Annotated in this window: 42 protein-coding genes (1 of these 42 running past the window's edge); 18 read left to right on the forward strand and 24 right to left on the reverse strand. The window is 53.3% G+C overall.

The features are described 5' to 3' along the window. The first annotated feature begins 102 nt into the window (after nucleotides 1-102). From C4885_RS04085 to C4885_RS04100, 4 genes are all read left to right on the forward strand, one after another. Entirely contained in the window at nucleotides 103-1,272 is a 1,170-nt protein-coding gene (locus tag C4885_RS04085; protein ID WP_113999137.1) for a pyridoxal phosphate-dependent aminotransferase, read from the forward strand. A gap of 159 nt (nucleotides 1,273-1,431) precedes the next feature. Further along, nucleotides 1,432-2,076 (forward strand): AAA family ATPase, encoded by a 645-nt coding sequence (locus C4885_RS04090; protein ID WP_113999138.1) that lies wholly within the window; start codon nucleotides 1,432-1,434, stop codon nucleotides 2,074-2,076. A 210-nt stretch (nucleotides 2,077-2,286) separates the two neighbouring features. Next, nucleotides 2,287-3,432, forward strand: coding sequence for a cysteine desulfurase family protein (locus C4885_RS04095; protein WP_113999139.1), 1,146 nt, complete (start codon nucleotides 2,287-2,289; stop codon nucleotides 3,430-3,432). Nucleotides 3,433-4,063: 631 nt separating this feature from the next. Then, entirely contained in the window at nucleotides 4,064-4,912 is an 849-nt protein-coding gene (locus C4885_RS04100) for a DegV family protein (protein ID WP_158538802.1), read from the forward strand. A 364-nt stretch (nucleotides 4,913-5,276) separates the two neighbouring features. Here C4885_RS04100 and aspS read toward each other — a convergent pair whose 3' ends face one another. The 7 genes from aspS to C4885_RS04135 all read right to left on the reverse strand — a co-directional run bounded on the left by aspS (nucleotide 5,277) and on the right by C4885_RS04135 (nucleotide 16,236). Then, nucleotides 5,277-7,058: an aspartate--tRNA ligase gene (aspS, locus tag C4885_RS04105; protein WP_113999141.1), complete on the reverse strand. Its 1,782-nt coding sequence runs from the start codon at nucleotides 7,056-7,058 to the stop codon at nucleotides 5,277-5,279. A 162-nt stretch (nucleotides 7,059-7,220) separates the two neighbouring features. Further along, complete coding sequence (locus tag C4885_RS04110) at nucleotides 7,221-8,081, reverse strand: YitT family protein (protein ID WP_113999142.1); 861 nt, start codon at nucleotides 8,079-8,081, stop codon at nucleotides 7,221-7,223. 55 nt (nucleotides 8,082-8,136) lie between these two features. Continuing rightward, nucleotides 8,137-8,982, reverse strand: a complete 846-nt coding sequence (locus C4885_RS04115; RefSeq protein WP_113999143.1) for a hypothetical protein — start codon at nucleotides 8,980-8,982, stop codon at nucleotides 8,137-8,139. Between the two features lie 103 nt (nucleotides 8,983-9,085). Further along, the gene (locus tag C4885_RS04120; protein ID WP_113999144.1) at nucleotides 9,086-10,207 is read right to left on the reverse strand and encodes a hypothetical protein; all 1,122 of its coding nucleotides are present in this window, start codon (nucleotides 10,205-10,207) and stop codon (nucleotides 9,086-9,088) included. 234 nt (nucleotides 10,208-10,441) lie between these two features. Further along, nucleotides 10,442-10,663 carry an HPr family phosphocarrier protein gene (locus C4885_RS04125; RefSeq protein ID WP_113999179.1) on the reverse strand — a complete coding sequence of 74 codons (222 nt, stop codon included), beginning with the start codon at nucleotides 10,661-10,663 and terminating at the stop codon, nucleotides 10,442-10,444. Nucleotides 10,664-11,068: 405 nt separating this feature from the next. Beyond that, entirely contained in the window at nucleotides 11,069-13,237 is a 2,169-nt protein-coding gene (locus C4885_RS04130) for a Tex family protein (protein ID WP_113999145.1), read from the reverse strand. Between the two features lie 623 nt (nucleotides 13,238-13,860). Next, nucleotides 13,861-16,236 (reverse strand): YfhO family protein, encoded by a 2,376-nt coding sequence (locus C4885_RS04135; protein ID WP_242979481.1) that lies wholly within the window; start codon nucleotides 16,234-16,236, stop codon nucleotides 13,861-13,863. Nucleotides 16,237-16,591: 355 nt separating this feature from the next. On the opposite strand from C4885_RS04135, the gene yfbR reads away from it, so the two are divergent. Continuing rightward, nucleotides 16,592-17,188 (forward strand): 5'-deoxynucleotidase, encoded by a 597-nt coding sequence (gene yfbR / locus C4885_RS04140; RefSeq protein ID WP_113999147.1) that lies wholly within the window; start codon nucleotides 16,592-16,594, stop codon nucleotides 17,186-17,188. A gap of 207 nt (nucleotides 17,189-17,395) precedes the next feature. On the opposite strand, the gene dusB is transcribed toward yfbR, so the two are convergent. Then, nucleotides 17,396-18,379, reverse strand: a complete 984-nt coding sequence (gene dusB, locus C4885_RS04145; protein ID WP_113999148.1) for a tRNA dihydrouridine synthase DusB — start codon at nucleotides 18,377-18,379, stop codon at nucleotides 17,396-17,398. 329 nt (nucleotides 18,380-18,708) lie between these two features. Here dusB and polA point away from each other — a divergent pair, with 329 nt between their 5' ends. From polA to C4885_RS04160, 3 genes are all read left to right on the forward strand, one after another. Further along, nucleotides 18,709-21,222: a DNA polymerase I gene (gene polA / locus C4885_RS04150; protein WP_113999149.1), complete on the forward strand. Its 2,514-nt coding sequence runs from the start codon at nucleotides 18,709-18,711 to the stop codon at nucleotides 21,220-21,222. 229 nt (nucleotides 21,223-21,451) lie between these two features. Beyond that, nucleotides 21,452-22,459, forward strand: a complete 1,008-nt coding sequence (tsaD, locus tag C4885_RS04155) for a tRNA (adenosine(37)-N6)-threonylcarbamoyltransferase complex transferase subunit TsaD (protein WP_113999150.1) — start codon at nucleotides 21,452-21,454, stop codon at nucleotides 22,457-22,459. Nucleotides 22,460-22,602: 143 nt separating this feature from the next. Then, entirely contained in the window at nucleotides 22,603-24,264 is a 1,662-nt protein-coding gene (locus tag C4885_RS04160) for a glutamine--tRNA ligase/YqeY domain fusion protein (protein ID WP_113999151.1), read from the forward strand. 107 nt (nucleotides 24,265-24,371) lie between these two features. Here the strand turns inward: C4885_RS04160 and C4885_RS04165 are convergent, their stop codons facing one another. Further along, nucleotides 24,372-25,373, reverse strand: coding sequence for an alpha/beta hydrolase (locus tag C4885_RS04165; protein WP_113999152.1), 1,002 nt, complete (start codon nucleotides 25,371-25,373; stop codon nucleotides 24,372-24,374). Nucleotides 25,374-25,468: 95 nt separating this feature from the next. Then, a complete protein-coding gene (locus tag C4885_RS04170; RefSeq protein WP_113999153.1) occupies nucleotides 25,469-25,804 on the reverse strand; it encodes a hypothetical protein in 336 nt (111 codons plus the stop codon). Between the two features lie 200 nt (nucleotides 25,805-26,004). On the opposite strand from C4885_RS04170, the gene C4885_RS04175 reads away from it, so the two are divergent. From C4885_RS04175 to C4885_RS04205, 7 genes are all read left to right on the forward strand, one after another. Continuing rightward, the gene (locus C4885_RS04175; RefSeq protein WP_113999154.1) at nucleotides 26,005-26,706 is read left to right on the forward strand and encodes a sigma-70 family RNA polymerase sigma factor; all 702 of its coding nucleotides are present in this window, start codon (nucleotides 26,005-26,007) and stop codon (nucleotides 26,704-26,706) included. A 322-nt stretch (nucleotides 26,707-27,028) separates the two neighbouring features. Next, nucleotides 27,029-27,772 carry a P-loop NTPase gene (locus tag C4885_RS04180; protein ID WP_242979484.1) on the forward strand — a complete coding sequence of 248 codons (744 nt, stop codon included), beginning with the start codon at nucleotides 27,029-27,031 and terminating at the stop codon, nucleotides 27,770-27,772. A gap of 54 nt (nucleotides 27,773-27,826) precedes the next feature. Beyond that, entirely contained in the window at nucleotides 27,827-28,231 is a 405-nt protein-coding gene (gene mgsA / locus C4885_RS04185) for a methylglyoxal synthase (protein ID WP_113999155.1), read from the forward strand. A 574-nt stretch (nucleotides 28,232-28,805) separates the two neighbouring features. Further along, the gene (locus C4885_RS04190) at nucleotides 28,806-29,198 is read left to right on the forward strand and encodes a TnsA endonuclease N-terminal domain-containing protein (protein WP_158538803.1); all 393 of its coding nucleotides are present in this window, start codon (nucleotides 28,806-28,808) and stop codon (nucleotides 29,196-29,198) included. Beyond that, entirely contained in the window at nucleotides 29,185-31,062 is a 1,878-nt protein-coding gene (locus tag C4885_RS04195) for a DDE-type integrase/transposase/recombinase (RefSeq protein ID WP_113999157.1), read from the forward strand. Before C4885_RS04190 ends, C4885_RS04195 begins: the two co-directional genes overlap by 14 nt. Continuing rightward, complete coding sequence (locus tag C4885_RS04200; protein ID WP_113999158.1) at nucleotides 31,052-32,338, forward strand: ATP-binding protein; 1,287 nt, start codon at nucleotides 31,052-31,054, stop codon at nucleotides 32,336-32,338. Before C4885_RS04195 ends, C4885_RS04200 begins: the two co-directional genes overlap by 11 nt. Then, complete coding sequence (locus C4885_RS04205) at nucleotides 32,335-33,348, forward strand: TniQ family protein (protein ID WP_113999159.1); 1,014 nt, start codon at nucleotides 32,335-32,337, stop codon at nucleotides 33,346-33,348. The genes C4885_RS04200 and C4885_RS04205 overlap by 4 nt, the downstream gene beginning before the upstream one ends. A gap of 52 nt (nucleotides 33,349-33,400) precedes the next feature. Here the strand turns inward: C4885_RS04205 and C4885_RS04210 are convergent, their stop codons facing one another. From C4885_RS04210 to C4885_RS04260, 10 genes are all read right to left on the reverse strand, one after another. After that, complete coding sequence (locus C4885_RS04210; protein WP_113999160.1) at nucleotides 33,401-34,303, reverse strand: replication/maintenance protein RepL; 903 nt, start codon at nucleotides 34,301-34,303, stop codon at nucleotides 33,401-33,403. A 1,356-nt stretch (nucleotides 34,304-35,659) separates the two neighbouring features. After that, on the reverse strand, nucleotides 35,660-38,815 hold the full coding sequence (locus C4885_RS04225; protein ID WP_113999163.1) for a type I restriction endonuclease subunit R: 3,156 nt from the start codon (nucleotides 38,813-38,815) through the stop codon (nucleotides 35,660-35,662). Continuing rightward, nucleotides 38,812-39,423, reverse strand: a complete 612-nt coding sequence (locus C4885_RS04230) for a restriction endonuclease subunit S (RefSeq protein WP_242979486.1) — start codon at nucleotides 39,421-39,423, stop codon at nucleotides 38,812-38,814. The genes C4885_RS04225 and C4885_RS04230 overlap by 4 nt, the downstream gene beginning before the upstream one ends. 17 nt (nucleotides 39,424-39,440) lie before the next feature. After that, a complete protein-coding gene (locus C4885_RS04235; protein WP_113999181.1) occupies nucleotides 39,441-40,721 on the reverse strand; it encodes a restriction endonuclease subunit S in 1,281 nt (426 codons plus the stop codon). Then, the gene (locus C4885_RS04240; protein WP_113999165.1) at nucleotides 40,718-41,602 is read right to left on the reverse strand and encodes an RES domain-containing protein; all 885 of its coding nucleotides are present in this window, start codon (nucleotides 41,600-41,602) and stop codon (nucleotides 40,718-40,720) included. Before C4885_RS04240 ends, C4885_RS04235 begins: the two co-directional genes overlap by 4 nt. Nucleotides 41,603-41,761: 159 nt before the next feature. Continuing rightward, nucleotides 41,762-43,330, reverse strand: coding sequence for a type I restriction-modification system subunit M (locus C4885_RS04245; protein WP_113999166.1), 1,569 nt, complete (start codon nucleotides 43,328-43,330; stop codon nucleotides 41,762-41,764). Between the two features lie 216 nt (nucleotides 43,331-43,546). Then, a complete protein-coding gene (locus C4885_RS16405) occupies nucleotides 43,547-43,714 on the reverse strand; it encodes a hypothetical protein (protein WP_158538804.1) in 168 nt (55 codons plus the stop codon). A gap of 56 nt (nucleotides 43,715-43,770) precedes the next feature. Then, nucleotides 43,771-45,105, reverse strand: coding sequence for a type IV secretory system conjugative DNA transfer family protein (locus tag C4885_RS04250; RefSeq protein WP_113999167.1), 1,335 nt, complete (start codon nucleotides 45,103-45,105; stop codon nucleotides 43,771-43,773). 12 nt (nucleotides 45,106-45,117) lie between these two features. Continuing rightward, a complete protein-coding gene (locus C4885_RS04255) occupies nucleotides 45,118-45,786 on the reverse strand; it encodes a plasmid recombination protein (protein WP_158538806.1) in 669 nt (222 codons plus the stop codon). Nucleotides 45,787-46,139: 353 nt separating this feature from the next. Next, nucleotides 46,140-46,748, reverse strand: coding sequence for a hypothetical protein (locus C4885_RS04260; RefSeq protein WP_113999169.1), 609 nt, complete (start codon nucleotides 46,746-46,748; stop codon nucleotides 46,140-46,142). Nucleotides 46,749-47,241: 493 nt separating this feature from the next. Here C4885_RS04260 and C4885_RS04265 point away from each other — a divergent pair, with 493 nt between their 5' ends. After that, nucleotides 47,242-47,895, forward strand: coding sequence for a SprT-like domain-containing protein (locus tag C4885_RS04265; RefSeq protein WP_113999170.1), 654 nt, complete (start codon nucleotides 47,242-47,244; stop codon nucleotides 47,893-47,895). Nucleotides 47,896-49,184: 1,289 nt separating this feature from the next. Next, on the forward strand, nucleotides 49,185-51,206 hold the full coding sequence (locus tag C4885_RS04275) for a fructose-1,6-bisphosphatase (protein ID WP_113999172.1): 2,022 nt from the start codon (nucleotides 49,185-49,187) through the stop codon (nucleotides 51,204-51,206). Between the two features lie 923 nt (nucleotides 51,207-52,129). On the opposite strand, the gene C4885_RS04280 is transcribed toward C4885_RS04275, so the two are convergent. From C4885_RS04280 to C4885_RS04295, 4 genes are all read right to left on the reverse strand, one after another. Next, nucleotides 52,130-52,585, reverse strand: coding sequence for a hypothetical protein (locus tag C4885_RS04280; RefSeq protein WP_242979485.1), 456 nt, complete (start codon nucleotides 52,583-52,585; stop codon nucleotides 52,130-52,132). A 95-nt stretch (nucleotides 52,586-52,680) separates the two neighbouring features. Then, on the reverse strand, nucleotides 52,681-53,478 hold the full coding sequence (locus C4885_RS04285) for a GGDEF domain-containing protein (protein WP_113999173.1): 798 nt from the start codon (nucleotides 53,476-53,478) through the stop codon (nucleotides 52,681-52,683). Between the two features lie 190 nt (nucleotides 53,479-53,668). Continuing rightward, the gene (malQ, locus tag C4885_RS04290) at nucleotides 53,669-55,303 is read right to left on the reverse strand and encodes a 4-alpha-glucanotransferase (RefSeq protein WP_113999174.1); all 1,635 of its coding nucleotides are present in this window, start codon (nucleotides 55,301-55,303) and stop codon (nucleotides 53,669-53,671) included. A gap of 81 nt (nucleotides 55,304-55,384) precedes the next feature. After that, nucleotides 55,385-56,782 (reverse strand): hypothetical protein, encoded by a 1,398-nt coding sequence (locus C4885_RS04295; protein WP_113999175.1) that lies wholly within the window; start codon nucleotides 56,780-56,782, stop codon nucleotides 55,385-55,387. A gap of 146 nt (nucleotides 56,783-56,928) precedes the next feature. Between C4885_RS04295 and C4885_RS04300 the strand changes: the two genes are divergently transcribed. Further along, nucleotides 56,929-57,671 carry the 5' portion of an alanyl-tRNA editing protein gene (locus tag C4885_RS04300; protein WP_113999176.1) on the forward strand. The gene runs 418 nt beyond the window's last position, so only the first 743 of its 1,161 coding nucleotides appear in the window; its start codon is at nucleotides 56,929-56,931; its stop codon lies off the right edge, out of view.

Here is a 57,671-nt window from a genome sequence, read left to right on the forward strand (position 1 = left end):
TTGGCAACGCAGATGCCGTGCCGCAGCTGCCGGAGCGGTGCTTAAGCCGCAAGGCGGGAATTGTGCGGTGTTGCCTTAGTTTTATCGAGAGAGGGAATGTATATGCAGCCGTTATCCACCCGCACGGAACATTTTACCGATTCCGTTATCCGCCGCATGACCCGCGTCAGCGCTAAGTACGGTGCCATCAATCTTTCCCAGGGTTACCCGGATTTCAACCCGCCGTCTGCGATTCTGGACCGCCTGGCCGAAGTATCGCACGAAAACTTCCACCAGTATTCCATCACCTGGGGCGCGCAGAACTTCCGCGAAGCACTGGCCGAAAAGCAGTCCCGCCTGATGGGGCGGCAGATCGACCCCAATACCGAGATTGTGACCACCTGCGGCAGTACCGAGGCCATGATGGCCGCCATGATGACCGTTGCCAACCCCGGCGATAAAGTCATTGTCTTTTCGCCTTTTTATGAAAATTACGGTGCCGACACCATCCTTTCCGGTGCCGAGCCGATCTATGTTCCGCTGCATCCCCCGCTGTTCAACTTTAATGTGGACGAGCTGGAAGCCGCGTTCCGCCAGCACCCCAAGGCGCTGATCCTCTGCAACCCCTCCAACCCCTGCGGCAAGGTGTTCACCCGCGCAGAGCTGGAACTGATTGCCGACATGGCCGAAAAGTACGATACCTACGTTATCACCGATGAAGTGTACGAGCACATCGTCTATGCGCCCTACCAGCACACCTATTTTGCCACCCTGCCCGGCATGTGGCAGCGCACCATCTCCTGCAGCTCGTTGTCCAAAACCTACTCCATCACCGGCTGGCGGCTGGGCTACACCATTGCCCCGCCGGAAATCACTGACCGCATTAAAAAAGTGCATGACTTTTTGACGGTCGGCGCCGCTGCGCCCTTGCAGGAGGCCGTTATTCCCGGCCTGCGCTTCGGCCAGGAATATTATAACGACCTGCTTGCCACTTATACCCGCAAGCGGGACCTGTTTGTGGAAGGTCTGGATGCCATCGGCCTGCAGCACACGGTTCCCCAGGGCGCTTATTACATCCTGATGGATATTTCCGAGTTTGGCTTTGACAGCGACCTGGAATTCTGCGAAGTGCTGGCCCGCGATGTCGGCGTGGGCGCTGTTCCGGGGTCCAGCTTTTTCCGGGAGCCGGTCAACCATCTGATCCGCTTCCACTTTGCCAAGCGGGACGAAACCCTGTGTGCCGCCCTGAACCGCCTGGAAACCATCCGCAAAAAAATCCCGGCCAGAAAGTGACGAACTTGCGTGGGCAGTTTGGCAAATCGAAAGTTGTGGAGGTGAAATGAATATGATGATGTTCTTAAAATTAAGAAATATCTGAGTTCATAGAACTATGTTAAATAGTTTTATGTATAGGCAGAACCCGAAAAACTATTTAATAAAGGAGATTGTGCAATGATATTTCAAGATAATGTAATCAAAGAGTACTTAAAAAATGTTTATTTTATAACGGGAACACCTTGTGGAGGAAAGACAACCGTTTCACGTGCGTTGGCGGAAAAGTATGGATTTGAACTATTTGATGTTGATGAGAGATTCGACGAGCACAAAAAAATGTCGAACCCATTATTTCAGCCTGCGATGAATACGTATTTTAACAGTGCAGATGAATTTTTTGGAAGAACAGTTGAAGAATATAAGAATTGGCTGTTGAATAATACTCGTGAACAGTTAGAGTTTGTTCTTCTTGATTTGATTCGTTTATCAGAAAATAAGAAAGTTTTGTGCGATTGTCATCTTACAGTTGCTCAGGCACTCGCTTTTTCTGAACCAGCGAGAGTTGTTTTTCTCATAAAAGACCCATCTAATCTTGTTGATGAATATGGTAATCGACCAGATCATCAGGGATTTTTTCAGTACTTAAATTCAGCGACTGATATAGAAAAAGCCAAACAAACTGTGAATATTACCTTATATGAACTCAATGTAAATCGCATAGAGGAGATTAAAAGCAGTTCTTTCTTTTGGATAGAGAGAACTGTGGATAGTACAGTTGAGAGTACATTAACTTGTGTCGAAAAACATTTAGGTTTAATATAGTTGAAGAAAGACATTCGATTATAGCACATTTTGTTTAATGAATTAGTGCCAAAAATTGAGAAGTATTCTTGATTTGTGGCATCTTAATAAGGCAGAATAAAGGAATAAAAAGAATCTTAATTCTGTTAAACGCTATTGACAATTTCCCGTTTGCGCTAGCAGCAAACACCCCAAAATCCTGCACCACCATGTTACCGGGAGGATTTTTCCATGATATATCTGGATAATGCTGCCACCACGCGCCCCTGCCCCGCTGCGCTGGATGCCATGCGCACCGCGCTGGAGGATGCCTGGGGCAATCCGTCCGCGTTGTACCGCCCCGGCCAGCAGGCCCGCAAGCTGGTGGAGGACGCCCGCCGCACGGTGGCCCGCGTACTGCACGCCGCGCGCCCGGCGGAAATCACCTTTACCAGCGGCGGCACCGAATCCGACGTACAGGCTTTATACACCGGTGCCGCCCTGGGCGCTGCCGCAGGCAAACGGCACATCATCTCCACCCAGATCGAGCACCACGCCGTGCTGCATACTTTACAGGCACTGCAGGCGCAGGGTTTCACTGTAACCTTGCTGCCGCCGAGCGCCGCCGGGCTTATCACCCCGCAGCAGCTGGCGGACGCCTTGCAGCCGGACACCTGCCTGGTCAGCATCATGTTTGCCAACAACGAAATCGGCACCGTGCAGCCCATTGCGGAACTTGGCGCCCTCTGCCGGGAGCGCGGCGCGCTGTTCCACACTGACGCTGTACAGGCTGCCGGGCACCTGGCCATTGATGTGCAGGCCACGAACATTGACCTGCTCAGCCTTTCCGGCCACAAGTTCCACGGGCCAAAGGGAGCCGGTGCGCTATATACCCGGCGCGGTATTGCCTTGCAGAATGTGCTGTACGGTGGCGGCCAGGAGCGCGGCCACCGCGCGGGCACTGAGAACGTACCCGCCATCGCGGGCCTTGCTGCGGCACTGGCCCAGGCGGATGCCAACCTGCCCGCCAACACAGCCTGCTGCCTGGATTTGCGCCAGCGCCTGACGGAGCAGCTGCTGGCCATTCCCGGCACCCACCTGAACGGCGATGCGGCCCAGCGCCTGCCCGGCAATGTGAACATTACCTTTGACGGCGTGGAGGCCGAAACCCTGCTGCTGCTTTTGGACGAAGCCAAGATCTGCGCTTCCGCGGGCTCTGCCTGTTCCGCCGGTGCGGTGGAACCCAGCCATGTACTGCTGGCCCTTGGCCTGACCCCCGCCCAGGCCAAAAGCACCCTGCGGCTGACGCTGGATGCCGCCAACACGGCGGAAGAAATCGACACCGCTGCCGCTGTGATCACCGCCTGCGTACAGCGCCTGCGCGATGGCGTGCGGTAAGGCGTTTGCCCTATTTTCGAGGTGAGATGTCCGGCAGGGCCAGTCTACGGGACGATGCAAGCATTGACCCCTACAGATTGATTTTTAAGGTTGGTGGTAAGGGAACCTTCAGGCCGCCTCGCGTCCAGCGCAAACAGCGCCCCGGCCCCTTCTGTCTCTCTGCGACATTCCCCCCGCGGGGAGCTTGTCACCACAGGTGACTGAGGGGTGGTTCTCCGCCGCCAACTTAAATTCAGCGGAATAAACCATTCCCCTGTCGTGCGTTTGGCTTTCTAGCCACACACTTTCATTGGCCGCCCGTCAATCTAATGCAATCCCCCCTGCATTGCGAAATTTGCCGCTCACATAACATCTGAACCATCCACCAACAGCATCCGAACTTTTATACGTCTGTACAAATATTTTGTACAGACGTCTGATTTTAAAATTTTATTGCTCATATTCCCCAAGCCGCACGCTGATGTGCGGCTGTTTTTTTACCTTTTTGTAAATATTTGCTCAAATATTTGACATTTTTTTTTATTGTGTTAAAATTATGTGTATTCACGATTGCTTACCACCCAACCATGTTGCATCCCAGCGCTGTTTTTTTTGCCGTCGGGCGCTGCCGCACAGAAAGAGGTTTTTCCGCATGATTCGTATTCTGACTGATTCCGCTTCCGATCTGACCGCGACCGACAGTGCCCGTCCCGGCGTGTACACTGTGCCCCTGTCCGTTACCTTTGCCGATGGCACCGGCGGGCTGGACGGTGTGGAGCTGACGGCTGATGAATTTTATGCACATCTGAAAGTGGACAAGGTTCCCCCCCGCACCAGCCAGCCCAGCCCCCAATCCTTTATGACAATTTTTGAGGATGCCAAGGAGAACGGCGATCAGGTAATTGCCATTTTGATCAGTTCTAACCTGTCCGGCACCTATCAGTGCGCGCGGCTGGCAGCGGAAAGCTGCGATTTTGAGGATGTCTTTTTTGTGGATTCCCGCACGGCATCCCAGGGCGAGGCCATCCTGGTTCGCGAAGCGCTGCGCCTGCGCGACGAGGAGCACCTGCCCGCGCACGCGATTGTCGCTGAGCTGGAACAGCTCAAGCAGCGCATCCGCGTTCTGGCCGTAGTGGACAGCCTGAAGCACCTGCACAAGGGCGGGCGTTTGCCCGCCGCGGTGGCGCTGGTGGGCGGTGCCCTGGGTGTCAAACCGGTGCTTTCGGTCGTGGATGGGCAGATCAAGCTGGCGGACACGGCCCGCGGCCGCCCCGGCGCGTTTGTGGCAATGTTTAAGAACATTGAAAAGATGGGCGGGGTGGACCCTCGGTACGGGTACGCTCTGCTGTATTCGGACGAAAAAGGTGTACTGGCCCCCCTCCACCATTACATGCACGAAAACCTGCACATGACCGGCGGGCGCGTTGCCCGCCTTGGCCTCGTCATTGCCTCTCACGCCGGCCCCGGCTGCGCAGGCCTGGTGTTTGTGACAAAAGAGTAAGATTTATACGGGGGATTTTGTTCCTTCTTTGAAAAGAAGGGAACCGAAGAAACTTTAATACAATATTATATTAAATTATAATTTAGGCAGCTGCCCAAGAGTTTTATGAGCAGCTGTCTTTTTATTGTTTGCCGCTCTTTCTATTCTGCTCCGTAGGGAACGGTCTTGACCGTTCCGAAACCTATATACAATATCCCACAGACCCTAATTATGGCAAGTATCCGGAACATTTTATAACGGGATATTTTCTTTAAAACGTTCTCGTTCCTATACCTTAACTGCCCTCTTTTTTCCCCACCAACACCAAAAGCCCCGCCAAACAGCCACATCAATGGCCGCCCGGCGGGGCTTTCAACTTTAATCTTTACTCTGTCAACGTCAATGCAATGGACAGGTCCTTCAGCTGCTGCGGGTCAACAATATCCGGTGCGCCGGACATCGGCTCGCCTGCGTTCTGCACCTTCGGGAATGCGATGACATCGCGGATGGAATCCTTCTTCAGCATCAGCATTACCATGCGGTCCAGGCCGTAAGCCATACCGCCGTGCGGGGGTGCGCCGAACTTGTAGGCATCCATCAGGAAACCAAAGCTCTCGCGAGCCTTTTCCTCGGTAAAGCCCAGGGCCTTGAACATGCGGTCCTGCAAAGCGGGGTCATTGATACGCATAGAACCGCCGCCCATCTCAACGCCGTTCAGTACAATATCGTATGCTACGGCATGGCAGGCACCGGGGTCGGTTTCCACCTTGTCAATATCCTCTGCCTTGGGCAGGGTGAACGGATGATGCATGGCCATCCAGCGGCCCTCCTGCTCGCTGTACTCAAACAGCGGGAAGTCCACCACCCACAGGAAGTTGAACTTGTCGGGGTCGATCAGGCCGTACTTGCGGCCGATTTCCAAACGAACCTGGCCCAGCGCGGTGCAGGCCTTGACCCAGTCAGCATCGCTGACGATCAGCAGCACGTCGCCGGTTTCCAGCTCCATCGCCTTGTACAGGGCTGCCTTTTCCTCTTCGGTCAGGAACTTTTCAAAGCTGGAAGAAGTGCCTTCCTCGGTCAGGCGGCTGAATGCCAGGCCCTTAGCGCCATAAGTCTTGGCAACCTCGCCCAGTTTGTCAATGTGCTTGCGGGTCAGCTTGCCAGCCAGGCCCTTGGCATTGATGGCGCGGATGCTGCCGCCCTGCTCCAACACTGCGGCAAAGGGCTTAAACTCGGTGCCATCAAAAATGTCGGTCACATCCACAATTTCCAGGCCAAAGCGGGTATCCGGTTTATCGGAGCCAAAACGGCCCATAGCCTCGTCCCACGGCATGCGCACGAACGGGGTCTGCACATCCACGCCCAGCATTTCTTTCCACAGGCGCTTGATCAGACCTTCGTTGATGGTCATGATATCGTCTTCATTGACAAAGGACATTTCCTCGTCCACCTGGGTGAACTCCGGCTGGCGGTCAGCGCGCAGGTCCTCATCGCGGTAGCAGCGGGCGATCTGGAAGTAGCGGTCAAAGCCGGACAGCATCAAAATCTGCTTGTACAGCTGCGGGCTCTGCGGCAGGGCGTAGAAATGGCCGGGCTGCACACGGCTGGGCACCAGATAGTCACGGGCGCCTTCCGGCGTGGACTTGATCAGGGTCGGGGTTTCAATTTCGGTAAAGTGGTTATCGCAGAAATAGCTGCGGATGATCTGCATGATCTTGCTGCGCAGCACAATGGGCTCGTGCATCGAAGGACGGCGCAGATCCAGGTAGCGGTAACGCAGGCGCAGGTCATCGTTGACGTTGATATCATCGCGGATTTCGAACGGCGGGGTCTGGGCTTCACTCAGAATGCGCAGTTCGCTGACATACAGCTCCACATCGCCAGTGGCGATCTTGGTGGTCTTGGCGGCGCGCTCACGCAGCAGGCCGCGGCAGATCACAACATACTCGCTTTTCAGGCTTTCTGCTTTAGCAAAAACGTCTTTCGGCGTATCCTCATCAAAAACAAGCTGCAAAATACCGGTTGTATCGCGCAGGTCGGCAAAAATAATACCGCCTTTGTCGCGTGCACGGGCGATGGAACCGCAAACGGTCATCTCCTGGCCAACGTTTGACATACTCACTTCGCCGCAATAATTGGTACGGCGCAGGCTGCCCATCGTTTCCATAGGTAACTCCCCTTTTCTGTTAAGTGACAATTTATTATACAGCGGTTTGCACTGTTTTGCAAGGAACCCCCGCATTTTTCCCCGAAAATACGCATTTTGCCTTGTTCTGCGCCTTTCCTGCCCCGCTGCAGCTTCTAACTCCTAACTCCTACTTCCTAACTTCTAACTCTGTTCTCCCAGTTCCAGCCGTTTGAACCCTTCGCCTTCCACCTCGTTCGCCTGCAGCATCACGATAAAACTGCCGGGGTCAATGCGCTTGGTTTCGCGGTTGATGATATACAGCTGCTTGGAGCTGCAGGCACACAGCACCACATCGCGCCCATCCTGGGAATAGCCGCCGTAACCTTTCAATATCGTGGAACCGCGGTCCACTTTTTCGCCGATCATCCTGCACACGGCGGGGCCGTCGCTCGTCACAATCAAAGCCATCATACAGGCGTTGAAACCGAACATCATCCGGTTGATGATGTAAGAGCTCAAAAAATTGAAGATCAGGCCGTAAATGATGGAATCCACATCATGGAACACCAGCCCGTTTGCAAGGATGACCGCCAGCGCTGCCGCAAAGGTCAGGTTGCCGAACGGCATGTGCGGGTGGCGGGATTTGATGGCCATGGTGATAAAATCCAGGCCGCCGGTGCTGGAGTTCTGCATATAAATCAGCGCATCCCCCACGCCGCTGATCACACCGCCGCAGATGGTGGCCAGCATACGGTCCCCCTGGTACACCGGCAGCGCAGCCAGCACATAGTCCGTAAAAATGGCAAACAGCACCATGCACCGCACGCTGCGGAAAAAGAAATCCTTGCCCAGGTACTTGAAGCAGATCAGCACAATGGGGATGTTCATAATAATGTTGGTCACACCAATGGGCAGACCAAACAGGCGGAACAAAATGGCACCGATACCGGCCACACCGGTTACCGGCACCCCGGCCGCCACAGCAAAGCTGTACAGGCCAAGGGCCGAAACAAAACAGCCGATGACCTCCAGCGCCAGGTTTTTCCAGCGGGAATCCGTCATATCCTATCTCCTGCTTCCGCAGCTTGTGCGGGTATATTTGTGGGGGCAGCGGGCATTATTTGCCGCCCTTCTTGCGGTGGTAAGCAGACTTTTCGTCCTTCTGCTTCTGGGTCTGTGCCTGGGTGTTCTGCAGCTGGCGGCTGATCAGCACGGCTGCCACAATGCCGGCGCACACCACGGCAATGCCCACCGCCACATACAGCGGCAGTTTGCTGCTGGTTTGGGCGGCCTGTTCCTGGCGCTGCACCTGCTCCGGGTCCGGGGTCGGCTTTTCGGTCGGCTCCGGCGTGGCGGTGGGTTCCAGGGTGGGCATGGGGGTTGCTTCCGCCTGGGCGGCGGTGGGGTCTTTCAGGGTAGCCTTCGTGGTCGGGTGCGGCATGGCTGCAGCAGGGCGCTGAGTTGCCGTTGCCGCCGCGGGGGCCGATGTGGCGGCAGCAGCGGGGGGCTCGTCACTGGTATTGTTTTTTTCCTCCTGCTGCGGGGCCGCGGTAATGGCCGGGGTGGCTGTAGGCATCACCACAATATCCGGCGCGGGGTACACCTGCGGGGTACCGGTGGGCGGCAGCGTTGCCGCACTTTCCGGTGTGGAGGAACCGCCCGGCGTGGGGGCCGGGGTCGGGGTTGCCGTTTCCGGGGTGGCCGTGGGGGCAGTTTCCGGGGTAGAGGTTTCCGGCGTAGCGGTTTCACCCGTTGCGGTTTCCGCCGTTGCCGCCTGGCTCAAAGGTTCCTCCCCGCTGAAAAACCGCAGAATATCCCCCAGCACCGGGATGTCCAGCAGCGTTTCCACAAAGCTGGTCCGTGGGGTCTGACGGGTGCTTTCCGCATAGGCGGGCGCTGCTGTTGCCACACACAGGCAAAGCGCCGCACACAATGCCAGCATACGCATGTTTGTTTGCTTCATGTAAGTGTTCCCCTTTTTTACATCTTTGGCTGTTCTGTAAAATCAAAAAAGCCGGGGCGTGCCGGTTTTGAACCCGCACTGCTCCGGCTTTGGTGCCCGATGATTACTTTACGGTCTTTTTGATTTTGGATGCGCTGTAGGTCTTCATCACGCTGGCGGAAAGGTTATTTTCCATCTCGGCGCCCTCTGCATAGAACTCGTCCTGCAAAGCATCGCTCTTCATAGCGTCCAGCAGATTATAGCGGCTCACAAAATCATCCACCGTGCCCTGCTCCATGGGGTCCAGGCTGCGCACGATCATGTAGCTCATACCAAGGTCGGCCACCGTCCAGTTGCCGGTACCGGCTGCTTTTACCGCATCGGTAATGCTGTTGCCGCCGTCATTGGTGTTGTAGCTGGACAGGTCCGAAGGCGTAAACAGACCGCTGCCGGTGTAATACAGTGCCTGGGTTGCTTCCACGCTGCTGCCCAGTGCGGTAAAGGCCTGCGGCACATAGGTCATTGCAGCATTGTACAGGGCAGATTCGCTGGTAGCCGCGGCCAAGTCATCACGGCACTGGTTGGCCAGGGCTTCAATCTCGGCTTTCTGGTCGTCGCTGGCAAAGGTATAAGTGCTCTGGTCAAATAGCGGCAGCTGGACCAGCTCCAGGTAGTAGCAATCGTTGTTGATGTAATCGGCATATTCCTGCTCGGTGACCGGGCTGCTGCCGTTTTCGCCGTAGATCAGCTTCAGGCAGGCATCTGCCTTTTTGCTGTTCAGCTGGTACTTTTCCAAGGTTGCCTTGGAAATGCCGTTTGCTGCGTACAGATCGCTGTTATTCTCCCACTGGGTATCGGCGGTCTTGGCGGCTTCGGCGGTAGCGGCTTCGTCCAGTGTGCCGCCCAGCTCGTCAAACTTCTTTTCCACTGCTGCGTAATACTGCAGGCTGCGCAGGGTCAGGCGGGCAACGTAATCTGCGCCGTCGGTGGTAACTTCCTCGCCGTTAATGGTGCCGGTGCACTCAGCTTTCAGCACGGCTTTCACGTTGCTGGCGGTTTCGCCGGTGGCAAGCTTTGCTGCGCCGGAAGCGGTGTTGTAGGCGTTATACTGGGCCAGCAGGTAGATGCCGGCCGGGATATCAACGCCGCCAATGCTGCCCACGCTGGCCGGGGTGGACATGGCACAGCCCGTTACGCCCAGCAGCAGCATGACTGCCAGAGCCAGACTGATGAATTTTTGTTTCATGTTGTGGGGTCTCCTTACTATACTTTCAATTTGCCGCGCGGGCACCACCCGCAAATGGCAATGTAAAAACATTATACCGCGTTTGACCGCCCATTGCAAGCACGGTGTGGGGGCAAAATCGCCCGCCAAGCAACAAAAAAACAGGGCAGCCGTCCCAAAATGGCCAACCGCCCTGTTCTGTTTTTCCTTATTCCTGCCTCCGGGGCTGAAAGCCAGCCCGCCGGGCAGCTGAATTTACTGGCGCAGTGCCTGGATCACACAGTCCAGGTCATGTTCGTCCTCACAGACGATCTTGACCGGATGGCTGTAGTCCAGACTCATCATACCGAGAATGCTCTTTGCATCAGCAATGCTGCCCTTCATGTCATGCACGCCGACCTCATTGTAACACTTGGCAGCGGCAGACACGATTCCCTGTACTTCTGCGAAGTTGGAAACCTTGACTTGTCTTACCATAATAATGACCTCCATAAATAAAACCCGGCACAGGCCATCATGCCTGCGCGGTAAGGGCGGAACCCACATTTCCTTTTCCTTACAGCTGCATTATAGCATAATTCTATCCGGCGTACCTATGTTAGATTCATTGTTGCCATTTTTTCATCGGGATGCACAAAAGACAAATTTGTTCATGTTCCGCTTTGTACAGGCTGCCAAAGTTTTTTCGCTTTATTCACGAATTTTCTTTATTTTTTGACTTTTCTGGCTTCAGTTTTTGTCTTTTCGGCTTTGTATTTTAACGGTTTTTGTTCCTGTTTTGGCAGGTTGCACATTCAAACTGTCCATTTGGCTTTTCCTTCCGGCAACATAATTCCATGCTCTGCCGAAAAGTGCTGATTTTTGCGGTTTTCGGCCAGGTTTTCAGCTCTGGGGCACGCCTTTCATGGTCAGGGCAATGCGCTTTTTGGCTGTATCCACGCTCAGTACCCTGACCTGCACCACATCGCCCACTTTCAGCGCATCTCTCGGGTTCTTGATAAACTTATCACTGATCTGGGAAACATGCACCAGTCCATCCTGATGCACGCCGATATCTACAAATGCGCCAAAGTCAATCACATTGCGCACGGTACCTTTCAGCTCCATGCCGGGCTTCAGGTCCTCCAGCCCCATCACATCGCTGCGCAGCAGGGGTTTGGGCAGGCTGTCGCGCACATCGCGCCCCGGCTTGCACAGCTCGGACACAATATCCATCAGGGTGGGTTCGCCCACGCCAAGTGCTTCGCACAGGGCTTTGGTGCCGCGGCTCTTCACCCGTACCGGCAGGCTCTGCATCGCGTCCGTGCCGATCTCTTTGGCGTCACAGCCGCAGGCTTCCAGCAGGCCCTTGGCGGCGGGGTAGCTTTCGGGGTGGACGGCGGTTGCATCCAGCGGGTTCTTGGCACCCGGCAGGCGCAAAAAGCCTGCGCACTGTTCAAATGCCTTGGGGCCAAGGCCCTTGACCTTTTTCAGCTGCGCACGGGAGGTAAACGCGCCCTCCTCCTCACGCCAAGCCACAATATTTTTAGCGGTAGCGTTGGTAATGCCGGCCACACGGGCCAGCAGCGGGGCGGACGCCGTGTTCAGATCCACGCCAACGCTGTTCACGCAGTCTTCCACCACACCGTCCAGCGTTTCGTTCAGGCGCTTCTGGGGCATATCATGCTGGTACTGGCCCACGCCCACGGCCTTGGGGTCAATTTTAACCAGTTCGGCCAGCGGGTCCTGCAAGCGGCGCGCAATGGAAACCGCGCTGCGCAGGTTGACATCATACTGCGGGAACTCCTCCGCCGCCAGCTTGGACGCCGAATACACCGAAGCACCGGCTTCACTGACGACCATATATTGCAGGTGCAGCCCCTTTTCCTCGGCCAGTTCACGGATTACGGCGGCGGCAAACTCCTCGGTTTCATGCCCGGCGGTGCCGTTGCCGATGGCCATGACCTCCACCTCGTTTTTCAGCACCATGCTCTTGATGGTTTTCTTGGCCTGATCCACCCGCTTGAATTCCGGCACCGGGTATACCACGTTGGTATCCAGCACCTTGCCGGTGGGGTCCACCACGGCAACCTTGCAGCCCATGCGGTAGCCGGGATCCAGGCCCATCACGGTTTTGCCGCGGATGGGCGGCTGCAGCAGCAGCTGGCGCAGATTCTCGCCAAACACAGTGATGGCACCCTCGGCGGCCTTGGCGGTCAGTTCGGCGCGCAGTTCGTTTTCCAGGCTGGGGTGGATCAGGCGGCTGTAGGCATCCAGTGCCGCGGCTTCCACAATGGCAGCGCTGGCGCCGCCGGTCTTTTTGCGGGCGAACATCCAGGCCACAATGCCCCCGGCGCGTTCGGCTTCCACGGCAATGCTCACCTTCAAAAAGCCTTCCCGCTCGCCGCGGTCCAGGGCCAGAATACGGTGGCCAGGGATTTTGGCGACAGGCTCGGTATAATCATAATACTGGGTGTATACGCTGTCTTCGTCCTTAGCTTTTACGCTTTTGACCATGCCGAACGCATGGTAGTAGCGGCGCAGCTCGGCGCGGCAGTGAGCGTCATCGCTGATGGTTTCGGCAATGATATCTTGTGCCCCGGCCAGAGCGGCTACTGCATCGGGGACTTCCTCGTTCAGGTAGTCGTTGGCGGCTGTCTGCGGGTCAAAGTCAGCATCCTGCTTCAAGGTAGCATCGGCCAGCGGCTGCAGGCCGCGAGCGCGGGCGATGCTGGCGCGGGTCTTGCGCTTGGGCTTATACGGACGATAGATATCCTCCACCTCGGCCAGTGTTTTGGCACCAGCCAAAGCGGCCTGCAGTTCCGGCGTCATGGCGTTCTGCGCTTCAATGGAGCCGGTCACTTCTTCTTTACGTTTATCCAATCCGCGCAGGTATTCCAGGCGGTCGCCCAAGTTGCGCAGCACCTGGTCATCCATAGAGCCGGTAGCTTCTTTGCGGTAGCGGGCAATAAATGGGATGGTGTTCCCGGCATCGATCAGGTCAATAGCACCCTGTACGTTTTTCAGGCTCAGGTTCAGTTCCTGCGCCAGCTGTTCGGCATGGTTCGGCATCTTTGTTCTCACTTTCTGTTTTACGAGGGATTTTCCACGCGGGATTTTCCAGCCTTTTTTGAAAAAAAGGCTTCGGCGAAAAAACTTTAATATATAAATTATAGTAGATAGTTAAAAATCAGCTGTAGGGCGGGATGCCCTCATCCCGCCGGGGAGAAACCTTGCCATTTGTTGCAAACGTTGCAAGCAATCCGTAGGGACCGATGCTCGCCATCGGCCCGCAAAGGGGAATGCAATCACAGGTCAGATGTTGGCACCGGCGGGGTGTTGTGCCATGATTCCACATATCGGGCTGTATCCGGGTATATCACCCCATCATATGCCACACACCCGCATGCGCACAATGTGCGCCCCTACGGTCTCCATCGGGATAAAACGCAATTTTCCGCCCCCGACTACATCCTAAGGCAATACCGCATAATTCTAAGTGCCGATACGGCGAGCGAGATACGGCAGATGCTAAGCCAAAAGCGCAGATAATACTTTGTGTATTATCGAGCATTTTGGCAACGCAGATGCCGTGCCGCAGCCGCCGGAGCGGTGCTTAAGCCGTAAGGCGGGAATTATGCGGTGTTGCCCTAAATTTGACCGTGCACACTCCCAACGGTTTGGCGGGGCATCATTTACCCCACGCTGCTCTCTTCCCGGCGCTTTTTCCGGTGCAATACTGCCACCCACACGGCATACACCACAATAGCGCCGGCGCTGACGGCAACGCTCTGCCGCAGACCGGCCGTGTGGTAGGTGAACACGATCTCGCTGTGGCCCGCCGGGGCGGCAACCGCCATCAGGCCGTTGTCCACTTTCTCCACCTCCGTCGGCACACCGTTCACGGTTGCGGTAAAACCATCGTCATAGGGCACGCTGAACAGTACCAGATTTTCGGCTTCCAGATCCGCCTGCGCGGTAAAGCCGGTGCGCGTTGCGGTAAAGCTTGTCACAGCGCTTTCCCGCCGGGCCGTACAGTCCTGCACATAGTCCTCATAGCTGATGTTATTTTTCTCATCATCCGTCAGGTTCTGCATCATCTGGCCGTACCGTTCCACCTGTTCATCGGTCAGCAGCAGGGCTTTCATCAGTACATTGCCCGCGTGGGTATCGCTCACCGTTTCAAAGTTCTCTTCCGTAATATAGGAATCATAGGTAAAGCCCATCGGCACCCAGTTCTCGTTCTCGTAAATCAGGTAGCTTGTGGTGCTTGAAACAAGGTTCCAGCCTTCCAGCTTTTCTTTTTCCCAATCCTCAACTTTTTCTTTCGGCACAAGGGTATACCGCACGCTCAGCAGACCGCGCAGGGCATACAGGCTGGCTTCCGGCTTGGAGTTCACATCCCGCTTAACGCCCACCGTAGGGTAAAATTCCAGAATGCTGGGTGCTACCGTGGAGTTAAAGAACTGGATGCAGCTTTTGTCCAGCCACAGACCAAGGTTGTTATAACTGTCGTAAGCGTCCAGCCGGTAAAAGACATCGTCCGGCAGAACGGCGTTCAGCTCCGGGGCTTCGCGCCAGGTCTGCTGCACATAGTCCGCATCGTGGTACCACTGGCCGTATTTGGTGATGGAAAGGTGTACCTGCCCATACACAAAGCTGAACCCCAACACCACGGCCAGCACCGCCGCCGGGAACCGTGCCGCCAGCTGCCTGCGGTAATGCAGCAGCAGCCAGAACAGCCCCACGCCCAACATGCTGACCAGCAAAATGCCCCAGTAGCGCAGCGGTTCCTCCACCACGCCAATGGTGGTGGTGCCGTCTTTTTCATTGGGCACCAGCGCAAAGGCAATGCTGCTCAAGGTACACAGCGCCACAAGGCCCAGCGCGCGGCGGTACTCGGTTTCGCACAGGTTGGCTTTTTGCAGCGTCATAGCCGTGGCGGCGCAGAGCACCAAAACCGGCATATAATACCAGCGCGCATAATAGCTGGAATTGAGGGCATAGAACATGCTGTTCAGCACCGGCACAAAGGCGCAGATAAGGCACACTTTCATGATGCGCGCAAAGGGGTGGCGCCGCCGCACGCGGCAGAACACCAGCCCGCCCGCAATGCCCACCACCGGCAGGTAGACGGTCATGCTGGTGTGCTTTAAGATGCCCTCCTGGAACAGGTCTTTCAGGTAGGGGGCATCCGGCATCAAAAAAGCGCTGTAAAAAATGGCAAGGTACTGCTGGGCGCTGCCATATACAAGGTAGCCGTACCCATTGAATGGATCGATTGTGCGCGGGTTCTGCACCAGCGAAAGTGCCGCCGGAACCAGCAGCGCACTGCCCATGCAGCAGCCCAGCACCGTCTGGAACGCCAGCGCCCCAAACAGGCGCAGGTTCAGCTTGTACCGGCCGCCCGCCACCATGCAGACAAAATAAATCATCAAAAACACGGCCTGCCCGGCAAAAAAGAAATAGTTGTTGAGCAGGTTGACCGCAACCCAAAACGGGAATGCACCGTGCCTGCGGTCCAGCACGGCGTCATCCAGCGCTTTGAGCATGTAGGGGAACAGCGCCACAACGTCCAAAAAGTGGTTAAAGAACACGTTGTACACCGTAAAGCCGGAGAACGCATACAGACACGCGCCCACCATGCTCCAGCGCTCGTCTTTTACCCAGCGGCGCATCCACAGGTAAGCCCCGCCGCCCGCCACAGCAAATTTAAGGCAGAGCATTGGCACCATGGCCCAGGGCGTCCACCGATAGGGCAGCAGCAGGGTGAGCCAGAAAAACGGGCTACCGCACAGATAAAAGCTGTAGGAGTTCACAAACCCGCTGCCCAGGTCCGTTGCCCAGCTGAAACTGCCCCCCTGCTTAACAAAATTGTTGGCATAGGAATAAAAGGAAATCTGCTGGTCGTTAAAGTCCCCGGCGTAGTGGAAAAAGTCGCCGTTCAGGCCATCAATGATGCAGTGGGGCAAAAACAGCGCCGCCGCCACCGCAAAGCAAAGCCAGAACACCTGCCAATACCGTGACCGCCCGCCTGTTTTGCGCTCCAAAAGCTTGCCGCCAATCTTCAATGCAATTCCCTCCTTTGAAGGGATGTGATATACTTTATAATTAGAAATTAGAAATGAGCAATTATCTGCCATTCTTTGGCTCCTCGTATTTTAGGGCAATACCGCACAATTCCCGCCTAACGGCTCAAGCACCGCTCCGGCGGCTGCGGCACGGCATCTGCGTTGCCAAAATGCTCGATAAGACATCCAGTATTATCTGCGCTTTTGGCTTAGCAGCTGCCGCACCTCGCTCGCCGTATCGGCACTTAGAATTATGCGGTATTGCCTTAGCAAAAGGTCTGCCCCATTGCCCACCATTTTATTTCTCATTCCTAATTACTAATTCCTAATTTTTTCAAGAGTGAGGTGCTTTGTTTTGTCTCTATACCCTTTTCACGCTCTTTTGGGGCGCATGAAGTATATTACGCGGTGGGCGCTGATGCGCTGCATGCGGCAGGAAAGCCTGAGTGAGCACACGGCGGATACCGCCCTGCTGGCCCATGCGCTTTGCCTGATCGCCCGGAACATCACCCACACCGGAGCCGATATCCGCCCCGACACCGTGGCCGCCGCGGCGCTGTACCACGATGCGCCGGAAATTTTGACCGGCGATATGCCTACCCCGGTCAAATACAAGAACGAAGCCCTGCGCACCGCCTACAAAGCCGTGGAACGGGAAAGCGCCCTTGCCATGGCGGATCTGCTGCCGCCGGAGCTGCATGAGATCGAAGGCAGCTATCTGACCGGCAGTGTGCTGAACGATGCCGAGCGCAAGCTGCTGAAAGCCGCAGACCGGCTTTCGGCCCTGATCAAGTGCATGGAGGAGGTGGAAAGCGGCAACCGCGAGTTCACCGCCGCTCTCGCCCAGCAAAAAGCCGATCTGGCCGCCATGCACAGCCCCGAAGCCGATTATTTCATTGAGCACATGCTGCCGTGCTATACGCAGAACCTGGATGAGCTAACGAAAAAGTAAGTAAATAGTTAGGAGTTGAAGGTGCGGCTTGCGCCACATTTTCGAAAATTTGAAAATAAGAAAAGGTTAATATTCAAAATCGTGCGCGTCAGCGCACACCATAAACTCCTAACTCCTAACTACGTCACAACGGGATTTACCTCAAGGTGACGGGCGCACAATGTGCGCCCCTACGGAGCATCACAATTTCTCATTGCTAATTCCTAACTACCTTTGGAGCTTATATACCGCCTCAATCAGCTTGTCCACATCGGTAAAATGCTCCAGCATGGAACAATAACGGCGCAGGGACGCGGCGCCTTTCAGACCTTTCATATAGTGCATGGCCTGGCCGCGGGCCTGGGGCATAGCGGTCCATTCGCCTTTTTCTTCGCACATTTCGTAGATTTGGGCGCGCAGGGCGCTCATCCGGGCGTTCAGGCTTGGTTCGCCGGGCTCCGGCTGGCCAATCAACACGGCGTTGATGCGCTCAAACAGCCAGGGGTCGCCCAGCGCGCCGCGGCCGATCATCACGCCCGCGCAGCCGGTTTGCTCCAAAATCTGCTTTGCGTCTTCCGCCGTGGTGATATCGCCGTTTGCCAGCACCGGAATGCCGACCGCTTTGCGGATCTCCGTGATGGCATCCACATCAATGGGCGGGATGTACATCTGCTCCCGCGTGCGGCCATGCACGGCGATCAGGTCTGCACCGTTTGCTTCACACTGCCGGGCCACGGCAACGCCGGTCAGCTGCTCGGCATCCCAACCAATGCGCATTTTAACGGTCAGAGGCTTATCCGGCCCCAGGGCTCCGCGGGCAGCGGCCACCATGCGGCCGCACAGCTCCGGGTCCTGCATCAGTTTGCTGCCTGCACCGCTGGATGTGATCTTGGGGGCCGGGCAACCCATGTTGATGTCCAGAATATCAAACTGCACGCCTTTTTCCTGAATGATCCGGATCGCCTGCGCCATCGTTTCGGGCTCGGCCCCAAACAGCTGCACGGCATAAATGCCGTGGGGGGCCTTGTCCCGCAGCAGGCGCACGCTTTTGTCATCGCCAAAGGTAATGGCCTTGGCGCTGGCCATCTCGCTTACCGTCCACGCCGCGCCATGGTCCGCCATCAGGTGCCGGCACGCCGCATCCGTAAACCCCGCCATCGGCGCAAACACCGCAGGCTGTGCATATGGAATGGTTAGATTGCGTAATTGCATATTTTTGATAGGCAGGAGTGAAGAGCGAGGAGTTAGGAGTGAGAAGTTAGGAGTGAGGAGTTAAAGGTGCGCTTGCGCCGCGTTTTGAATTTTTGGGGTAAAACAATAAAACCTAACATTCAAAATCGTGCGCGCCAGCGCACACCAATAACTCCTAACTCCTACTTCCTAACTCCTACCTCCTAACTCCTACCTCCTAACTCTCTCCCAACTTTTGTTTTTGCTTCAGCTAAAATATTATTTTACCACACTCCCCACACCAGTGCAATTTGTGATATACTATTTTTATTATTGCGATCGATGTGTTTCGTTTTTTCGGAGGTTCCTGTATGAAACTGCTGGTTTTGGATGGCAACAGTCTGGTGAACCGGGCTTACTTCGGTATCAAGCTGCTGACAACCAAGGATGGGCGCTACACCAACGCCATTTTCGGCTTCCAGAATATCCTGCTCAACCTGCTTTCCGCCCACCACCCGGACGCTGTGGCCATTGCCTGGGACGAAAAAGCCCCCACCTTCCGCCATACCGCCTATGACGGCTACAAGGCCACCCGCCACGGTATGCCGCAGGAGCTGGCGGAGCAGATGCCGGTATTAAAGCAGCTGCTGACCGACCTTGGCTTTGTGCAGGTCAGCAAGCCCGGCTGGGAAGCGGACGATATTCTGGGCACGCTGGCCGCCGCCAACGAGGCCGCCGGGGGCACCACCCTGCTGGCAACCGGTGACCGGGACAGCCTGCAGCTGGTAGACGATGCCACCACGGTGCTGCTTGCCACCAACCGCGAAACGCTGCCCATGGACCCCGCCGCCATCCAGGAAAAATACGGCGTGGCCCCGCCGCAGCTGATCGAAGTAAAAAGCCTGATGGGCGATGCTTCCGATAATATTCCCGGCGTGCCCGGCATTGGCGAAAAGACCGCCCTTGCCCTGGTGCAGAAGTTCGGCAGTTTGCAGGGCGTGTATGAGCACCTGGACGACAAAGCCATCAAACCCAAACAGCGGGAAAAGCTGGAAGCCAACAAGGAGCTGGCCGAGCTTTCCCACATGCTGGGCACCATCCGCAAGGACGCTCCCATCGAAACTGCGCCGGAGCACTACTGCCGCACTGCCGGGGACCCGGCTGCCGCAGCCCAGCTGCTGGCTGAGCTGGAAATGCACAAGCTGACCGCCCGCTGGGGGCTGGATGAATCCCCGGCAGCGGTTGCCGCCAGCGCAGAGACTCTGCCGGAAGTGCAGCCCGACCTGCTGCCCCTTGCGCCGGAAGGCCGATATGACCTGGCCCAGAACAAGGACGGCAGCTGGTACGCCGTGCAGGGGGATTCCGTTTTCCTGCTGGATAACGACCGCCTGCCCTCTCTGCTGGATGCCGCCGGGGTGCAGCTGCGTGTGTTTGATGCAAAGCCGTTGTACCACATTGCACTGGAGCATGACGGCGTTGGCGCGGCCATTGTGTTTGATGGCAAGCTGGCCGCCTACCTACTGAATCCTTCGGCCAGTGATTACCAGGCCGGGCAGCTGGCGGCAGAATACGCTGCTGCCCCCGCCTTTGCCTGCGCCGCCGCGCCGGATGCCGGGGCGCTTTCCGCCTTGCTGGATGTGCTTTCCACTAAGCTGGACGAGCAGGGCGGCCACGACCTGCTGGCCACGATGGAGCTGCCTCTGGCCCGCGTGCTGGCCGACATGGAGCGCATCGGCTTTGCGGTGGACGCCGAGGGCATCCGCCAGTTCGGCGATAGCCTGCGCGCCGAGCTGAACGGCATTTTGCAGAACATTTATGCTGAGGTCGGGTACGAGTTCAATCTGAACAGCCCCAAGCAGTTGGGCGAAGCCCTGTTTGACAAGCTGGGCCTGCCGCCCCGCAAAAAAACGGCCCGCGGCTATTCCACTGACGCCGAAACGCTGGAAAGCCTGCGCGCCTACAGCCCGGCGGTGGATGATATTTTGAAGTACCGCACCTATTCCAAGCTGCTTTCCACCTATGTGGAGGGCCTGCTGAAAGCCCTGGGGCCGGACGGACGCATCCATTCCACCTTTATCCAGACCGAAGCCCGCACGGGACGCATCAGCTCCACTGAGCCGAATTTGCAGAACATTCCCATCCGCACCGAGCTGGGCAGCCGCCTGCGCGGCTACTTTGTGGCCGCCCCCGGCGAAACGCTGGTGGACGCCGACTATTCCCAGATCGAACTGCGCATTCTGGCCCACATTACAGGCGATGAAGCCATGCAGCAGGCGTTTTTGTCCGGGGCAGACATTCACCGCGCCACCGCGGCCAAGATCTACCACATCCCGGAATCGGATGTCACCCATGAGCTGCGCACCTCCGCCAAGGCCATCAACTTTGGCATCATGTACGGCAAGGGAGCGTTCTCTCTGGGCAAGGACCTCGGCATTTCGGTCAAGGAGGCAGATACTTTCTTGAAAACGTATCTGAATACCTTTCCGAAAGTGGACGGCTACATGCAGAACTGCATTGAACACGCCAAAGAGAAGGGCTATGTAGAAACGCTGTTTGGCCGCCGCCGCCCGCTGCCGGAGCTGGCAAGCTCCAACTTCCAGGTGCGCAGCTCCGGCGAGCGCATGGCCCGCAACACACCCATCCAGGGCACCGCGGCGGATATCATTAAGCTGGCCATGGTGCATGTCTGGCAGCGCCTGCGGGACGAAAAACTGCAGGCCCGCCTGCTATTGCAGGTACACGATGAACTGATCGTGGAAGCGCCGGAAAACGAAGTGGAACAGGTCAAGCGTATTCTGAAAGAGGAGATGGAGCAGGTGGTATCCTATTCCGTCCCCCTCACCGCCGAAGTCGGCACCGGCAAGACCTGGCTGGAAGCACATTAACAGGTAGGAGGTAGGAAGTAGGAGTTAGGAGTTAATTAGGAATTAGCAATGAGCAATGAGAAATTGCAATGCTCCCGCCAACCTTGCTGCAAATCCCGTCATGGCATCTGTAGCAAGGTTTCGGAACGGTCAAGACCGTTCCCTACAGATCAAAATAAAAGGTTGCTAAAATCTTTTCGTTCCTATTAACTCCTCCCTCCTAACTCCTAACTTCACACGGGGGTATACAATGTATATTTTAGGCATCGAATCGAGCTGCGATGAGACGGCGGCTGCGATTGTGGAGGATGGAAAACATTTAATTTCCAACGTTATTTCTACCAGCGTCAAAGAACAGGCGCTTTACGGCGGTGTTGTGCCGGAAATTGCCAGCCGCCGCCATGCGGAATACATCAGCGCAACGGTGCAGCAGGCTTTGCAGGATGCCAACATGGCCATTGCGGATGTGGACGCGGTGGCCGTCACCTTTGCCCCCGGCCTGATTGGGGCCGTGCTGGTGGGGGTCAACTTTGCCAAGGGCCTGGCTTACGGCGCGGGCAAGCCGCTGGTGCCGGTACATCACCTGCGCGGGCACATTGCAGCCAACTATCTGACCCACCCACAGCTGGAGCCGCCATTCCTCTGCCTGGTGGCCAGCGGCGGCCACAGCCATATTGTGCAGGTAGAGGACTGGTGCAAGTACCATGTTCTGGGCCGCACGGTGGATGACGCCGCGGGCGAAGCGTTTGATAAAGTTGCCCGCACCCTGGGGCTGCCCTATCCCGGCGGGCCCAGCGTTTCGCAGGCCGCCAAAACCGGCGACCCGCACTATTACAAGCTGCCCACCCCGCATGTGGAGGGTAAATACAACGTGAGCTTTTCCGGCTTAAAGACTGCCGTTGTCAACGAGGTTCACAACGCCCAGCAGCGCGGTGAGGAAGTGCGCGTGGCCGATATGGCCGCCAGCTTCCAGGAGCGCATTGCACAGATCCTGGCCAAAAAGCTGCTGGCCGCCGCAGCGGATACTAACGCCAAAACCATCTGCCTGGCGGGCGGCGTTGCGGCCAATGGCCGTCTGCGCCAGCTGGTGAACGATGGTGCCCAGAAGCTCGGCGCGAAAGTGTATCTGCCGGAACTGAAATACTGCGGCGACAACGGCGCGATGATCGCCGCGCAGGGCTACTATGAATTCAAGGATGGCAACATTGCAGACCTTACCCTGAACGGTCTGCCCACCCTTTCCATTGACTATCGCTAAGCGTTTTTTTGCTTAAAAAGCGGTTTTGCACGTTCAATTCTGCATTTTGCCCCTGTTCCCCATATTGCAAAACCCTGCCGCTTATTGTAAAATAAGAAAATCGACAATATTACAATCTACAATATTTTATTGGAGTGGAATACATGGCTGACGAAAAGTTTTCCAATTTTTTGACTGAGATCATTGACGCGGATCTTGCCGAGGGCAAGGTCAAGGAGATCCATACCCGTTTTCCGCCGGAGCCGAACGGCTACCTGCACATTGGTTCCGCCAAGGCCATTTACATCAACTACATGACCGCCAAAACCTATGGCGGTAAGTTTAACCTGCGCTTTGACGATACCAACCCTGCCCGCGAAGGCGACGAGTATGTGCAGAGCATCCTGAAAGATCTGGAATGGCTGGGTGCCACCCCCAACGGCGGCATTTTTTACGGCAGCGATTACTTTGAAAAGTGCTATGAATACGCCGAAAAGCTCATTCAGGAAGGCAAAGCCTATGTGGATGACCTGACCCGCGAGGAGATGCAGGAATACCGCGGCAACGATGCCGGTAAGCCCAGCCGTCCTTCCCCCTACCGCGACCGCACCCCGGAAGAAAACCTCGACCTGTTCCGCCGGATGCGCGCGGGCGAGTTTGCCGATGGCGAAAAGACCCTGCGCGCCAAAATCGACCTGGCCAGCCCCAACATGAACCTGCGTGACCCGGCGATTTACCGCATCAAGCATGTTTCCCACCACCGCCAGGGCGATAAGTGGTGCATCTACCCCCTGTATGACTTTGCCCACCCCATTCAGGACGCCATTGAGGGCATCACCCATTCCATGTGCAGCCTGGAATTTGAGAACCACCGCCCCCTGTATGAGTGGGTCGTGACCAATATTTTTGGCGCCGGCTTCCCCAAGCAGCGCGAATTTGCCCGCCTGAATGTGACCAACACCGTCATGAGCAAGCGCTACCTGCGCGAACTGGTGGAAAAGAACATTGTGGATGGCTGGGATGACCCCCGCATGCCCACCCTGTGCGGTCTGCGCCGCCGCGGCTATACCCCCACCAGCATTTTTGAGTTTGTGCGCACCGCCGGTGTTGCCAAGGCAGACAGCCTGGTGGATATGCGCCAGCTGGAAGCCGTGCTGCGCGCCGAGCTGGAGCTGAACGCCGCCCGCCGCGTTGCTGTTCTGGAGCCGGTCAAGCTGGTGATCGACAACTACCCGGCTGACCAGGTTGAGTATTTTGACCTGCCCAATAACCCCAACCGCGATGCCAACGACACCACCACCCGCCCGGTTGCCTTTACCAAGGAAGTCTGGATCGACAAGAGCGACTTTTTTGAGGTTCCCCCGCCGAAGTTCAAGCGCCTGACCCTGGGCAGCGAAGTTCGCCTGATGGGCGCTTACCTGGTGCGCTGCACCGGCGTGGACAAGGACGAAGCCGGTAATGTGGTGACCATCCATGCCGAAGCCGACCTGGAAACCCGCAACGGCAACCCCGCCGATGGCCGCAAGGTGCGCGGCACCATCCATTGGGTCAGCTGCGAGCACTGCGTAGACGCTGAGATCCACCTGTACGACAAGCTGTTTACCGAAGCCAACATGAACGGCATTCCCGATGGCGCTGACTTCAAGGATTACCTGAACCCCGACAGCGTGCAGGTCATTGACCACGCCAAGCTGGAAGAGAGCCTGGCCGATGCCAAGCCCGGTGAGCGGTTCCAGTTCGTGCGCACCGGTTACTTTACGCCGGACAGCAAGAACCCCCACGTTTACAACCGCATCGTCACCCTGAAGGACAGCTTCAAGTTCTGATTTTTCAGGCTTTCCCTTTCATCGTTCAAATTATAATTCAAAGGCCGTTGTGCAAGCCAAACTGCACAACGGCCCTTTTGTTATGTAATTATTTGTTTGGCAAACGCTCAGCCGGCCATGTACTGGCCTTCAAAGTCAAACACGGTATTCCAATAGGTATCACCCAGAACATCCATCGCCTCGCCGTGGCCTGCGCCCTCGGCGGTCAGAGTGGCCTTGTTGGTGCCGGGTTTGGCGTTATACAGGGTACCCATCATCTCATAGGGGATAAAATCATCCGCGGTGCCGTGGATGAACAGCATCGGCTTTTCACAGTTCTGCACCTGCTGCAGGGCAGATGCTTCCTTAAAGCCATAGCCCGCTTTGGCTCTTGCCGTGGCGCTGGCGGTATACAGAATTGGGAACTCCGGCAGGCCGAACCGCAGTTTCAGCTCACTGGAAAAAATATCCCACACGCTGGTGTAGCCGCAGTCCTCCACAAACACTTTTACCTGTTCCGGGGTGTCCTCCCCTGCTGTCATCATGGTGGTGGCGGCACCCATGGAAACGCCGTGCAGCACAATTTCAGCTTCGCTGTCCTGCGCCAGCACCCAGTCGATCCATTGCAGCACATCCTTGCGGTCCAGCCAGCCCATGCCGACATAATCGCCCTCACTGTCGCCGCAGGCGCGCAGATCAGGGGTCAGCACCTGATAGCCTGCATCGTGGTAGTGCTGGGCCAGGTTGGTCACGCCGGTATGGCTGCCGCGGTAGCCGTGCAGGGCAATCACCCACAGGTGGCTGCCCGCATTGGGGTAATACACGCCGTTCAGCCGCAGGCCATCCGCTGCCGTGATCTGCACCGTCTGGCCGGGATTCTGCTGCAAAAATTCCTCATTGGCCTGCTTTTGTACGGCGCGGTTTTCGGCAATCAACTGTTCCACGCCATCCGTGGGGGCTTCCACATCCAGCGCCACCTCACGGTCACCGCCGTCCCCGCTGCGCCCAATGGCATAATTGACCAGGTAGCTGCTGGCAAACGCAATGACCGCCGCCACCAGCACCACCACGGCAATCAACACGCCAATGACAATCTTTCTTCTGTTCTGCTTTTTTGTTGTAACTTCCATTCTGTTTTCCTTTCCCTCTGTGTCCGTACCATATGTTGCACGTTTCAATCCAGAATGTTCAATATTATACAACAATTAGCAAGAATGTTCAACGGTTATTTGCTGGCATACAGCGGGTTGGCCGCGCGGGTCTGGGTGCCATAAACCGCTTGCAGCCGTTCAACTGCCGCCTGTACCTCCGGTGGGATGTCATCATGCGCAATATAATTTTTGCCGTTGGGGACGTACCCGGCGTCGTTATCCGTCAAACGGGGGATTTCCCCCATCAACAGGTTCACATACCAATCCACCGTCCACATGCCGGGGATTACTTCCCGGTAGGTCAGCTGGCTGCCCTGCGCCACCACTTCGGCCTGGTATGCCGCATAGTTGATGATTTCCATCCCCTGCGGGCGGTACTTGCGCAGCCCCATCTCCATGCGGCGCTGCATCGTGGCATCCTGGCACAGAATGATGCTGCGGCAGGGGATTTTTTCCCGTTCCAGCAGCTCCAGCAGGTAGGTAATATTATTGCCGCAGTTGGTGGACTGCGTTTCCAGCGCATCGGCATTACCACATTTCTCCCGCCCCCAAAATCCCGCGTCATCTTTTTCCCGCCGCCCGCATACCCATGGTGCAGGGGTGAAGTCTTATGATCGGGATTTTATGGCTTTTTTTGCAGTCGGCTGCTTCGCATCTGCTCTACCTGGCCCTCCGGCTGGAAACCGGCAGCTTTCCCAAGCCGCTTTCCGCCAAGGAGGAACAAGCCGCCTTCGCCGCCATGCGCGCCGGGGATGCCGCCGCGCGTGAAACGCTGATCTGCCACAACCTGCGGCTGGTGGCACATATTGTAAAAAAGTATTATACCGTTTCCGGCGGGCAGGATGATTTTATCAGCATTGGCACCATCGGCCTGATTAAAGCAGTAGATACCTATGACTGCACCCGCACCACCCGCTTTGCCAGTTACGCCAGCCGCTGCATTGAAAACGAGCTACGGATGCAGCTGCGCCACACCCGGCGCGAAGCAGGCACCGTTTCTTTGCAGGAGCCGCTGGAAACCGGCGCGGACAGCGGCATGCTGACCCTGGCGGATGTTCTGCCCGACCTGGCCACAATGGAAGAAGACTGCGAACTGCGGGATGCCGCCGCTCAGCTGCGCCAGCTGGTTACCGCCCTGCCGGAGCGCGAGCAGCAGATTTTGACCCTGCGGTACGGCCTGAATGGCGCCGTCCCACAGACGCAGCAGCAGATCGCCGCACAGTTCGGCATCAGCCGTAGCTATGTATCCCGGCTGGAAAAGCACGCCCTTGCCCGCCTGCGCCGTGCGTGGAACCAACCGCATCCGCTGTAACTGCTCAAACGTTTGCATTTTATAATAGCCGTTCATCGGCGGACAACTGTTTCTGTAAAAGTCAAAAGTATGACTTTTCAAAACTACTTGCACTGTCCCCTGCTTTTCCTTTATAATAGTATATATCCGTGTGTTTGTGCGGCTGCGGGGGCTTCCATTAAACTTATAGGTTTGTAGGAACTGTCGGCAACCGATGCACAAATTTCAGCAATTTTCCATAGTTAAAGCAGTTGTTTCGCTGTATTCTTTGTGATAGAATAATAAAAGAGGTGTTCTCTCTTTTGTAGGGCAACACCTACAAGAGAGCGAGGACTTCCACCATATGAACGCGCAAACCATTATGATCTGCTCCGGCAAGGGTGGCACGGGCAAAAGCACCGTATCGGTCCTGCTGGGTGCCCAGTTGGGTGCCTGGAGCCGCCGCGTCCTGCTGATCGAGTTGGACTCCGGGTTGCGCAGTGTGGACATGATTGCCGGGGTATACGGCAAGACGGTTTACGATATCGAGGATGTTCTGTGCGGTCGGTGTGATGGCAGCAAAGCTATTGTGCCCAGCCCCTTGTACCCTGGGCTGTCGGTCATCAGCGCCCCCTATGAGGGCGGTGAAGTCCGCGCAGCACCGCTGGCCGGGCTGATTTTGGCCATGCGGGAATATTTTGATTATATCCTGCTGGATACTGCAGCGGGCATGGGCGCACCGTTTACCGCCGCCAACCGCTTGGCGGACCGCGCACTGGTTGTTTTAACGCCGGACCCGGTCGCCCTGCGGGATGGGCGCATTGTGGCGGATGCCCTGTTACAGAGCGGCCGCCCCGCCAGCGCCGTGCGGCTGGTGATGAACCGTGTGTCCCGTTCCAGTTTTGGTAAGGATGCTGCGGTGTTTGACCTGGACGAGTGCATTGACACCGTTGGTTTGCAGCTGATTGCCGCTATCCCGGAAAGCCGCACCTTGCAGCGCGCCGGTGCCGCAGGCACCGCCCTGCCGCAGGACTGCCCCGCCGCCATTGCCGGGCACGCCCTTGCGGGCCGCATTTTGGGCGAGCGCATTCCGCTGACCTGTTTTTGACAAAAAACGCATAGCCATGCTATGCTGTAACTTATAGAAAGTGGGGGATTTCTTATGACGATTGCCCTTGTTGCACATGATACAAAGAAAGAACTGATGGTTCAGTTCTGCATTGCCTATCGGCAGATTCTGAGCGAGCACAGGCTGATCGCCACGGGTACCACGGGGCGGCTTGTGGCCGAAGCCACCGGCCTGAACGTACAGCGCTTTTTGCCGGGCGGCCACGGCGGTGACCAGCAGATCGTTGCCCGCATCGCCTGCGACGAAGTGGACATGCTGCTTTTCTTCCGTGACCCCATCTGCGCTAAGCCCTCGGAGCCCAACGAGATGAACCTGCTGCGCATCTGCGATGTGCACAATATTCCGGTTGCCACCAATATTGCCACTGCCGAGGTGTTGATCCACGGCCTGGAGCACGGCGACCTTGACTGGCGTACCATCCTGAACCCCCAGCACTAAGGGCAAAATTTTGATACAGGGCGTTCACCGAATACCAAAGAGACAAGTTAAGAATCCACACGCAGGCCCCTCCGCCATCCGGCTCCGGGGCCTGCTTTCTTTTTTGTTTCCAATCCTCTCTCATTCTGTCCCATGCGGGAAAACATGAGATAATGCGTTGATTTTGCTTGGTGTGGACTTGGAATGTTCTTGGAGTTGGCTTGGAGATTAGGCGGATTGCGAGCGGAACGGAGTGGAGCGAGCTCCTATGCGCTGTCTTGATTTCCTCTGCGCCTTTCTGGATTTTTTCGTGTGCCCGCGCATATAGTACGGTCAATGCAAAATCGGAAAATGTGGAATCCTGTTTTGCCTCTTAGTATCGCTTTGTACCATCCTAGCGACAAATCCATAAGGCAGGCAAAAAATCAAGATTTTCCAAAAGGCACACTGAAATTCCACTTTTTCCCAATTTCGTTCTTTTCGGTTCGATTTTTGGAAAATGTGGAACGGAAGTTTGCCCCAAAAGGGCACAAGTAATTTTCCTTTTTCTTCGGTGAACGGACGCCCCAAATTTACATTAAGGAGCGTCAAAGAAATGCGAAAACAAGTCCAAAAAGAGCGCTGTACCAAAATCATGCTCACCAAATGCAAAGCTGTCTGTCACCTGTACGACAAAGTGCAGCTTGCCGCCGCGAAAATGCTGGATGCGGAACCGGCAATTTTTCAATTTGAATGTAATGTTCCTATCCTCTGCAATGATATTCCTGCCAACGACTTAAATCTTCCCAGCGAAACCTACACCACAGATTTTGTTCTGCACTATGACGATGGGCACACGGCAGTCCGTGAGGCTGTCTTTCGGTCTTATTTAAGCCGTCCCTCGGTTGCGGAAAAACTGGAACTATCCCGCCGATACTGGCAGCAGCAAGGCATCTCCGATTGGGGTATCATCATCGACAAGGAGGATACCAACCATGAGGAATCTTGACATCCTTGCCGCTGAAAATGGCGAGCACATTCGCGTTCTGCTTTGTGGGGAAGAACAATGCTACGTCGTCAGCTGCCAACACTTTCGGATGCCGTACCCCGTTGCATCGGATTTGCTTGCAGAATTACAGCCCGTCCCTGCCGAAACATACTCTGTTTTCGTTCTGGACGAGGACATCACCAACCGCCAGCGCGAGGGGCGCAACCGCAAGCTTGACTTGATTGCGCCTCTGTTAGTGGATACCTGTATCTATGATAAATCCCACCGCAATGAGGTTGTCCGCCGGATAGCTGCTGAACACGGCATTGCCCGCCGCACATTGCTGCAATATCTCTGGCGCTATTGGGTTTATCAAAGTAAAAATGCACTTTTACCCGCAGAGCGTCCCGCGCCAGAACAGCATGAACTTACTGCCGATGAAAAGGCCATCCGCTGGGCGCTGAACAAGTATTACTACACCCCGCAGCGGCAGAGCTTGCAGACTGCCTACAAGATGATGCTACGGGCGAAATACTGCGACACACACGGTACATTGAAGCCGGAATATCCCACGTTCTGGCAGTTCCGCTATTTCTTTCGCAAGAACCGCGACCCCATCAGCGAGACCATCAGCAGACAGGGGCTTAAAGCCTACCAGCGCAATCACCGTCCGTTTACCGGCTCGGTCTGCGATTACGCGCATACTATTGGCGTGTACATGACTGATGCCACCGTTGCCGACATCTACATTGTCAGCCGCCTTTCCCGCAAACCTATTGGCCGACCTGTCATTTACACAATGGTCGATGCCTACAGCCGCCTGATTACCGGCGTTTATGTAGGTCTGGAGGGCGGGCAATACGCGCTGCGTCTGCTGCTTCAGAACACTTTTACAGACAAGGTCAGTTTTTGCCATCAGCACGGGATAGACATTGACCCGCACGACTGGCCGAGTCATCATCTGCCAACCAAAATTATGACAGACCGGGGCAGCGAGTTTGTAGCCGGGACGTTAGAAAACCTGTGCGAAAGCTATCACATTGAAATAGAAAATCTTCCTGCATACCGTCCGGATTTAAAGGGTGTAGTTGAAAAACTGTTTGATTTGGTTCAGAGTGCCTACAAACCGCTACTTAAAGGCAAGGGTGTCATCGAAACCGACACACAAGAACGCGGTGCGCCGGACTACCGCAGACAAGGCACATTGGATTTAGAGCAATTTACCGCCGTTGTTCTGCGCTGCGTCCTGTTCTATAATGCAAAATCTGTACAGACGGGCTTTACTCGCATACCCGCCATGATAGAAGCCAACACACCGCCTCTGGCAGCAAGTATCTGGTCGTTCTGTGAGGCACAGGATGATTGTCCTGTGCATGAGGCCACAGATAAAAAGCTGCTTTATACGCTGTTGCCCCGTGTCGAGGGAAAAATCACGCAACGCGGTCTGGAAATCTTCGGTCTGCGTTTTTCAAACTGCACTTTTAAAAAGCGTTTTGTCGCTGCCGGTCTCGGCGGGCGGGAGACTGTACAGGTTGCCTATGCGCCGGAATGTATGGATACCGTGTGGTTGTATGAAAACGGTACTTACTCAGCTTTTGACTTGGTGCAAAAAGCCTATCTGAGCAAATCGCTGGCGGAAATTGCAGATGCCCAGCAGCAGGAAAAAATAGAACGCACCGATTGGAAGAAGCGGGAATTGCAGGCACAGCTTGACCTTATGAGCGATATACAAGCCATTGCTGACCGCTCCGAACGCACAATGCCAGACCGCAGCAATATCAGCAAGCAGATACAACGAAACCGCAGCACAGCCCGCAAGCAAGAAAGCGTATCTCTGATGGATTTACTGGCCGAGCAACAGGAGGACGATTTCGATGCACGCTGATTATATTGCAAATCCGCTCTATGACAACAATCCATTTATTGAAGCCCTACCTCCAATGCTATCCGGCAGGGACTTGATTCATGCCCTGGCGGTTATCCCGCCCTATAGCGATAATGACCGTGACCGCAGCACCGGGGAACGCTTGCAGCTGTTGTCCTCTCTATACGAGTTTTACCAGCCACTATCCATGACAATTGACTTGTACTGCGAAATCTACACCGCCATGCAGCATTGCTATGGGCAATATTCACCCCAGAGCGAAGCTGCCGCTTTCCAGAACGGTTACTCACTGATGCACGGCAATGCTCTTGCCGCATCCATCGGCGGCGGCAATTCTTTCTCTGTAGTCGGCGTGTCGGGTCTTGGCAAGTCAACCGCCTTGCAACGTGTATTATCGTTATATCCGCAGGTCATTGAGCACACTGAGTATCATGGGCAAAAGTTCTACTGCCACCAAATCCCGTACTTGGTTGTGCAGACCCCGCATGATGCATCAATTAAAGCGCTGATACTGGATATTTACCTGCAAATCGACAGTTTGATTGGAACCACCTATCAAAAAGATGCCCTATCGCGCAGGTTGAGCATTGATGTCCTTGTCAGCCAGCTCAACCAAATTGTACGGGTCAATCATATTGGCCTGCTGGTGATAGACGAATTGCAGAACATTGCCTATCGTAAAAGCGATGGCGGTATACGTTTCTTAAATTTTCTCGTTCACCTTATCAACGGGGCAGGAGTAAGTATCTGCATGGTCGGAACGCCTCGCGTCTTGCAGGTATTACAACAGGAGTTCCGCTCTGCGCGGCGAACCACAGGGCTTGTCTATGACCGTCTACCCAATGATAAGGAATTTGCGTTGCTCCTGCATGGGCTGTGGCATTACCAGTACACGCAATATGCCACCGACCTGACACCAGAGCTTGCAAACTGGCTGTATCGCAAGACACAGGGCATCCCGGATATACTCGCCAAGCTCTTATATAATGCCCAAAAGCAAGCTATTCTTGATGGGCGCGAAAAGCTGGATTTAGAAGTCTTTGAAAGTGCATTTTTAAGAAACTTGGGGATGGTATCCGAATACATCAGTGAGCTTTCCACCAAATCCGTAGCCAAGCGGCAGACAAAGACCGCGCCGGAGGTATCCGTAGGTTCCGCAGCCCCCACCAAGATTGTTGGAAATGATATACGGGCGTTACTCAAAAAAGCAAAAAAGAACGGCGAATCACCTGTATCTGCTTATGCTGAGTATATCAAAGGCGAGGTGGCAATATGATTAGCTTCTTTCCCTCGCCGTACCCTGATGAACTATGGTACAGCGTCATTTGCCGCTACCATGTTCACAGTGGCAACTACTGTGCTAAGCACACCCTACGGCAGCTATATGGGGACAATTTCTGTGCTCCCAGTCTGATGCTCTGCGGGCCTATAAAGGCGCTGTTGGCACAGCTTCCGCAAGGTTTCTTGTCCGCAAGGGATGTTGTAATGCAGCACACATTTTTCCCATATTACGCACGATTTTTTCCCACACAGCGTAAGCGCTCCTCTTATGCCTATGTTGTCAATGGCAATCCATTAGCTGTACATCGAATGGGCATTTCCCAAGCCAACGGTAATCATTGCTCCGTCATGCGCTATTGCCCCGTCTGTTATCAAGAGGATTTGCAACTATATGGTGAGCCTTATTGGCATCGCAGCCACCAACTGCCGGATATGCAAATTTGCACCAGGCATCGCTGCTGGCTAGTCGATACCGATGTCGCATACAATAGCACACGACAGCAAGAACTATTTCCCGCATCATTCACTATGCAGCTAAAAAAGCAGTCAGCAGAACCCGTACCGGGCTGTCTGCTGGCTTTAGATTCATTATTGCATGATACTTTAGATTCAAGTTTTGATTATCGTGACGGCTCTGTTTACCACGCCGTCCTTGACTGTGCATTACGTTCCCGTGGCTGGCGCTCCCTGACCGGGGGACGTACATACGCCACCAAAATCGAAAATGCACTTTTAAACCTATATGGCAGTTATGTTCCTGCGACTGACATGTCCGCAAAGCAGCTGCACGCCACACTATGCAACAAGTCCGTTGCGCCGCGATATGTTCTGCAACTTGCTGTCCTGCTGGGACTGTCTCTCCACGACCTGCTGCACGCGCCTGATGCCGTGCCAGACTATAAGGCCGAGATGAAAGCAATGTATCAATCAGGAGCCAGCATGTACCACATAGCGCAGTTATACGGCATAGATGCCAAGACCGTAGCAAGATGGATTAAATCATAATCATGCTGCCTATAAATTCATCAAAGCAGCAGCATAGCTATACTGTTTTCTCTTAGCCCTTAACCGTCTTCTGCTTTTTGCCATTCTTACGCGCTTTCCGCTTCTTGTCATACTCCTTTTGAGTCGCCAGAAACTCGTCCATAAGTACCTTTTCCTTGTTGCGGTTTCCCTTGATAACCATAGAGGGGTTAATCCGCCATACACAATCAAATTCCATCGCAACAAATCCTTTATCTGTAAGCGTGTCCATCGCTCTCTGTACAGTGGCTTTCGAACAATTTACATTTTCTGCAATTTTTTTCATCGGCCCAGTATATGTATTATCACTGTTTCGCATTGCACACACCAAAAAATTTAACACCTCGGATTCTTTGCCTCCCAGCCCGGAAAGAGTTTCAAAAAATAAATGATACACTTTAATAAAATCGCTTTTTGCAGTATCCAGGCTTTCTGGTGTTGGATATTCTATCGGCAGGAATAACGGGTCATTGCCATTGCTATCGGTTATAATCCAGTCACTCAATGGACGGCCAAGCAGTGAATCATACTTTGACATCAACCGTGCCTTAACAATAATATCGCCCTTTACCAGCAATCTTGGATTGAGCATCCAAATCCGTTCGTCATCAGTCTTAGCCAGCATATCATTTTCCATCATCTTTTTGAATGTGTTACGAACTGTTGTAACATCGCATTCCAGTTTTCTAGCAATGGTTTTATAGGCTCCGATAAACTCATTCTTTGTGGGCTGCGTTTTTTGCAGGATATATGCCACCACCTTGCTTTCTGCCGCGGAAAACGTTGAAAGCAGTTCAAAGAATTTTTTGTCTGCTTTCCAAAAATGCTTTGCCCCGTACTCGGCTTTGTGCTGCTCGTGCTGAAACTCTAATGCCTCGCCAGTTTTTGCATTCTCAAAAATGACAGTTTCAACGTCCTGTTTGCTCATTTTCTTCATTGTATTGCTCCTTGATACTTTAGGGGTGATTCCATGATACTTTGTGTATTTTTGGAAAATATTTCCTTTCTAAATATTTAATTATATGTCGTTATATTTCTACACTTTCCATTTCAAAAATGCCAAGTCTCTCATCTTATATTGTTCAATGTTATTCATTTCATGAAATATCATTGAATTAAATAAGGAGTATTGCGGAAAGTTGCATCCTAACCCATAAATTTTCCATTTGTTTATCCGCTTTTCCTTATTTCCTCCTATATAAGTTCGCGCTTCGCGGGATAAATAGGAAAAAATAAGAAACAACTTATTGTTCCCTATAAGTTCACGCTCCGCGGAGATGATAGGTAGAAAATAAGAGCTAACTGCTATATCTTTCATTATTTATTTCTTTCACATTAAAAGTTTCTTCTTATCTTTTCCTATAAGTTCGCGCTTCGCGGTCTGCATAGGGGAAAAATAAGCTGTATCTTTGATGGAACCCTTTGCCTTATTGCTATGCCTAAATTCTTAATCGCTTCCATTGCAGCGTGTAGCTTTTTGCTCTACTAGTAATAGGTTATCTGTCCATTTTATTGACCGTGTAGTCATTGATAGCATTTTACGTTCTGAACACAACTTTCTGGCTGGCAATGGTTTCATCTTATCTTGAAAGGCAGCAGCTTCCTTATGTTTAGTGGTTTTTCCTACATTACTAACGCCACCTTTCGTTATAGCCAAAAGCGTTGACTGCCATGCACTTTTGGGCACTTTGAGCACTATAATTTAGGCTGAAACACTTCACCCAGAATATCTGTAGCGCAATGGTAGGTTGCTTTTTTACGTTCTGAACACAGCTTTCATGTAGGGCAGGCACTTCCTTCTTGTTCTGAAAGTTGTGCGTTACCTTTACCCTCTGCATTTTTAGCGTTATTTTGCTTACAGCCCAAAAGGCCGGCTGTCATTTTCCCTATTGGCTGTGTGCTAAATCTTGGGCGGGATGTTTCGTTCAGAACGTCAGCAACATAGCGGTAAGCGGCACTTTTACGTTCTGGAGATAAGCTACAGGCAGGTTGACACTTTCCCCAAAAGTTGGCACTGCTCATAAAGTTATCGCTCTGAACTTTGCAACCATTTTGCAGTTATCATCCATCACAGGGTTGCCGATGATGCGTATTATTCTTTTTTCAATGTACAAAAAAAGAGCCTGCACAAACATAAACTGCAATTCCGCAATAGGGATGCAATAAATTTTGTACAGGCTCTTTATTGGCCTATATTCAATTTTAAATGTAATCGCGTAAGTTTTTATATACTCTTCGAGGTTACATATATATTATGCCTCGATTCGCACAGAATGTCACTATCTTTTTTGCATTATATTAGCCCAAAATATTTATCAAAGAACGCTTGCAATTTTGCAATAATTCCATCCTTTTTGGCCGCTCGGTTGCCGCCGCCAAAGCGCGAGACCGGCGGCAGGATGCGGTCAACATCTGTGCCGGTAGTCTTTAATACACCATCCCGGAAAGAGTTATCCACAAACTTGCGCGTTTCATCCGGCTTGAGCTTTTCCTCCGCGATAAGTGTATCAAGGTCGGTTTTCTTTTGCTCGGTGACGAACTTTATCCAGTCGTCATCTACCTTGGTGGCCGTATTGACGGTTGCGATAAAGTTTTCAATCAGGTCTTTCTTGCTGCGCAGCTGCATACTGGAGTCCACGGCCTTGCGGATGTCAACAAGGATTTCTTTATCCTCGCAGTTGCTATCGTGATACTTGGCAACCAGCATAAGGATATAGTCAATGTTGATTTCCACCTGACGGATAAGCTCCATCTCAAAAACTATATCGTCATTGATAACTTCCTTATCTGATTTTGGAGGTCGCATTTCATGATAAAGGTCAAGATAGCGGCTTTGGTAATCCTGCATATCGCGCGGGGCAAGCAGCTCATTGCCCGCAAAGTCGTCAAACGAGGTAAGGATATTCCGCATTCGCAGAATTGCGCCAAACAGTGCGATGAAGTCCTTTTTGTTTTGGTCTCCCACAATGGGCTGACCCAGCGGGAATTTATCTTGCAGTTTGGCAATCAGTTCTTCGTAGCCGTCGTGGTGCTTGCCGTCCTCGTCATAGCCCTCATAATAGGCTGTATAGTTTTTCAGCAGAACGATACTACCCGCATTGCGGTCACCAAACAAGGCAATGGCTTTGTTGGTTTCCTCCTCCAGATTGCGGAAGCAGACAATGTTGCCGTATGTCTTTACGGAGTTCAGGATGCGGTTCGTGCGCGAGAACGCCTGTATCAAGCCGTGCATAACAAGGTTTTTATCCACCCAGAGCGTATTTAGCGTGGTAGCGTCAAAGCCCGTCAGGAACATATTTACGACAATCAGGATGTCAACCTCGCGGTTTTTCATGCGCAGGGAAAGGTCTTTATAATAGTTCTGGAATCTGTCGGCCGAGGTATCATAATGCGTCTTAAAAAGTGCATTATAATCCTTGATTGCAGACTCCAAAAAGTCCCGCGAGCTTGCATCAAGCTGGCTGGTATCGTCAGAGTTTTCCTCGCCCAGCATGCCGTTTGCATCTTCCACGTCCTCGTTGGGGGCGTAGCTGAAAATCGTTGCCACACGCAGGCGCTTTGCTTCGGGCAAATCCTGCATCTGGCGCTTAAATTCCAGATAATACGCCTTTGCCATCGCAATCGAGCTGACCGCAAAGATGGAGTTAAAGCCCGACAGGCGCACGCTGTCCTTGACCTCTGTGACCTGCTCGCGTGTTTTATCGGTGGCTACTGCTTCAATGTTGCGCAGCGCACGGAAAGAATACGTCTTACCGTTGCGTTTTGTTTTCTGGTCAAAATGCTCTAAGATGTATTTGACGATTTCCTTTACGCGGCGCGGGTCGGCAAGTGCTTTTTCGGTGTCGATGGCCTTGACCTGCTTATCGCCGACGCCCGCCTTGCGGTTGACCGTATCCACATAGTCGATACGGAACGGCAGAACGTTGTTATCGTTGATAGCGTCAACAATCGTATAGGTATGCAGCGGCAAGACTTTTTTGCCGTTTGCATCAGGCTCACCGCCAAACGCCTGCGGTGTAGTTTTCAGCGTGGGCTTGCCGCGCGTGCTGGCATTGGCCGCAAAAATCGGCGTACCCGTAAAGCCAAACAGGTGATAATTCTTAAAATACTTGACAATGTCCTCGTGCATATCGCCAAACTGGCTGCGATGGCACTCATCAAAAATCAAGACAACATGCTTTTGGAAAATCTCGTGTCCCTTATTGCGGGCAACAAACAGTGCCAGCTTTTGAATCGTTGTGATGATGATTTTATAAGTATGCGGATTGCCTTTGGCGTCCCGGTCTTCCAGTTGGCGCTGCAGCACCTGCGTGGAGGTGTTGCCGTTGGCCGCCCCTTTTTCAAAGCGGTCATATTCTTTCATGGTCTGGTAGTCCAAATCCTTGCGGTCTACCACAAACAGAACCTTATCAATATAGGGAAGATTGGAGGCCAGCTGCGCCGTTTTGAAGGAGGTCAGCGTTTTGCCGCTGCCTGTTGTGTGCCAGATGTACCCGCCTGCCGCCAGTGTTCCCGTCTGCTTGTAGTTGGTTGAAACCTCAATGCGGGACAAAATACGCTCGGTCGCCGCAATCTGGTATGGACGCATCACCAGCAGCAGGTCTTCGGACGTAAAGACGCAATACTTCGTCAGGATGTTCAGCAGCGTATGGCGGGCAAAGAACGTGCGGGTAAAGTCCACCAAATCGGGAATGACGCGGTTTTTCCCATCCGCCCAAAAGGACGTAAATTCAAAGCTGTTGCTTGTCTTTTTGCCGCTCTTTCGGGTCGTTCCGGCGCTTTCTTTAATGTGGCTGTCGCGGGTCGTATTGGAGTAGTATTTCGTGTTCGTGCCGTTGGAGATAACGAAAATCTGCACATACTCATACAGCCCGCTGCCCGCCCAAAAGCTGTCCCGCTGGTAACGGTTGATTTGGTTGAACGCCTCCTTGATAGGCACACCGCGCCGCTTCAATTCCACATGAACCAGCGGCAGACCGTTTACCAGAATCGTGACATCATAGCGGTTATTATAGTTGCCGCTGTTCTCCACATACTGGTTAATGACCTGCAAGCGGTTGTTGTGGATGTTCTTTTTATCCAGCAACGTGATATTGACCGTAGAGCCGTCCTCGCGGGTCAGGTTCTGAATGTTGTCCTCTTGGATGCGGCGGGTCTTTTCTTTGATATCATCGTTTGCGTTAGCGATTTTATCCTTAAAGAAGTTATCCCATTCCTTATCCGTAAAGGTATAATTGTTCAGAATCTCCAGCTGACGGCGCAGGTTTGCCACAAGGTCAGCATTATCATGGATAGGGAGGTAGGCATAGCCCTGCTCCTCCAGCATCTTGATAAATGCCTGCTCCAGCGCAGCCTCGCTCTGGTAAGCGTCAGAGCGTTTGCTTTGCGGTTCGTATTCTGTTACAACGGTACTTTCATTGCTGGCAGCAACTACATTGTAAGTGCTCATGCACCCAACTCCTTAAATGTTAAGAGCTTGTCCCGATAGTATTCGTATTGCTTTTGCCTTGCCTCGATTTCAGCAGGGAGGCCGGTGGTGAGGTCGTTGCAGAGTTCATTAAATTGGTCAAGAATTGCGGCAATTTCCGCTTGCTTTTCCAGCGGCGGCAATGGAATTACAATTTCAGATATTGCTGGAACATTAGAATGAACCACTTTGCTTTTTACGCGTCCCTTGCTTTTCTGTTCTTGTGCGTTCGCTGTAGATAGAACATAGCCCATATATTTAGGATTTTGCTCATGTTTCATCACAACAATATCGCCACCGGCAAGGCAACGTTCTTTACCTATATAGACACACGATTTAGCAATATCTTCAACTTTTTCTCCAGTAATCGCAAATAATATATCCCCATACTCAAAATACTTCTTGCTTACAACTTCATCTGCATTTGTATGGGAAATGCACTCATCAAACCAAACATTATAAGATGTATAGATTTCTCCATAACGAACGCACGGCGTTCCGTTTCCCGTAACTTGGTCGCGCGTAATTCCCGCACCGCGATAAATTTCCGTAGCAATATCCTTTAGTGGCAATTTGACATAGCCAAACACATACTGCAAGAGCTTAATTAGGCTCTGTCTGTCTGTCTGTCTGTCTGTCTGTCTGTCTGTCTGTCTGTCTGTCTGTCTGTCTGTCTGTCTGTCAAGATTATGTCGTCAGCCGCAGCAAACGTCAAGAGCATATCCCGATAATATTCATACTGTTTTTTACGGGCTTCAATTTCAGCAGGCAGACCAATGTTCAGGTCAGAACAGATGGCATCAAAGTTATCCAAAACTTCCGCTATTTTATTTTGTACGTCTACCTCTGGTATGGCAATTTGAAAGTTTGAAATATCTTTTTGGCTTATGTGCGGTATTGCGCCTTTTGTTTTCTTTAGTTCAACATAGTGTGGGAACTTACAGGAAATATAATGGTATACATACCGCTGATTTGCCTGTACTGCTCTAATTCTCGCAACTCGCTGAACTAGCAGTAATGGCAAGTCACTTTCCGCTACCGTACCAAAACTTTTTCCTACCAAAGAGCCATCCATCGAAATCACAATGTCCCCAGCATCAAGTAAGTATTTTTCAAGCCCTTTGGATGATTCCCAATATCGGTCTATGGATTCATCAAATACCAAGCCTCCACGCTTGATATTCATGCCTCGCATCAACCGAACACCTGATTTTTTAAATTGTGCGCTATCGAAAGGATAGCCCGTAAGAATGTCGCAGATTTCTCCGAGCGTTCTCCATTTTGTCTCAAGTGTTCCCCCCCTGTGGACACCGAAATTCAAAAGTGCATCCCGGTAGTATTCATACTGCTTTTTGCGTGCTGTAAGCTCCGCTGTAAGTTTCTCCGTAATCTCTGCTGTAAGCTCCGCGAAATTGTCAAGTATCCTGACAATTTCACGTTGGACTGGCACTGGTGGCACAGCTATTGTTAGATTGCGAAAATCGCCGCCAGTCAATTTAGGAATATTACCGTGTATCAAGGGTGAAATATCTATAGTCTGCAAATAGTGATATAAATATCTAAGCAACACACCATCTTTTTCCGAAATAATATGCGCATGGTTATTAACCCATATTTTTCCTGTTGCCCATGTCACAACCGGCGTACCTGCTTTTGTAATAACACTTCCGTCTTCTCCTACCAAGACAAAAGTTCCATCAAAAAGATAATCTGAAACATAATCTTGAATACCATTTGCACCATAATAAGGGTATTCGCCTGCTTCTCTAGCCGCCTTTGTCACAGGTTTCCGCTTTTTATCAAGTATAATGCAACATTCCTCAAGCGTTTTCTTTTCAACCCCATCGGGACACAATTCTAGCACTAATGCATTTATTCTAGATTTCATTCCTTTGCGTCCTTTCCCAACAAAACTTTCGCTATATCAACAGCTGCAAATGACTGTGTATTTTTCTTTTTCTCACAACCAACAAATTCCATTTTTGAAATTCCTTTTTCATAAAGCACAACATTATAATCTGAGCACTCTATACCAACTGTTTCCATTGGAAGATAGCAAGAACTGTACCGAATTCCTTCCGCAGATTTCTTTTCGAAAGTCTTACAGAGCAGATTTGTTAATTTATAATAATTTTCTTTCTGATTAAGCACTCCAAATTTGAACGGCAGTTTCATATCATCATTTATGTGTAATTCGTCAACTGTCAATTTTCCGTAGTATTCATCTAAAAAAGAAAATAGCTCTGCGTTTTTGTCGCTCCTTGCTGGTGCTATGAGAAACGCATTTAATACCATTCCTATAAGATTATGCAGTTGATTGTTTCTATCCATCTGCAAAAAGCCAGCCAATGTAATGTCATCCACACATTCATATGTCGCAAGCATATAGGGAGCACCTTTTTCTATATGCGTTTCTAACAAACAAATCGTTTCTGTACTTCCTAAATACAAGGCACATTGCCCTTGCACATTTGCTCGATTCTCTGGCCTTGACGGCGGTGGTCCCCACTGTTTCGCATCTGAATAATCCACAGTTTCATCGTATGTACGAATCCGATAGAGCCTTTCACCCTTGTGTATTACGTCCACTCCATAATCAAAGGATACGCCCAATTTGCTCAAGAAAGTATAGTCCGATACCCATTCTAAAATATTGCGTGCTTCTTTGAACACTTCATATTTTGCCAAATTTATTGCCTCTGGATTGTGTGAATTTAAAGCATCCGTCAATTTACAAATTGCTTCTTCTTTAGACGTTAAATTGGTCATAAATCCGCACACTCCTATCCACAAAGTATTTTCTTATTTTCGAAGTAATTATCTACGTTCCTTTTACTCTTAAACTTATTTCAATTACTCTATGCGGAGTGGTCGTTGCATTTTTTGCACCAACCACTTGCTACACAAGGCAATTTACAACTTTTTTGTCTATCGCTCGGCCTCAATCTCCGCAATAATCTTATCAATCTCGTCACGCAGCACCTGTTCCCGCGCCACAATGCGCTTGATTTCTGCGTTCAGTTCGGTAATGTTGATAACCTCGCGGGTGTCCTCCTGCTCCACATAGGTGGATACAGACAGGTTATAATCCTGTTCCGCAATCTTGTCGTTGTACACAAGACGGCAGAAATAGTCCTTATCCTTGCGGTCAATGAACGAGGCCACGATTTTTGCAATGTTGTCCTCAGTCAGCTTGTTGTTGTTCGTGACCTTAACAAATTCTTTCGAGGCATCAATAAATAGCGTTCTGTTTTCTGCCTTACTCTTTTTTAGCACCATAATGCAGGTTGCAATGCTGGTGCCAAAGAACAGGTTGCCGGGCAGCTGGATAATGCAGTCGATAAAGTTGTTATCAATCAGATACTGGCGAATCTTCTTTTCCGCGCCGCCGCGATACATAATACCGGGGAAGCAGACGATAGCCGCCGTGCCGTTGGTTGCCAGCCACGCCAGCGAGTGCATGATAAAAGCCAAGTCCGCTTTGGATTTCGGGGCCAGCACACCGGCAGGGGCAAAACGCGGGTCGTTAATCAAGACCGGGTTATCATCGCCTTCCCATTTGATAGAATAGGGCGGGTTGCTGACAATGACCTCAAAGGGTTCCTCGTCCCAATGCTGGGGCGAAATCAACGTATCTTCGTGGGCGATATTGAATTTATCAAAATCAATATCGTGCAGGAACATATTGATACGGCACAGGTTGTAGGTCGTCAGGTTGATTTCCTGTCCGAAGAAGCCCTGACGGACATTCTCTTTGCCCAGAATCTTCGCCGCTTTCAGCAGCAGGGAGCCGGAGCCGCAGGCCGGGTCATAGACCTTGTTGACCTCGGTCTTGCCCACGACAGCAAGGCGGGCCAGCAGTTCCGAGACCTCCTGCGGGGTAAAGAACTCGCCGCCGCTCTTGCCCGCGTTGGAGGCGTACATACTCATCAGGTACTCATACGCATCGCCAAACGCATCAATCGTGTTTTCCTTGTACTCACCGAGCTTCATCGCACCGATGCCGTCCAGCAGCTTGACAAGCATTGCATTGCGCTTTGCCACCGTAGCGCCAAGCTTGTTGCTGTTGACATCAATATCATCGAACAGACCGGCAAAGTCGTCCTCGCTCTCAGTGCCTTTTGCCGAATCCTCGATATGACGGAAGACGGCCTCCATCGTCATGTTGAGGTTATCGTCCTGCGGCGCACGGGCGCGGACATTGACGAACAATTCTGACGGCAGGATAAAGAAGCCTTTGGTCTGCACCAAGTCATCCCGCGCCTGCTCGGCCTCCTCGTCAGACAGCTTGGCATAGTCAAAATCCGCGTTGCCTGCCGCGATTTCGTCCGCGTTGATGTAGTTCGTCAGGTTCTCGGAAATATAGCGGTAGAACATAATGCCCAGAACGTAGGATTTGAAATCCCAGCCATCCACGCTCCCGCGCAGGTCGTCCGCAATCGCCCATATTGCGCGGTGAAGTTCTTCGCGTTCCTGCTCTTTTTTGTTATCCGGCATTGTGATTCCTCCAAATTTTAAGTACACTTTTTAACCCTATGTATATTGTAGCAAATACGCCGTCCTATAAATCGGACTTGCATCCAAAGATACATATTTTTATCTATTATAACGAAAAAGCGGGTATATGTCACCCGCTTTTTGCTGCTATTTTTTGATTGATGGAAAGAATGAACTGTGACAAAAGAAAAAGAGGACGGTCACCCGTCCTCCTAATCAATCGTCATTTTCTGCTTTGCTTTCATCTTCAATAATTTCATGCTCAACGCCATTACCTGCGTCAAGCGCATCAATACCACGGCGCAGGTGAGCCATATTGCTTGCAGAATAAAACGGGTCTACAGCAATTTTAGAATCAAAATTTTCATTAAGCTTTTGTGACATATACAGCACCTCTTGCATAAAGTATATGCCCGCACCAATTATGTGTAAAGTGATTTTTATTTGAAGTAGAAATTTTTCCGCAGCCGGATTGCCCCATCATCACAGATTACAAAGAGGTCTTGTTCCAAGTGTGCAAGGTCAGCTGGCTTGATGATGGGCTGTGATTTCTGGTTTGGGTCTGTTGCCAGTAGGGAACGCTTCTCGCCAATCATTTTGGAGAAATACTCCTGTGTTTCGGTGTCCTTGCAGCCCAGTATGACCGTAAATTTGAAGTTTCCGAGCATTGCCTTGCGCTCATCTTTACCGTAAATCATGTCAAGGTCAGCCAGCGATTGCGTCAGCACCATAATGCGGATGTGCCGCTTTCGCAGCTTGCGCAGGGCCTCGGTGATTTGCAGCTTGCCAAACGAAGCAAATTCATCCAAACAAAACAGAATCATTTTCTTATGCTCTGGCGGTCTGGATGAAAAATATTCCATTGACTGGGCCGTGATAATGCGCAGCAGGTCGCCATAAATTTTGAGCTTTTCATCAGGGATATAGATATAAATGCTGTTTGTTTCCAGCGTAGCCGGGCTGATTGACTGCTCATAGCTGGCTGATTTTCGAAGTGCATTTTTAATTTTTTCGTTTGTGGCAAACAGTTTTAAGGCATCGTCTGCCGCCTGCTTGCATCCTGCTGTATTCTGTTCTGACGCGCCTGCAAAGGAACTGATGAACATATTTGCAGTCTGGTTCTGCTGCTTTGCAATATCATTTAGCAAACCGCGCCAATCATGGCCGAGGAAGAACTCGCAGATTTGGACAAAGCCCCAGCCCATACCGTAGTAGCAGATAAGCGCCGCTGTTATCATTTTTCGGCCATTTTTCGTGAAGAAAATACCTGCCTCGCTATCGTTGGCTTTGTCCGGCAATAGCAGGTAGGCAAGCTGCTCCAAGCGCTCCTGCCGTTCGGTCTCATCCGTTACCGCATTGATTGCGGCAAACACATCATACGGGATGCAGTTTTCCGCTGTCGGGTCAAATACAATTTTGTTGGGCGTGTTGACGTTAGCTGAAATGTCGCCGGAAATGTCTACCACCAGCGCTGTTCCCTGCCAGCTGCGTAGCGTTGGAATCAGCAGCGCACTGGTCTTGCCTGTGCCAGACGGCCCCATTACGAGAATATGCCCCTCGTCCTGCTCGGGGGAGTAGGCCAATAGGCTCAGTTTCTTGCCAAATAGGATTCCTCTTGCTTGCGCTGGCTGCCGATACGCAAGATTCTTTTTGGCAAATGGATTTGGCAGATGATTAACCTGCCCGCGCAGATACACCAACAGCAGAAGTATAACCAGTAAAATTACCGCCGCGCCATAAAGATAACAGCTGATAATCCATATAACCTGTTTCATGGTCGCACCTTATTAAAAGTGAAGCCCCTGCTCAATTTTGGATTCTCCAAAATATAGCGCAGGGCGTTCTACTTCCTGCTGGTACTCGCGTTCGGCTTTCAACTGTGCAACCGTGCGGTTGCCGCCCTGCCGTTTGGTTACGCCGGTCATAACGCGGGCATCTTCCAGACCGTGCTCGTTCAGGTAGCGTTGCAGGTCTGGATGAAAATTGCGCAGTTCGCGGCGGTCAAGAACATCGTTCGCACAGATTTTATAGCCCTGCTCGTGCTTCGGGTCTTCGACAACGGGCACGAAACAAAAATGCAAATGCGGCTGGCCGCCCTCGTCATCATGAACAATGGCTTGCACAACATTTTCCTCACCATAACGATTTGCCAAAAAATTGTATGTTGCGTAGAAAAAGTTATCGTAGCGCTCCGGGTCTAAATCCTGCGGGGCTGTCACAATCCAGCCGACCATAACCTTTACATCGTTACGGTTGTAGCAGTACAGTTCCGATTTGCGCTGCAAAAAATAGTCATACTCAGTCATGCCCCGGTCTGGGGATAGTATATAGTCCCGCTCCAGCCTTTTCGGGTCAATGTCATGGTTACTCGAATGTTCGATTTCTCGCCGGTTGTGGCGAAGTATATTGCGGACTGCGCCCGCACCAAACTTCTCGGCACACGCCATCATAATCATTCCCTTCTCGTTGGGGGCCATGCCCCATCCGATTGCGGCTTAAAATGTACTGCAAAAGCAAGCAGTACATTTAGTCTCCATCTGCTGTGTCATACAAGGTATGGCAGTTTCCCCGGAAACTCCCACCGCCCTTGCGGGCTTACCTTGCCAAAGGGGCGTGACCCCTCTGGACTCCCCGCTGCCGACAAGACCCGCTTGCCGTCAGTGAGGGGCCGCGGCCCCCATCGGGACGATTTTTCATCGTCCCTGCCCCTATAAGATTGGCGGTGCCAAGTTCTGCACTTCCACGCAGAGCATCAGCACCGCCCTTGCTGCGACCTGTACGCCTTACTATCGCAAAGGCGTGTCAGGTCTTATTTTTTTCTACCCGATGTACAGCACCACTGGCCCATTGCATCATGCTCAATCCCTGTAAGGAACTGCATGCCCTCAAACCAGTGGAACACCTGGTTCGGCTCGCAACGAAACGCAAGCGCCGCCAGCACATCGTACACAGCCTTTTCGCTCCACAAAGTATCCCACTCTGCAAAAATGTCATCCACCAAACGCGCACCGTTAATTTTGCTGATGCCTCCAGCTGAAATCTGTTTGCCGAGAATATTGTAGACCTCAACAGCAGATTCCCACAAGGCATCATTCTCTGTAATGGTGCAGTTCTCTACATCCTCATGCAAATGGTACCGGGCAAAAAATCCTTGCAAGCGGTCTGCATCACGCACCGGGCGCGTTCCTAACGCTCTAATACCGCGCGTCATCGACTGCTTGATTTCCTGAGCTTCCAACGCTCCTTCTGTATGGCGTTGCAAGATAAATCTTGCCTCCGTGCGGAACGGTTCCGTAATCGGCAGAAACTGATTTTTAATTGCCATATTGATGATGTCTCCAATTTTCAATCCAAAGGTTTTGGTTGCCTCAGCGATAAGCATATCACTCTCAGCATCCGACGCAAAGAAACGTTTCATAATGTTTTTCCTCCTTTAAAACGTTCATAATTCAATACATCATGTATATATCGTTTAAAGTATGCACACGGAAAATATATACATTTTGTATATTCAAAATTGTTATGCGTGTGCTATAACGGTAAAAGGGATTCCTCCTACAAATTTCATTTTCTGCAATTCGCAAGGATTGGCAAGCCCCAAAAATGCTTTTTGCAAAAATTATATTTTTGCTTTAAAGCGTTATTTATACTTTAAAAAGACTGATAAACCGCTGCGGCGGAGATTGAGAAGCGTGGCCCTGCCGCTCAAAAAAGTATATAAGCCCCCAGCCCTAAGTCAACAGACTTTCACGGCATATTCTCGCACTTTTGCGGGGAGTGCTGCGATATTCCATGTTCTGTTGACACCGGGATGGGGGCTTTACTTTTTCTTTTCGCCGGCAGGGGCCAAACCTGCAAACCGCTTCGGCGGGGATTTAAAAGTATACTTTTAAGACGAAAGGACAACGAAAATGAAACAGACGATTAAAACGAGCCGCGTGGCAGGTCAGTTAGAGAAAATGTTCCGAGCACTTAACAACCGCTTTTTTGACGGCGAACTGCCGGAAGTCGTTATTAGTTTAAAAAAGACTGCTGGCGCGTATGGGCACTTCACCACTGGAAAGGTTTGGAAGACAGGCGAAGAACGGCGCTACGAAATCAATATAAGCTCTGCCAGCTTAAATCAGGAGTGCGCCTTTCTCGCAGGCGTTTTAGTCCATGAGATGGTACACGAGTATTGCGCTGAGCACGGTATAAAAGATACTAGCAATAACGGCGTGTACCACAACAAGAATTTCAAGCACATTGCAGAAACCCACGGTCTGGAAGTCGAACACCATCCCAAATATGGTTGGACAATTACCAGCCCCGGCCTTGAACTTCTGGATTTTGTTGAGGAACAGGGCTGGCAAGATTTCCAGATGGTCGAGAGCCTTAACCTACTGGATGTACTCGGAACGCTCCCCAAGGGCGGCAACAGCGGTGCAGGCGCAGAAACCAGAACGAAAAAGCCCAGCAGTACCCGCAAATATATTTGTCCCAAATGCAGCAACAGCTGCCGAGCAACCAAGGTCATCAACCTAATATGCGGCGACTGTATGGAAAAAATGGTTGTTGCCGAATAAATTATAACAACAGTGATAATGGTCGAGTGAGAGTAGACCGCTATTTTTATATGTACACTTTTAAAGGAGCTACACAATGCAATACGATTATTATTCCTGTCCGTATGAGCCTGATACCGGCATACCACCGTGCGGAGAAATGCCAGAGTGCCAAACCTGTTCTTGGTGCTACCTTGCAGACAGCGAAAAGTAGAACGATGGCGGTGGTCACACAAGCGACCACCGCCATCATTTTCAGTATCAAATTTAAGCTATGCACAAGTAATATCAAAACTGCTTGCTATCGTATGACAAAGTAAGTATACTATCAGTATCAAAATTAACGAGCCTCAGAGGTGATACTGCCATGCAGATATAAATTTAAAAGTACATTTATAAAAGTTACAGTTTATCGTCACATATTGACTTATATTCTTTTCTATATTACTATGATACAGGGCGTTCACCGAATACCAAAGAGACAAGTTAAGAATCCACACGCAGGCCCCTCCGCCATCCGGCTCCGGGGCCTGCTTTCTTTTTTGTTTCCAATCCTCTCTCATTCTGTCCCATGCGGGAAAACATGAGATAATGCGTTGATTTTGCTTGGTGTGGACTTGGAATGTTCTTGGAGTTGGCTTGGAGATTAGGCGGATTGCGAGCGGAACGGAGTGGAGCGAGCTCCTATGCGCTGTCTTGATTTCCTCTGCGCCTTTCTGGATTTTTTCGTGTGCCCGCGCATAAAATTGTGATACAGGGCATTCACCGAAGAACAAAGAGACAAGTGAAGAATCCACACGCAGGCCCCTCCGCCATCCGGCGGCGGGGTTTGTTTTTTACAGCAAAACAGCACCGCCCGCGATATGGTATTACCCGCGGGCGGTGCTGCTATTTCTATTTGATAAAGAAAATGAGAACGGCGTCAGTAACGGCGTTCTCACAAAAGATGCTTTCTTTTTGATTACAACCGTATCATACCGTTCCCCACGCAAAAAGTCAATCACTTTTGAGCAGGGCGATGTATTTATGCCAATTTTTCCTCTCTTCTATTGAAAACTTTGTTTGCATGGTGCGCCAGTTTTCTGTATTTTATCCTATTACAACGTCATCCTCCCCCGGCAAGCCCTGCCATTTTGTAGGGCAAGGATTATCAAATAGTCAAATATAACGGATGCAGCACAAGGTTTTTCGGCACTTTTCCGATTGACGCACCGCATGGGACAGCGTACAATAAAAGTACCAATTTTTGCAACAATAATACAATTGCGTGCTTTGATTCAAGCCCTTCAAAAAGGAGAGAATACTGTTCCATGGGTTCCAATTCCACTACTATCCCCACCACCAGCGTGGCAGAGTTAAAGTATCTTTCGCTGCTGGCACGGGATTATCCCACCCAGGCCGCGGCTGCCAGCGCCGTTATCAGCCTGGAAGCCACCGCCAAGCTGCCCAAGGGCACCGAGCATTATATCAGTGACCTGCACGGCGAAGACGAGGCTTTTATCCACCTGCTGAACTCCGCTTCCGGTGTTATCCGCGAAAAAGTTGATCTTGTCCTGGGTGAAAACGTGCCCAAGGCCATCCGTGCCGAGCTTGCCACCCTGATCTACTACCCGGCGCGCAAGCTGCCCCTGCTCAAGGCCCGCTACCCGGAACGCTTTGAGCTGGAAGCCTGGTACCGCCAGACGCTGCTGCGCCTGATCGATGTATGCCGCTTTGTTTCGTCCAAGCACACACGGGAATATGTGCGTTCCTGCCTGCCGCAGGGCTGTGGGCATATCATTGACGAGCTTCTGCACGCCCACTTTGAGGACCACAACAAAACCCTCTACTATGGCCAGATCGTGGGCAGCATTATCGCCAATGACCGCGCGGACGCTTTCATCATCCGCCTGTGTGAGCTGATCAAGCGCCTTGCGGTGGACAAGCTGCACATTATTGGTGACCTGTTTGACCGCGGCCCCCGCCCGGACCTGATCCTGGACCGACTGATGACCCACCACAACGTGGATTTCCAATGGGGCAACCACGACGTTGTGTGGATGGGTGCCGCCGCTGGCAGCGCGCTGTGCTGCTGCACGGTGCTGAAAACCACCCTTGCCTACCACAACCACGGCATGATTGAAGATTTTTACGGCATCAATCTGCGCCACCTGCTGCGCATGGCGGAGCAATATTACGGCAATGAGGATCTGACCATTTGGATGCCGCACACCGATGCCACCCGCGGCCCCTACACGGACGGAATGCTGCACCGCTGTGCTGTCATGCACAAGGCCATCACCATCCTGATGCTGAAGCTGGAGTGCGAAGTGATCGACCGCAACCCGGATTTCAAGATGCAGGGGCGGGATTTTTTGCGCCGCATTGATTACGAAGCCGGAACGGTGGATTATTTTGGCAAGAACTATCCCCTGCGGGACCGCAACTTCCCCACGGTAGATCCAGAGAACCCGGCCCGCCTGAATGCCGACGAAAAGTTTGTGCTGGACAAGCTGGTGGCATCCTTCCGCCACAGCGAAAAGCTGCAAAAGCACGTTGCCTTCCTGTATGCCAAGGGCAGCGTATACCACATTGAGAACGGCTGCCTGCTGTACCACGGTGCGGTGCCCCTGACGGACGAGGGCGAATTTGCCGCCGAAACGTTTGAGGGCCATTCCCTGCGGGGCCGCGCGCTGCTGGATTACTGTGACCTGCGCGCCCGCCTGGGCTATTTTGCGCCGGAGGGCTCGCCGGAGCGGCAGAGCGGGCAGGACTTTTTGTGGTACTTGTGGTGCGGCAAGCTCTCCCCGCTGTTTGGCCGCAGCGCCATGACCACCTTTGAACGGCTGTACATTGAGGACCCAGAAACCCACAAGGAGATCAAGGATCCCTACTATACCTGGTACGATGATGCGGCCATCTGCTGCCGCATCCTGGCGGAGTTTGGCTTAACGGCCAACTGCCACATTGTGAACGGCCATGTACCCGTGCGGGAAAAAGCCGGCGAAAGCCCCATCAAGGGCGGCGGGCGCTTGTTGGTGATTGACGGCGGGTTCTGCCGCGCTTACCACGAGCGCACCGGTATTGCGGGGTACACGCTGGTGTATTCCAGCCACGGCATGAGCCTGCGCACCCACCAGCCATTTGAAAACACCGCCAAAGCAGTGCAGGAAAACCTGGATATTTTGTCCCGCGTGGATGTGGTGGACGATAACCACACCGACCGCGTTCTGGTGGAACATATGGACGAGGGCGCCAATCTGTACGCCCAGGTGGCCGACCTCCACCGCCTCATCTCCGCCTACCGCACCGGCCTGATCAAAGAACAGCCGACGAAAGATACGATCTGGTAGCGATTACGGGGATTTTCCAATTTTTTTGAAAAAAAAGGCTTCGGCGAAAAAACTTTAATTATAATAGAATATAGAATAAATTATAGGATAAATCGAAAACAGCCGCAGCGGCAGGGAGTCATTCCCCCACCGCTGCGGCTATTTTATTTGTAGGTTCGTTTGGTTCATCTGTAGGGCGCGATGCCCTCATCGCGCCGGAGAGAACCATAAACCATTTGTCACAAACCTGCAAACAATTTGTAGGGGACGATGGGCCTTACCTAATATTCCGCATATTCCGCCATCCGGCAATAAGGCAAACGTCCGCAGGCGCACAATGTGCGCCCCTATGGGTGAGATATGCGTTTATTGCCCGTTATGCACAATAAAACAACCTGTAGGGAACGGTCTTGACCGTTCCGAGACCGAGGGGCGGATGTCTTTAGGTTTGTTGCAGAGAACCACCCCTCAGGCCGCTTCGCGTCCATCGCAAACCTAAAGTAAGATATTGGCTCCCCTTTGAGGGGAGCTCCGGCGAAAGCCGGTGAGGGGTGGTTCCCCGCGTAGAGCCTAAAATTTATGGTTCCACATTTCCATCCGGGGCGTCGAGGACGCCGCCCCCTACCATAGGGCAAGGCAAAACATCAAATTTATAATGTGCAATAAGACAAAGCTCCAGCAGGACGATGCAAGCATCGTCCCCTACAGATAGGTTTCGGGCTGCGTTAAGATTGCGGCATTCAATTTACGTTTTCCCGGCGCGATGAGGGCATCGCGCCCTACAGATTGTTTTATCATTCATCCCGCATTTCTAAATACCAGCAACCCTAATATTTCCTGAGCGGCGCACCGCGCCGCGGTCCACCACAATTATTCTTTATTATTTATTCTTTATTCATTAAGCGCCCCCAACTCCTAACTCCTCCCTCCTAACTCCTAACTAATCACACAAATTCCCTCCACGCCTGCTCCGCCCCGGTCTGGAACGCGCACAGTTCTTCCATCAACTTGTGGGCGCCGGGGCTGGCCTGGGGGTAGTCGGTTTCGGCGCGCTTGCAGTCCAGCACGCCCTGGCCGCTGCCCTCCGCCAGCATGGTGGCAAGGTTACGGGTGCTTTTGTCCAGCATGGTGCGGGTGCGGATGCCCATGCTCACACTCATGCGTGCGGCGGCGCTCTGACCCTTGGCCTGTGCGCCGATGGCATCCAGCGCCGTGTGGGCCTGCTGGTTCAGGCGGCGGTACTCGTTTTTCTGGCGCATCATCTCGTCTTTCAGCTTCTGGTCATACGTCAGCCCCATCAGCTCATCCAGGGTGTTTTTGCCCATCTCGGTGTTCTGCACGATCTCCTGCAGCATGGCTTCGTTATCACTGGTTTTTTGCATATTCTGGTTTTCCGGCATAAAAAATCCCCCTTGTGTACAGCCTTTTCCTTTGGGAATGTTCCCAAAGCTAGTATGGCTCCACAAGGGGGATTTATTCTTTTGTTTCAGCTTCTTCAGCAGCCGGAAAGGCGCTGCTCGGCCAGGGCCACCATCAGGTCCCAGCTGCCGGCTTCGCCCCAATCGGCAGAGCTGAGCGACACGGTAAATTCGCCGCGGCGGGACAGGGTGATGCCGAACGTGCGGCGGGATTCGCCCAGCGCTTCATGCAGCGCAGCCTGCAGTTTTGCCGCCGGGGTGCCAACGCTCACCACCAGGAAAATGCCGTCTTCCAGGCGGACAACAGCGTTCTGCTGGTCCGGCCCGGCAGCCAGCTGCAAAATACCGGCTGCGGTATTCAGGCAGCAATCTGCTGCGTGAGTGCCTTCCTCGCGCAGCAGGTTCCAATACTCGTTCACGCGGGCAGCAACCACGCTGACCGGCTTGCCTGCGCAGGCAGCAGCCGCCACTTTTTTGCGGTAAGTGGAATCCAGGAACGCACGGTTATATACACCGGTCACATAATCGCGGCGCATCTCCTCGCGGTACTGGCCCAGCAGGCGCAGCAGGGCGTTTGCCTCGCGGTCATTGGCGGGCAGATCTGCCGTAAGGAAATAGGTGGCAGCCAGCACAAACGGGCGGTGCTCCACCTGGATGTTCTGGTAAAACACAAAACCGGTATCCTCACCCAAAATCGGCTGCCAGCCACGGCCATCTGCATTCAGCACAGGCACAGCATCGGCATGGCCGGTGGCCTGCAGGGTGGCGGGGTCCACCTCGGCCTGGGCCAGCGGGTCGATCAAAGTAACCTGGTCAAAAAAATTCTGCAATGCGGTAACCTGCATGCCAATTTGTTCCAGAGTAAATTCCTGCATGACGCGTCTTCCTCCATGTAAAACATACAAGATCCAACAAAGCGTTTTTCGGTTCTCTATGTTGCCCTAATGTTGTAATGCTACAACTTGACATAAAATCTCTGTATATTTTACCATACCGTGCATGCTTTTCCCATACCCGCATTACACAAAGAATTGCTTAATAATAAAAGTATTACTGTTCAAAAAATCACTTTGCACTTTTTGCTGCTTTTTTCGCCGGTGCTGTCGTTTTCTCCTCTTTTGCGTCAGCCGCCTTGGCCTTGGGCTGCGGGGCGGGCGCTTTTTCCTTTTTCGGCTCCGCTTCCGGCAGGGGTTCCGCGCGGAAATACCGTGCGCTCATCTCGTGGATCTTCCGCGCCAGCGCGGGGGTCAGGTCCTTAGCGGCAACGCGCCACTGCCAGTTGCCCGCCGGGTTGCCGGGGGTGTTCATGCGGGCTTCGCTGCCTTTTTCCAGCCAGTCGGCCATCGTCACAATAGCCAGCTCCGCCGGGCTTGCCAGCACACCGCGCAGCAGGCCGGTGATCTCGCCCTCCTGCTCGGTCAGGGCAAAATATGCCTTGGCCTGTTTGCGCTGGGCGGGGGTGGTTTCGTTTTCCAGCCAGCCGCGCAGGGTGTTATTGTCATGGGTGCCGGGGTAAGCCACGCAGTGGGCCGGGTAGTTATGCGGCAGGTCCAAGCTATCGGTGCCGTTCAGACTGAACTGCAGCACCTTCATGCCGGGGAATCCGCTTTCCGCCAGCAGCACACGGACGGAATCAAAAATTTCGCCCAGATCCTCGGCCACAATGGGCAGGTCACCCAGAGCGGTGCGCAGAGCACGGAACAGGTCCATGCCGGGGCCCTGTTCCCACTTGCCGCCGCGGGCGTTTTTGTCCCCCGCCGGGATAGCCCAATAGGTATCAAAGCCGCGGAAGTGGTCAATACGCAGGATATCATAAATGCTCAGCGCATGGCGCACGCGGCGCACCCACCAGGCATAGTTGGTACGCTTGTGGTAGGCCCAGTCATACAGCGGGTTGCCCCACAGCTGGCCATCCTCGGCAAAATAGTCCGGCGGGCAGCCAGCCACACGGCGGGGGTGGCCCTCGCTGTCCATCTCAAACAGCTCACGGCCTGCCCACGCATCGGCAGAATCCGCCGCCACATAGATGGGAATATCACCCATGATCTTGATGCCCTTGCTGTTGGCATATGCTTTCAGGGCCTGCCACTGCTTGGCGAACTCATACTGCACAAAGGCCCAGAAGCCCAGTTCATCGGCATGGCCGGTGCGGAACTCTTCCAGCGCCTTGGGGTCGCGCAGGCGTAGCGGGGCAGGCCAGGTCTGCCAGTCGCACATCTTGTTTTCTTCTTTGATTGCCATGTACAGGCAGTAATCTGGCAGCCAGGCATCGCTCAAAAAGGTAAAACGGTACCAGTCATCGCTGTAGGGGGTATCGTACCCTGGCACCGGGCGCTGCTGCAAAAATGCGGCGTATGCCTTGCGCAGCACCTTGTAGCGCTTTTGGTACAGCAGGGCATAGTCACAGTAATTGGGGTTGGTGCCCCAATTTTCTTTGGCGTAATCTTCCGGCTTCAGCAGGCCATCCGCAGCCAGCTGATCCAGGTCAATAAAATACGGGTTGCCCGCAAAAGCCGAGCAGCTCTGGTACGGGCTGTCGCCATACGAAGTCGGGCCAACGGGCAGGATCTGCCACACGCTCTGTCCGGCCAGCACCAGAAAATCCACAAAATCTCTGGCAGCCTGGCCCATGGAGCCAATGCCATACCCGCCCGGCAGGCTGGAAACCGGCATCAGGATACCGCTGCAACGCTTCTTCATTTTTTCTCTTCTCCTTAAAACTTTTTGTATTCCGCAAAGCCCATCTAGGGTGCGCCTGTTTTTCAGGTACACCCCGGGGCATCAGTTATCGTCTGCTTCGGCGCTTTCTGCGCCAAGGGCCGCCATCACGGCGCTGCGCCAGGCAGCGGCGGCATCTTCATCCCACAGGCCATCCCGCAGGGTAATGCCGTCCGCTTCATAATACAGCCCGCGCTGGGCCTGCTGCAATGCGGCGGCCTGGGTTTTGTCCAGCGCTGCGCCAGGCAGAATACCGGCTGTCACCTGCGCCGCCTGCATGGCCGCGGCGGCGTTCTGGTTGCTGCCAGTACCCCAGGGGGTGATCAGGTCCAGGGTGTCGATCAACGCGCTCTCCCCCGCCTTGCTGGTGTACAGCCACAAAATAGCGGCGGCTGCGGCGCGGGCGCTCTCCTCATCGGCATCCGCCGGGATAGCCAGCCAGGCACGGTTGGCCAAAATGGGGTAATTCATCAGCCCGGCCAGGTTGAACCGCTGGTTGGCAATGTCGGCTTCGGTCAGGTTATTTTTGATGGGCAGCCACACCAGCGCGTCTTTCTGGGCGCTGCTCAACGCTGCGCCGCTGTCACTGATCAGGTCGGCCAGGTAGCCGCGGTAGAACAGGGCATTGCCCTGCTGGAACAGATACTTGCTGGTCCATAGGTCTGCAATGCCGGCCTGCCAGGCGCTGTTGGCATCTTCCAGCCGCAGCTCCTGCTCCAGCGCGTTCAGCGGACCGGTCAGGTTTTCTTCGGTCAGCGGCTCCCCCGCCGCCAGCAGGGCGGTGGTGTACAGCGCAGGGGTATTTTCCGCCACGCCGCCATCCCCGCTGTTGCCGCTAACCTCCGGTCCCTGGGCGGCAAACACGCCGTTCAGGTTTGCCAGTGTCTCCCGCCGCTCAGCGGGCAGGGTGTAAACATTGCCGTTCAGCGTTACCTGCACAGCGCCGGGTTCCGCGCACCAATGGGTCACAGCTGTTACGAAATCGAACCATTCCTCCCAGGTCGCAGCGCGCAGGTCGTCCAGCGCGGCATCGCTCTGCAAAAGCTCGGTCAGCACACGGTTATCCGCCCAATAGGCATACAGGCTCTGGCCCACCGGCAGGGCGGTGACGGTGCTTTCCGTATCCAGTCCGGCACGCTGCGCGGCGGCGGCCAGCAGCTCGTTCTCCGCCAGATTCTTCCAGGTTCCATCATCCTGCGGCGGGGCATCCAGAATGACCAGGTCCGCCGTTTCGGTCTCAAAGCTGTTTTGCAGCGTCACATTCTGCGCCTGGGCATACAGCTCCAGCGCGCCAACAGCAGCGCTGGTGTCCAGCAGGCCGTTCACCGTCAGGCTTTGGGGTGCCGCGGTGGGCACGGCCTGGCTGGGTGCTGCGGTTTCGCCGGTAGCAGCCGCCCCTTGGCCCGCGCAGCCCGCCAGCAGGCAGCTGCTCAAAACCAGTGCTGAGATTCGTTTTTTCATATGGTTCCCGCCCCCTTTCCGGCTCCCACCTTGCCGGGGAGCCGCCGGAATTATAACTGATTTTTATTATAACGGATTTGAACTGTTTTTTCCACTGCCGTTTTATGCTATAATGTAAAAATATTCCGAAAGGGGGATGACCTTGCATGCCCGCAACGGCAAAACTATACGAAACAGACCCATATGTTCAAACTTTTACCGCCACGGTGCTTGTCTGCACCCCGGCCGGGGAACAGTTTGCCGTGCAGCTGGACCGGACCGCCTTTTACCCGGAGGGCGGCGGCCAGCCCTGCGATACCGGTGCGCTGGGCACCGCCCTTGTAACGGATGTGCAGGAGCATGGCGGCGTGATCACCCACACTGTCAGCGCAGCGCTGCCGGTTGGGCAGACAGTGGAAGGCCGCATTGATTGGGCGCGCCGCCGCGACCATATGGAGCAGCACACCGGTGAACACATTTTAAGCGGCACTTTGCACCGCCTGTTTGGGGCGGAGAATGTGGGCTTTCACATCGGTTCCCCCGCGGTGCGGATGGATATGAGCGTTCCGCTGACCGCCGGCCAGCTGGCCGAAGCAGAAGCCCAGGCCAACGCGGTGATCCGTGCGGACGCCCCGGTGCGCTGCTGGTACCCCGCGCCGGAAGACCTTGCAAAACTGACCTACCGCAGCAAAAAGGAAATTGACGGTGCGGTGCGGCTGGTAGATGCCGGCGGGGCCGACCTGTGCGCCTGCTGCGGCACCCATGTTTCCACCACCGGCCAGGTGGGGGCCATCAAAATTTTGAGCGCCCAAAGCTACAAGGGCGGCACCCGGCTGGCGGTTGTGTGCGGGGAGCGTGCGCATCAGTCCATTGCTGCCGCCTGGCAGGATGCCGCCGCGGTGGGCACCCT

It is taken from the genome of Subdoligranulum sp. APC924/74 (assembly GCF_003324125.1).
Lineage (GTDB): Bacteria > Bacillota > Clostridia > Oscillospirales > Ruminococcaceae > Gemmiger > Gemmiger qucibialis.

Excerpts from the sequence above, each read along its gene's own strand:
- C4885_RS04085 (WP_113999137.1), top strand. The coding sequence starts at position 103 with ATGCAGCCGTTATCCACCCGCACGGAACATTTTACCGATTCCGTTATC.
- C4885_RS04090 (WP_113999138.1), top strand. The coding sequence starts at position 1,432 with ATGATATTTCAAGATAATGTAATCAAAGAGTACTTAAAAAATGTTTAT.
- C4885_RS04095 (WP_113999139.1), top strand. The coding sequence starts at position 2,287 with ATGATATATCTGGATAATGCTGCCACCACGCGCCCCTGCCCCGCTGCG.
- C4885_RS04100 (WP_158538802.1), top strand. The coding sequence starts at position 4,064 with ATGATTCGTATTCTGACTGATTCCGCTTCCGATCTGACCGCGACCGAC.
- aspS (WP_113999141.1), bottom strand. The coding sequence starts at position 7,058 with ATGGAAACGATGGGCAGCCTGCGCCGTACCAATTATTGCGGCGAAGTG.
- C4885_RS04110 (WP_113999142.1), bottom strand. The coding sequence starts at position 8,081 with ATGACGGATTCCCGCTGGAAAAACCTGGCGCTGGAGGTCATCGGCTGT.
- C4885_RS04115 (WP_113999143.1), bottom strand. The coding sequence starts at position 8,982 with ATGAAGCAAACAAACATGCGTATGCTGGCATTGTGTGCGGCGCTTTGC.
- C4885_RS04120 (WP_113999144.1), bottom strand. The coding sequence starts at position 10,207 with ATGAAACAAAAATTCATCAGTCTGGCTCTGGCAGTCATGCTGCTGCTG.
- C4885_RS04125 (WP_113999179.1), bottom strand. The coding sequence starts at position 10,663 with ATGGTAAGACAAGTCAAGGTTTCCAACTTCGCAGAAGTACAGGGAATC.
- C4885_RS04130 (WP_113999145.1), bottom strand. The coding sequence starts at position 13,237 with ATGCCGAACCATGCCGAACAGCTGGCGCAGGAACTGAACCTGAGCCTG.
- dusB (WP_113999148.1), bottom strand. The coding sequence starts at position 18,379 with ATGCAATTACGCAATCTAACCATTCCATATGCACAGCCTGCGGTGTTT.
- polA (WP_113999149.1), top strand. The coding sequence starts at position 18,709 with ATGAAACTGCTGGTTTTGGATGGCAACAGTCTGGTGAACCGGGCTTAC.
- tsaD (WP_113999150.1), top strand. The coding sequence starts at position 21,452 with ATGTATATTTTAGGCATCGAATCGAGCTGCGATGAGACGGCGGCTGCG.
- C4885_RS04160 (WP_113999151.1), top strand. The coding sequence starts at position 22,603 with ATGGCTGACGAAAAGTTTTCCAATTTTTTGACTGAGATCATTGACGCG.
- C4885_RS04165 (WP_113999152.1), bottom strand. The coding sequence starts at position 25,373 with ATGGAAGTTACAACAAAAAAGCAGAACAGAAGAAAGATTGTCATTGGC.
- C4885_RS04170 (WP_113999153.1), bottom strand. The coding sequence starts at position 25,804 with ATGCAGCGCCGCATGGAGATGGGGCTGCGCAAGTACCGCCCGCAGGGG.
- C4885_RS04175 (WP_113999154.1), top strand. The coding sequence starts at position 26,005 with ATGATCGGGATTTTATGGCTTTTTTTGCAGTCGGCTGCTTCGCATCTG.
- C4885_RS04180 (WP_242979484.1), top strand. The coding sequence starts at position 27,029 with ATGAACGCGCAAACCATTATGATCTGCTCCGGCAAGGGTGGCACGGGC.
- mgsA (WP_113999155.1), top strand. The coding sequence starts at position 27,827 with ATGACGATTGCCCTTGTTGCACATGATACAAAGAAAGAACTGATGGTT.
- C4885_RS04190 (WP_158538803.1), top strand. The coding sequence starts at position 28,806 with ATGCGAAAACAAGTCCAAAAAGAGCGCTGTACCAAAATCATGCTCACC.
- C4885_RS04195 (WP_113999157.1), top strand. The coding sequence starts at position 29,185 with ATGAGGAATCTTGACATCCTTGCCGCTGAAAATGGCGAGCACATTCGC.
- C4885_RS04200 (WP_113999158.1), top strand. The coding sequence starts at position 31,052 with ATGCACGCTGATTATATTGCAAATCCGCTCTATGACAACAATCCATTT.
- C4885_RS04205 (WP_113999159.1), top strand. The coding sequence starts at position 32,335 with ATGATTAGCTTCTTTCCCTCGCCGTACCCTGATGAACTATGGTACAGC.
- C4885_RS04210 (WP_113999160.1), bottom strand. The coding sequence starts at position 34,303 with ATGAAGAAAATGAGCAAACAGGACGTTGAAACTGTCATTTTTGAGAAT.
- C4885_RS04225 (WP_113999163.1), bottom strand. The coding sequence starts at position 38,815 with ATGAGCACTTACAATGTAGTTGCTGCCAGCAATGAAAGTACCGTTGTA.
- C4885_RS04235 (WP_113999181.1), bottom strand. The coding sequence starts at position 40,721 with ATGAAATCTAGAATAAATGCATTAGTGCTAGAATTGTGTCCCGATGGG.
- C4885_RS04240 (WP_113999165.1), bottom strand. The coding sequence starts at position 41,602 with ATGACCAATTTAACGTCTAAAGAAGAAGCAATTTGTAAATTGACGGAT.
- C4885_RS04245 (WP_113999166.1), bottom strand. The coding sequence starts at position 43,330 with ATGCCGGATAACAAAAAAGAGCAGGAACGCGAAGAACTTCACCGCGCA.
- C4885_RS16405 (WP_158538804.1), bottom strand. The coding sequence starts at position 43,714 with ATGTCACAAAAGCTTAATGAAAATTTTGATTCTAAAATTGCTGTAGAC.
- C4885_RS04250 (WP_113999167.1), bottom strand. The coding sequence starts at position 45,105 with ATGAAACAGGTTATATGGATTATCAGCTGTTATCTTTATGGCGCGGCG.
- C4885_RS04255 (WP_158538806.1), bottom strand. The coding sequence starts at position 45,786 with ATGATTATGATGGCGTGTGCCGAGAAGTTTGGTGCGGGCGCAGTCCGC.
- C4885_RS04260 (WP_113999169.1), bottom strand. The coding sequence starts at position 46,748 with ATGAAACGTTTCTTTGCGTCGGATGCTGAGAGTGATATGCTTATCGCT.
- C4885_RS04265 (WP_113999170.1), top strand. The coding sequence starts at position 47,242 with ATGAAACAGACGATTAAAACGAGCCGCGTGGCAGGTCAGTTAGAGAAA.
- C4885_RS04275 (WP_113999172.1), top strand. The coding sequence starts at position 49,185 with ATGGGTTCCAATTCCACTACTATCCCCACCACCAGCGTGGCAGAGTTA.
- C4885_RS04280 (WP_242979485.1), bottom strand. The coding sequence starts at position 52,585 with ATGCCGGAAAACCAGAATATGCAAAAAACCAGTGATAACGAAGCCATG.
- C4885_RS04285 (WP_113999173.1), bottom strand. The coding sequence starts at position 53,478 with ATGCAGGAATTTACTCTGGAACAAATTGGCATGCAGGTTACCGCATTG.
- malQ (WP_113999174.1), bottom strand. The coding sequence starts at position 55,303 with ATGAAGAAGCGTTGCAGCGGTATCCTGATGCCGGTTTCCAGCCTGCCG.
- C4885_RS04295 (WP_113999175.1), bottom strand. The coding sequence starts at position 56,782 with ATGAAAAAACGAATCTCAGCACTGGTTTTGAGCAGCTGCCTGCTGGCG.